Source organism: Streptomyces sp. NPDC053076, assembly GCF_044546845.1.
In the GTDB taxonomy this organism is placed as follows: domain Bacteria; phylum Actinomycetota; class Actinomycetes; order Streptomycetales; family Streptomycetaceae; genus Streptomyces.
This window is the reverse complement of the sequence record NZ_JBITZL010000002.1, coordinates 283,281-335,363: the sequence shown is the minus strand read 5'-3', so window position 1 is coordinate 335,363 and position 52,083 is coordinate 283,281. Positions and strand designations below refer to the sequence as shown.

The window sequence follows — 52,083 nt, the reverse complement described above, 5'->3', positions numbered from 1 at the left end:
AGGCGTTGCCGGTCGCGGAGTTGAGCAGGGCGACCCCGTTGACGGTGTTGCCGCACACGTTCACCGGCACCTCGACCGGCACCTGCACGTTGTTCCCGGCCAGCACACCGGGCGAATTCTGGGCGCCTCCCACCGCGTGCGAGTCGGCGAGGGCGGAGCTGCAGGAGAGGGAGAGAATGCCCGAGGCGGCGGCCGCCGCGAGCACTCCCCTGCTCAGGGTCTGTCGCAATGTGGTTGTCTTCCTGCTTGAAGAATTGGGAAAGCCGGCCTTGGAACGAAGATCGACGTCCAAGGCCGGCCATGACACAGCCGGGGCAGTTTGACCGATCCGCCGAACAGGTCGATCGGAATGCGCACGGGACATGGATGACGTTCCGATACCTCGGGCACGGCCGCGTACCGCAGCCCTTCCCGGGAAGGCCCGGGCGGAGGAGTCGGCTCAGCGTTCCTTGCCATCCGCGACGGTCGGTCCGTTATCGCTACCGGTGGCAAGTGCCATGGGAGCGGCAGTCACCGGCATACCGAGTGCACAAGCTCTTGAGCACCGCGCGTTCCTTTCTCGTGGCGTCGCCTGCCCACTGCTTCATCAACCCGGCGACGGAGAATTGGTTGCGGGGATTCACCCGCTCGGCGGCAGATCCGGAAAGGCAGGGGATTACGTCGCCGACTCCGACGGCGCCGTGCGAGTCGCCACCCGACCGGCTACGACACCACGTCCTTCCGGGCGAAACCGCGGAACGCCAGGGCGAACAGCACCAGGGCGTACGTCATGGAGACCGCGGTGCCCTGGATCATGCCGGACCACTCCGGGGTCGGCTGGACGGCGTCGGCCCAGGCGAACTGCCAGTGCGCGGGCAGGAAGTCGCGCCAGTGGCCGAGGGCGGTGACGGCGTCCAGCACGTTGCCGACGATGGTCAGGCCGACTGCGCCGCCGACCGCGCCGAGCGGGGCGTCCGTCCGGGTCGACAGCCAGAAAGCGAGCCCGGCGGTGACCATTTGGGACATGAAGATGTACGCCACCACGACCGCGAGGCGCTGTGCGGCGGTGCCGGTGTCCAGCGCGCCGCCCGTCGGAATCTGCAGCGGGCCCCAGCCGTAGGCGGCCGTACCGGCCGCGAGGGCGATCACCGGGAGCAGGATCATCGCGGCCAGGCTCAGCCCGAGGGCCACGACGAGCTTGGACCACAGGAGCCTGGCCCGGGGCACGGGTGCGGCGAGCAGATAGCGCAGCGAGGACCAGCTCGCCTCGGAGGCGACCGTGTCCCCGCAGAACAGGGCGACCGGGATGACCAGGAGGAAGCCCGCGGAGACGAACAGGTTCACGGCGGCGAAGTTGGCACCGGAGGCGGTGGCCGTGTCCATCAGCGTGATCCGGTCGTTCCGGCCGCCCGGGTCGCCGCCGATCGCGAAGGCGATCAGCAGCACGAACGGCAGCAGGGCCAGGACCGCGCCCATGACGAGCGTGCGGCGCCGCTTGAGCTGGCGGACCAGCTCGACCCGCAGCGGCAGGGTGCGCCCCGCCTGATAGCCGGAGGCGACCTCGGTGAGCGTGCTCATGCGGAACCTCCGATCAGGGTGAGGAAGGCGTCTTCCAGGCGGCGGTGCGGGCCGACCGAGGCGACCGGCACCGCCAGCCGCACCAGCTCCACGACCAGCTGCTCGGCCGTGCCGCCCGCTTCGAGCCGGATCAGCAGCCCGTCGTCGGTGCGCACGGCGGAGGCGACGCCGTCCAGCGTGGCCACCTTCTCCACCACCGGCTCCTCCACCGGTGTGGCGGTGCCGACCAGCAGGGTGTCGCCGGAGCCGACGATCTCCCGGACCGGGCCGGCCTGCACCAGCCGGCCGCGGTCCATCACCACCAGGTGGGTGCAGGACTGCTCCACCTCGGCCAGCAGGTGGCTGGAGACGATCACCGTGCGGCCGCCGGCCGCGTAGCGGATCATCACCTCGCGCATCTCGCGGATCTGGGGCGGGTCCAGGCCGTTGGTGGGCTCGTCCAGGATGAGCAGGTCGGGCAGGCCGAGCATGGCCTGGGCGATGGCCAGGCGCTGGCGCATGCCCTGGGAGTACGTGCGCACCGCGCGGGCGAGCGCGTCGCCCAGCCCGGCGATCTCCAGGGCCTCGTCCAGATGGGCGTCCTCGGGCGGGCGGCCGGTGGCCCGCCAGTACAGCTCCAGGTTCTCCCGGCCGGACAGGTGCGGCAGGAAGCCCGCGCCCTCCACGAAGGCGCCGACCCGGGAGAGCATCGACGCGCCCGGCCGGATCGCGTGGCCGAAGACGCGGATCTCGCCCTCGTCCGGCCGGATCAGGCCCATCAGCATGCGCAGGGTGGTGGTCTTGCCCGCGCCGTTCGGGCCGAGCAGACCGAGGACCTGGCCCTTCTCCACCCGGAAGGAGAGGTCCCGGACGGCGTACCGGTCGGTGGACCCGGCGTACCGCTTGCTCAAGTCCTCGATTACCAGCGGGACCTCGGCCAGCTCCGGGTCGGGTGCCGGGGCGGCCGTGCGGCGGCGGGCGGTGAGCAGCAGGGCGAGGGCGGCGACCGCGCCGGCCGCGGGCAGCCACCAGACCCAGGCGGGCAGGGGCGCGGCGGCGGTGGTGACGGCGGCGGCCGTCGGCACGCTCAGGTCTCCCTTCAGGGAGACGGTGTAGGTGGCCGGGGCGGCCGGTGAGGCGTAGCCGAGGTCGGTGGAGGCGAGGACCAGGCGGAGCCGGTGGCCCTTCTGCACCTCGTGGTCGATCGCCGGGAGGGTGAGGGTGACGTCCTTGCCGGCCTTGGCACCGGTCACCCGGAAGGGGGCGACGAGCTGGGCGGGCAGCACCTGCCGCGTGCCGTCGGGGCCGACGTCGTAGACCTTGCCGAACAGGACGGCGTCGTCGCGGGTGGAGGTGATGCGGACGGTGGCCGTCGGGGCGCCGGTGATGCGCAGGTCGTGGGTGAGGGGTGCCGAGTCGAAGTGCGCGTACTGACCGGGGAAGTCCAGGGAGACGCCGACGCCGAGTGCCGAGAGCTGGGCGAGGCCGCCGGAGCCGCCGAGGCCGGGCAGCGCGGAGACGCCGGGCGGGCTGGCGCCGGCCGGGTTGGCGACGTGCTGCCCGCCGCCGGTGAGGGTGATGGCGCGCCGGTGGTCGTGCAGGCCCGGGTAGGTGTCGGCGCTCGCGCCGCGCAGCTGGGCCGTGCCGTCGGTCGAGTCGACGCCACCGGTGCGGGTGATCCGGAAGGCCGGTCCGGTGTCGGCGCCCTTGTCGTCCTTCAGATACCGGTCGAACCAGGCACGCACGCGTGCCTCGACGCGGCCGGTCTCCATGTCGCCGCCGTCGTGTCCGCCAGCGATCCAGTCGACGTCGACGGGGGCGCCGTTCGCACGGATCGCCTTCTCGGCCGCGTCGGCCTGGTCGAGGGTGAACAGGGAGTCCGTCTGGCCCTGCACCAGCAGGGTGGGCACCTTGATGCCGGCGCCGACGGCGGACGGCGAGCGCTCCTCCAGCAGCTTCCGGGCGGCCGGGTCCGGGGCGCCGGACTCGGCGACCCGGTCGTACATCCGGCACAGCGTGGGCGTGAACTCGGCGCAGCCTCCGCCGGTGTTGACGAAGACGCCGGCCCACAGTTTCTTGAAGACGCCGTTCGGGAACAGGGCGTCCGCGAGGTTCCAGTAGGTGATCGCCGGGGCGATGGCGTCGACCCGCCGGTCGTGTCCGGCGGCGAGCAGGGAGACCGCGCCGCCGTAGGAGCCGCCGGCCATGCCCACGCGCGGGTCGCCGGGCTTGTCGAGCCGGACCTCGGGCCGCTTCGCGAGCCAGTCGATGAGCCGGGATACGTCGGCGACCTCACCCTGCGGGTCGTTGAGCCCGATCTTTCCGGTGGACCTGCCGAAGCCGCGCGCGGACCAGGTCAGGACCGCGTACCCGTCCTGGGCGAGGTTCTCGGCCTGCCGCCGCACGTCGTCCTTGCTGCCGCCGAAGCCGTGCGCGAGCAGGACGGCGGGGTGCCGGCCGGCGCCGGCCGGGGTGAAGTACGAGGTGTCCAGGCGCACCCCGTCGACCGCCATGACCCGGTCGCTGCGGTGCACGGCACGCGTGTCGTCGGAGGCGACGGCCGCCGTCCACGTCCCGGCGCCGGCCAGCACCACGACGGCGGCCACGGCGGCGGCCAGCCGCCGCGGCCCGCGCGGCAGCGTCCGCAGCCCACGAGGTCGAAGATCCATGCGTCAACGGTACGGGCCCGCACCGACAACCGCTGCTACCGCCGGACGGAACTCCGTGCCCTCCCTGGGGCGTACGGGAGGCCGCCGCGTACTTCGGGCGCGGTACGAAGAGCCATGGGTTCCGTCGTCATCCGCCGGGCCGCCTCCGTCGCCGAAGTCGCGGCCGCCGAGTACCTGTTCGATCATCCGGTGCGCACGGAGTGGGCGGAGCGTTTCCTCACCTGCGCCGGGCACCATCTGCTGCCGGCGTACGCGGACGGTGTCGTCACCGGTTTCGTCAGCGGAGTGGAGACGGTCCACCCCGGCAAGGGCACCGAGATGTCCCGGTACGAGCGCGGTACGTGACGCCGCCGCCCCCGTCGTCCCAGTGGCATGGGTGGCGGGGGCGGCGGGGTGGGGCCGGGGGTGTCGGGGGAGTTCACCCCCGGCGGCGGATCAGCCCTGGGCCCCGTCGGCGACCGGGGCGTGCACCGGGCCGCCCTGGGCCGGGATGCCCTGGGCCGGGCCGCCCTGGGCCGGGATGCCCTGGGCCGGGACGGTCACCGGCGTCTCCGGGATCTGCCCGTCCGCCGGGATCGTCACCAGCCAGCGGGTGTCGCGCCGAGGACGCAGGTACAGGGCCCAGTACAGGGTGGCGGCGGCGGTGATGCCGCCGGTCCACAGCAGGTAGCCGGTCTCCTGCTGGGTCAGGATGTACGCCAGGACGGCGATGAGCAGGACCGGCACCGCGGGCCACAGCGGCATCCGCCAGGCGGACGTGTGCTTGTGGGAGCCGCGGCGGCCGAGCAGGGCGGCGACCGCGACCAGCAGGTACATGCCGGTCACCGAGACACCGGTGACGCCGTACAGGGTGTCCAGGTTGACGAAGCAGAGCAGCGCGCCGGGGACACCGACCGCGAGGGTGGCCACCCAGGGGGAGCCGAAGCGGCCGAGCCGGGAGAACACGGTGTTGACCGGGTCGGGCCACGCCTTGTCGCGGGCGGAGGCGAACAGGACGCGGGAGTTCTGGATGACCATGACGATGCCCGCGTTGATGATGGCGAGGGCCACGCAGAGGCTGACGAAGGTGCCGACCGCGGAGTTGGACCAGGCGGTGACCATGGCGCTGATGTCGCCGCCGGTCAGCTCCTGGAGGTCACCGGCGCCCATGGTGATCGCGGCGACCGGCACCAGGATGACCACGGTGGAGATGGCGAGGGTGGCGAGGACCGTGCGGGCGACGTTGCGGCGCGGGTTCTCCAGTTCCTCGGAGAGGTAGACGGCCGTCGAGAAGCCCTGGGTGACGAAGAGGGCGATGGCGAGCCCGGAGACGACCAGCATGGCCGTCACGGTGTCCGTGTGGCCGTTCTCGCCGGCCACCTGCAGGGAGACGAGGCTGCCGACACCGCGGTGGCCGTGCGTGAAGCCCAGCAGGGCGACGACACCGGCGGCGATGACCTCCAGGACCAGGAAGATGCCGGTGATCCAGGCGTTGGCGCGCAGGTCGAGCAGGCCGGCGAGGGTGGCGAGCAGCATCACGCCGGCGCCGGTCAGGGACGGGTCCAGGTGGACGATCGGGGCGAGGTAGTCCGCCGTGCCCATCGCGATCACCGGCGGCACGATCATCACGACCAGCAGGGAGAGCACGAAGACCAGCCAGCCCGCGAGCCGCCCGGCCATCGTCGACACCATGGCGTACTCGCCGCCCGCGCTGGGGATGAGGGTGCCCAGCTCCGAGTAGCAGAAGGCCACAGCGATACAGAGGAGGGAGCCGATGGCGATGGTGAGGGCGGTGGCGGTGCCGAGGGAGCCGAACAGATCCGGGACGACCACGAAGAGCGTGGAGGCGGGCGTGACGCACGACAGCGTCAGCAGGGTGCCGCCGACGACACCGATGGACCGCTTCAGCCCCGGTGCGGGGGCCGTCGGGGTGTCGGCCACGGACTTCTGGAGCGTGTCGGTCATACGGCGGTTCCGATCGACTGGTGCGACTGAGGGTGGGGCTCGGGAGCGCTATCGCCTCCGGCGGATCGTCGTACGTTCGCTTCGTCCGCTCCCGGCGCTGCATAGGGAACCCCGACGAAAACCGTCACGTCAATGGCTGGTTACCTTCGGAATCCGCACCACCGGAACATCGCGCGCCGCATCACATTCCCAGGTCGTGACGCCCTATAGGGGCATCCATCAAGCTTCAAGTGAAAGTGACCTTGCTTTCAAAGGTCATCTCACCTCCTGCCCTTTGCCGCCCGTTTCCTCCACGTAAAACGAGAACCGCAGCTCACGGCGCGAAAAAAAGTCGGCTCGTCCGCTATCCGGACGGGCAAACCGGTCGCGCCCATGCCGACCGGGCGCACCGGGCCGGTTCGAGGACGCCTGCGGCAAGGACTCGCCAGGGGCGCGGCCACCGGCGCATCCTCGATCGGCATGGACGAGCAGCAGCGGAAGCAGGGGTGAACGCACCGGCGCCCCGCCCTCTCCCGAACGGGACAGGACGGGGCGCCGTACGGCGTCAGTGGTTGCGCGGGAAGCCCAGGTCCACGCCCGCCGGGGCGTCGGCCGGGTCGGGCCAGCGCGTGGTGACGACCTTGCCGCGGGTGTAGAAGTGCGTGCCGTCGTTGCCGTAGATGTGGTGGCCGCCGAAGAGCGAGTCCTTCCAGCCGCCGAAGGAGTGGTAGCCCACCGGCACCGGGATCGGCACGTTCACGCCGACCATGCCCGCCTCGATCTCCAGCTGGAAGCGGCGGGCGGCGCCGCCGTCCCGGGTGAAGATCGCGGTGCCGTTGCCGAACGGCGAGGCGTTGATGAGGGCCACGCCGTCCTCGTAGGTGTCGACGCGCAGCACGCACAGCACCGGGCCGAAGATCTCGTCCTGGTACGCCTTCGCGCTGGTCGGCACCCTGTCCAGCAGCGAGATGCCGATCCAGTGGCCGTCCTCGAAGCCCTCGACGGTGTAGCCGGTGCCGTCGAGCACGACCTCGGCGCCCTCGGCGGCGGCGCCCTCGACGTAGGAGGCGACCTTGTCCCGGTGGACCTTCGTGATGAGCGGGCCCATCTCGCTGGTCGGGTCGTTGCCCGGACCGATCTTGATCTTCTCGGCGCGCTCGCGGATCTTCTCCACCAGCGTGTCGCCGATGGCGCCCACGGCCACGACGGCCGAGATGGCCATGCAGCGCTCACCCGCGGAGCCGTAGGCCGCCGAGACCGCCGCGTCGGCCGCCGCGTCCAGGTCGGCGTCCGGCAGGACCAGCATGTGGTTCTTGGCGCCGCCGAGGGCCTGCACGCGCTTGCCGTTGGCGGAGGCGGTGGTGTGGATGTAGCGGGCGATCGGGGTCGAGCCGACGAAGGAGACGGCCTTGACGTCCGGGTGCTCCAGCAGGCGGTCGACGGCCACCTTGTCGCCGTGCACGACGTTGAAGACACCGTCCGGCAGGCCGGCCTCCGAGAGCAGCTCGGCGATCTTGAGGGAGGCCGAGGGGTCCTTCTCGGACGGCTTCAGGATGAAGGTGTTGCCGGTCGCGATGGCGATCGGGAACATCCACATCGGGACCATCGCCGGGAAGTTGAACGGCGTGATGCCCGCGACGACACCGAGCGGCTGGCGGATGGAGGAGACGTCGACCCGGTTCGCGACCTGGGTGGACAGCTCGCCCTTCAGCTGCACGTTGATACCGCAGGCCAGGTCGACGATCTCCAGGCCGCGCGCGACCTCGCCGAGCGCGTCCGAGTGCACCTTGCCGTGCTCGGCGGTGATCAGCTCGGCGATCTCGTCGCGGTGCGCGTCGAGCAGCGCGCGGAACCGGAACAGGATGGTCGTGCGCTGGGCGAGCGAGGACTGGCCCCAGGTGGCGAAGGCGTCCTTGGCCGCCGCGACGGCCGCGTCCACCTCCTCGACCGACGCGAACGCGACCTTCGTGGTCACCGCGCCGGTCGCCGGGTCGGTGACCGGCCCGTACGTACCCGACGCACCTTCGACGGTCTTGCCGCCGATCCAGTGGTTGACGATCTTCGTCATGCCCAGAGACTCCTTCTTACAGATGGCGGCGTCGGGTCGAGACGTGCCGTTCGTACAGCTCACGTGCCTTGACCGCAGACGGTCGGGTCGCGGTCTCGGCCACAGGAACATCCCACCAGGCCTGCGCCGGAGGCGCGCCCGACACAGTGTCGGACGTTTCGGTCTCCACGTAGACACATGTGGGAGTGTCGGCGGCCCGCGCCTCGACGAGCGCCGCCCGCAGTTCCCGTACGGTCTTCGCGCGCAGCACCCGCATGCCGAGGCTGGCGGCGTTGGCGGCGAGGTCCACGGGGAGCGGGGCGCCCGTGAGGGACCCCCCGTCCGCCGGGAACCGGTAGGCCGTGCCGAACCGCTCACCGCCCACCGACTCCGACAGACCGCCGATGGACGCGTACCCGTGGTTCTGCACGAGCAGGATCTTGATCGCGATGCCCTCCTGCACGGCGGTCACGATCTCCGTCGGCATCATCAGATAGGTGCCGTCGCCGACCAGCGCCCACACGTTCCGCTCGGGCGCGGCGAGCCGCACGCCGATCGCGGCCGGGATCTCGTAGCCCATGCAGGAGTAGCCGTACTCCAGGTGGTACTGGTCGTACGACCGCGCCCGCCACAGCTTGTGCAGGTCGCCCGGGAGCGAGCCGGCCGCGTTGATGATGATGTCCGACTCGTCCACCAGGGCGTCCAGGGCGCCGACGACCTGCGGCTGGGTCGGCCGTACGTCGGGTTCGTCCGCCTCGAAGCAGGCGTCGACGCGCTGTTCCCAGCGTTCCTTGTCCTCGGTGTACTCGGTGACGTAGGAGTCGGCGACCCGGTGCCCGTGCATCACCAGGGCCTCGGTCAGCTCGCCCAGGCCGCTGCGGGCGTCCGCGACCAGCGGGAGTCCGGCCAGCTTGTGGCCGTCGAAGGGCGCGATGTTGAGGTTCAGGAAGCGGACGGCCGGGTTCTCGAAGAGGGTGCCGGAGGCGGTGGTGAAGTCGGTGTAGCGGGTGCCCACGCCGATCACCAGGTCCGCGGTGCGCGCCAGCTCGTCGGCGGTCGCGGTGCCGGTGTGGCCGATCCCGCCGACGTCCTGCGGGTGGTCGTGGCGGAGCGAGCCCTTGCCGGCCTGGGTGGAGGCGACCGGGATGCGGGTCTCCGACACGAACTCCGCCAGGGCTTCCTCCGCCCGGCTGTGGTGGACTCCGCCGCCGGCGACGACCAGCGGCCGGCGCGCCGCCCGGATCGCCCGGACCGCCTCCGCCAGCTCGGTGGGGTCCGCGCCCGGCCGCCGTACGGTCCACACGCGCTCGGCGAAGAACTCCTCCGGCCAGTCGTACGCCTCGGCCTGGACGTCCTGCGGCAGGGCGAGCGTCACCGCACCGGTCTCGACGGGGTCGGTGAGGACCCGCATGGCCTGGAGGGCCGAGGGGATCAGGGCCTCCGGCCGGGTGATGCGGTCGAAGTACCTCGACACCGGACGCAGGGTGTCGTTGACCGAGACGTCGCCCGCGTACGGCACCTCCAGCTGTTGCAGGACCGGATCGGCGGGGCGGGTGGCGAAGACGTCGCCGGGGAGGAGCAGGACCGGGAGGTGGTTGATGGTGGCCAGGGCGGCGCCGGTGACGAGGTTGGTGGCGCCGGGGCCGATCGAGGTCGTCACCGCGTGCGTGGACAGGCGGTTGGACTGGCGGGCGTAGCCGACCGCCGCGTGCACCATGGCCTGTTCGTTGCGGCCCTGGTGGTACGGCATGACGTCCGCGTACTCGATGAGTGCCTGGCCGAGCCCGGCGACGTTGCCGTGGCCGAAGATGCCCCAGGTGGCGCCGATCAGCCGCGCTCGCCCGCCGTCCCGCTCGGTGTACTGGGCGGCGAGGAAGCGGACAAGCGCCTGGGCGACGGTCAGCCGGATCGTCATCGGTAGCCCCCTGTGCCTTCTACGTGATCGGGGTGGAAGCAGATCCGCCACTCCCGGGTCTCGCCCGGGCCCGCCATGACGTTCAGGTAGTACATGTCATGGCCGGGCTGGGCGATGGACGGGCCGTGCCAGCCGTCGGGAACGAGGACGGCGTCGCCGGAGCGGACCTCGGCGAGCACGTCGCAGCCGCCCTCGCGCGAGGGGAACACGCGCTGGTAGCCGAGCCCGTTCGGGCCGTCGATCTCGAAGTAGTAGATCTCCTCCAGCTCGGACTCCTCGCCCGGCCGGTGCTCGTCGTGCTTGTGCGGCGGGTAGGAGGACCAGTGGCCGCCCGGGGTGATCACCTCGACGGCGATCAGCTTGTCGCAGTCGAAGGAGTCGGCGGAGGCGAAGTTGCGCACCCGGCGGGCGCAGGTGCCACTGCCGCGCTCCTCGACGGGAACCTCCGGCGCGGGGCCGTAGCGGGCGGGGAGTCGTCGCTCGCACTTCGCTCCTGCCAGGGCGAAGCGGCCTCCCGCGCCGGAGGCGATCTGGACCCGGGTGTCCCGGGGGGCGTACACAAAGTCGGAGACGTCCGCGAACACATTGTCCCGGCCCAGGAGTTGGAACTCGATCTGCTCAGGTGACCCGGCCTCGATTTGTACGGTACATCCGCCTTCCAGCGGAAGCACGATCCACTCACTGTCCCCGGTGGTGAACGTATGGCTGCCGCCGGGCGCCAACTCGACGACACGCAGGCTGCTGTGTGTCCAGCCGGCCAACTTGGGGTCGATGTCGACGGCGTACTGGGCGTTCGCGGTGGCGCCCCTGGGCAGGTGCAGGTCGGTGCTGGTCATGCGGCCCTCACAGCAGTCCTACGGCGGTGTCCACGGCGGCGGCCACGTCGCCGTCCGCCGGGTACAGCAGCGAGCGGCCGACCACCAGGCCGCGCACGGTGGGAAGTCGGAGCGCGCCACGCCACTTCTCGTAGGCGGCGTCCTGGTCCTCGGGCGAGTCACCGATGTCCCCGCCGAGCAGTACGGCGGGCAGTGTGGAGGTCTCCATGACCCGGGCCATGTCGTCGGGGTTGTCGGTGACCGGCACCTTGAGCCAGGTGTAGGCCGAGGAGCCGCCGAGGCCGGAGGCGATGGCGATGGATCTGGTGACCGCCTCGGCGGACAGGTCGTTCGTCAGCTTCCCCTCGGGGCCGCGGCGGCTGATGAACGGCTCGACGAACACCGGCAGTCGACGCGCGGCCATGGCGTCGACGGCACGGGCGGTGGACTCCAGGGTGGTGAGGGAGCCCGGGTCGGTGTAGTCGACTCGCAGCAGCAGCTTGCCCGCGTCGAAGCCGAGCCGCTCGATGTCCTCGGGGCGGTGGCCGGTGAACCGGTCGTCGAGTTCGAAGCTCGCACCCTGCAGACCGCCGCGGTTCATCGAGCCCATGACGACCTTGTGGTCCAGGGCGCCGAGGAGGAGCAGGTCGTCCAGGATGTCGGCGGTGGCGAGGACGCCGTCGACGCCGGGCCGGGACAGCGCGAGGCAGAGGCGTTCCAGCAGGTCGGCGCGGTTGGCCATGGCGAGCCCCCGGTCGCCGACGCCGAGGGCGCCGCGGGCCGGGTGGTCGGCGGCGACGATCATCAGCCGGCCGTTCTCGTTCAGCAGGGGCCTGCGGGCCCGGCGGGCGGCGGCCTCGGCGATCGCCTCGGGGTGGCGGGTGCGGACGCGGACGAGTTCGGCGACGTCGACACGGGGACGACGGCCGGCGTCCCCGCCCTCGGCGTGCGCGCCCGCGACCCGGCCGGCCCTCACAGGACCGCTCCGGCGTCGAGCGCGGCGGCCACCTCGTCCGGGGTCGGCATCGCGGAGGAGCATGCGAGACGGGAAGCGACGATGGCGCCGGCCGCGTTGGCGTGCCGCATGATCGTCTCCAGATCCCAGCCGGCCAGCAGGCCGTGGCAGAGCGAACCGCCGAAGGCGTCTCCGGCGCCGAGGCCGTTGAGGACCGTGACGGGCAGCGGCGGGACCTCCGCGGACTCGCCGGCGCGGTCGACGGCGAGGACCCCCTTGGGCCCCTGCTTGACGACGGCCAGCTCGACCCCGGCGTCCAGCAGCGCGCGGGCGGCGGCGTGCGGCTCACGCACCCCGGTGGCGACCTCCACCTCGTCCAGGTTGCCGACGGCGACGGTGGCGTGGCGCAGGGCCTCGGCGTAGAAGGGGCGGGCCTCGTCGGGGTGGCTCCAGAACATGGGGCGCCAGTCCAGGTCGAGGACCGTGGTCCCCGCCTTGGCCCGGTGGGCGAGGGCCGCGAGGGTGGCCGTACGGCTCGGCTCCTCGCTCAGGCCGGTGCCGGTGACCCAGAAGATCCGCGTGCGGCGGACGGCGTCGAGGTCCAGCTCGTGGGCGTCGATCTCCAGGTCGGGCGCCTTGGGCTGCCGGTAGAAGTAGAGCGGGAAGTCGTCCGGCGGGAAGACCTCGCAGAAGGTGACCGGGGTCGGCAGCCCGGGCACGGCGGTGACCCAGCGGTCGTCGACGCCGAAGCCGCGCAGCGCCTCGTGCAGATAGGCGCCGAACGGGTCGTCGCCGGTGCGTGTGATCACGGCGGTGCGCCGGCCGAGCCGGGCCGCGGCGACCGCGACGTTCGTCGCCGATCCGCCGAGGAACTTGCCGAAGGACGACACCTGGGCGAGCGGGACTCCGGTCTGCAGCGGGTAGAGGTCCACTCCGATCCGCCCCATGGTGATCAGGTCGTAGGCCATCGGCTTCCCTTCGTCATGGCTCTCCCCGGCTTTCTAGCCCGTCCACCGAACCCTGTCAATGTTTTGTCCAGACATTCGGACCAGGTGATGGCCGGAGTGTCACAAACACCTCCTTCCTGTCACACATGTCGCGTGTACGCGGGCTCTCGGCCACACCCGGTCAACAGGGGCCTTCGTCTGTCGCTCCGCCTCGTTCACGAGGCACAGGCTTGGTGATCGCCAGCGCAGCGCCCGGTCCCCCCGGCGGCCGTTTCAGGCCGCCGCCGCGGCGCGCGCAGGGAGGTGCAACTCATGACCGACCGAAGGCTCTGGTCCTACAAGGAGATCGCGGCGCACATCCGGGTGCAGCCGGACACCGTACGGTCCTATCGCAAGCACGGGCTGCTGCCCCCGCCCGACCATGTCGAGGGCGGCAAGCCCTACTGGTACGCCGACACCGTCCGCGCCTGGGTCGCCTCCCGCCCCGGCAACCGGGCCCGCAGGGACGGCTGACCCCCGGCGGCGGGGACCGGGATGCCGCCGGGCCGTCAGCTCCAGGGCTCGATGACGGTGACCCCCGCTCCCGGTGCCGTGCCCATCGCCGCGAGTGCCGCCGGGGCCGCGTCGAGCGTGATCGTCCGGGTCACCAGGAGGCCGGGGCGCAGCACGCCGGTGCGGACCAGGTGGAGCATGCCGGGGTAGGCGTGGGCGGCCATGCCGTGGCTGCCGAGGAGCTCGAGCTCCAGGGCGATCGCACGGGCCAGCGGGACCGGGGTGGTGCCGTCGGCCGAGGGCAGCAGACCGACCTGGACGTGCCGGCCGCGGCGGCGCAGTCCGTTCACGGAGGCGGCGCAGGTGGCGGGCGAGCCCAGGGCGTCGAGCGAGAGATGGGCTCCGCCGCCGGTCAGCTCGCGGACGGCGGCGGCCGGGTCGGGCACAGCGGTCGCGTCCAGGCACTGCGCGGCGCCGGACTTCCGCGCCAGCTCCAGGGCCCGGCGGGACACGTCGACCGCGACCACCCGGGCGCCCGAGGCCGCCGCGATCATCACCGCCGACAGGCCGACCCCGCCGCAGCCGTGCACCGCGACCCACTCCCCGGCCGCCACCCGGCCCTGCTGCACCACGGCCCGGAAGGCGGTGGCGAAGCGGCAGCCGAGGGCGGCGGCGGTGGTGTACGCCATGTCGTCCGGGAGCGCGACGAGATTGACGTCGGCGTGGTCGAGCGCGACGTACTCGGCGAAGGAGCCCCAGTGATGGAACCCGGGCTGGGTCTGCCGTTCGCACACCTGCTGGTCGCCCGCCGCGCAGGAGGGGCAGGCGCCGCAGGCGCAGACGAACGGCACGGTGACCCGGTCACCGGGCCGCCACCGGGTCACCAGCTCGCCCACCGCCTCGACGGCACCGGCGAGTTCATGCCCCGGCACATGCGGCAGCGTGATGTCCGGATCGTGCCCCATCCAGCCGTGCCAGTCGCTGCGGCACAGGCCGCTCGCCTCTACCCGGACGACCACTCCGTGGGGGGCCGGGTGGGGGTCGGGCACCTCGCGCACCTCGGCGGGTTCGCCGTACCGCTCGAAGACCATGGCTCGCATGCGCGCTCCTTCCGGAAGCCTCCGCGCAGGCTAGACGCTCCGGGGCCCACCGGACTGTGCGGCCAGTGCCGGTTCGCCGTGGCCGGCCGTGCCGCTCCCCGCGGCCCTGGGCGCGTCCCGCTCACCTCACTCAGGCCGAACCGCCGGTGGAAGCGCCGCAGGGGCGCCGGGGCCCACCAGGTGGCGCGGCCGGTCAGACGCATGATGGACGGGACCAGCAGACTGCGGACCACCATCGCGTCCATGAGCACCGCGAGCGCGATGCCGAGGCCCAGCATCTTGGTGTTGGTGACCCGGGAGGTGCCAATGGTGTTCCTCGCGGTAGCGGCGGACGATGAACAGGGCGTAGTCGATGGCGAGGCCCAGGCCGAGGGCCGTGGTGAGGTTCAGTGCGAAGACCGAGACGTCGGTGAAGGCCGTGAGGCCCCGCAGCACCGCGTTCGTCCCGAGGATGGCGACGATGCCGATGCCCAGCGGGAGCAGGGCCGCGACCGCGCTGCCGAAGACCATGACCAGCAGCACCAGGGTGACCGGCAGGGCGATCAGCTCGGCGCGGGTGAGGTCCTCCTTGGATCGCGGCGGTGTGTCGACTTCGGTCATCGTGCCGTGTCCCCTTCACCCTGACCAGCACGGCCGCGCGCGAGCACGGCAGCATGGATCAGCCATTGCCATAGACTGGCAAACACGAGAGATCGCTCGCGTTTCATCAGAATGCGAGCGACCACTCGCGTTTGTCAATCGCGTCCTGAGAGCTGGGGATAACGCGTGCCCGACAACACCGAGAAGGAGCAGCAGCCGCGCCGCCGCCAGGCGCGCGGCGAACGGCGCATCGCACAGCTGCTCCAAGCCGCCGCCCAGGTCTTCTGCACCACCGGCTACACCGCCGCCAGCACCAACGCCATCGCCCGCGAGGCGGGCGTCTCCCCCGGCACGCTCTACCAGTTCTTCCCGAACAAAGAGGCGATCGCCGTCGAGCTGGGCGACCGCCTGGCGCACGAGATGCGGGAGGCGTACGGCGAAGCGCTGGCCCCGGTCGACCCCGCCACCCCGCTGGAGGAGGCGATCGGTTCGGCCGTCGACCGGTTCATGGCCTTCAACACCGAACACCCGGTCTTCTACGCGCTCATGCACGGGCCCGACATCCCGGGCCGGATGGCCGAGGCCCATGACCAGCTGCACACGGCCGTGACCGGCCGGATCGAGGCGCTGCTCACCTCCCTCATGCCCGCGGCCGCGCCGGTCGACGTGACCCGGACCGCCCACGTCTGCCTCGGCGTCTACAAGGCCGGCCTGGAACTCGTGCTCGCCCACGAGGGCGCCGAGCGCGCGGCCTACGTCCAGGAGACCAAGGACGTGCTGATCCGCTACCTGGAGCCCCTGGTGGGCGACCGGCCCGGCCGCGCGTGACGCGGCGCGGCACGCCCGTCGGCGCCACAGGGCCCCGCCGCTGGAGAAATACCCCCTAGGGGTATAGAGTGAGGAGCTGTGGGGTTCCCCCGTGGACCCCTCGGCCCCACACGCCTCGACGAGGAGTAACGACATGAGCGCCCAGACCGACACCCCGGGCTCCGTCACCACCGTCTACAAGGTCACCGGCATGAGCTGCGGCCACTGCGAGGGTTCCGTCTCCGCTGAGCTCTCCCAGCTCCCGGGTGTCAGCTCGGTGAAGGCGGTGGCGTCGACCGGTGAGGTGACCGTCGTCTCCGAGACCCCCCTGGACGACGAGGCCGTGCGCGCCGCCGTCGACGAGGCCGGCTTCGAGCTGGCCGGCAGGGCCTGAGAAAGACTCTTCCCTTTCCCGACCGGGCCGTGCCGACCAGCTGATACTGGATCCGTACGGTCCGGTCCGATGTCTGGAGTCCGGACATGACCAGCACCACAGCCAAGACAGCGCCGGCGACAGCCGACGGCGACCAGGTCGAACTGCTCATCGGCGGGATGACCTGCGCCTCCTGCGCCGCCCGCGTGGAGAAGAAGCTCAACCGGATGGACGGCGTGAGCGCCACCGTCAACTTCGCCACCGAGAAGGCCAAGGTCACCTTCGCGGACGGCGTCCAGGTCGCCGACCTGATCGCCACCGTGGAGAAGACGGGCTACACCGCCGAGGAACCCGCGCCGCCCAAGCCCGCGCCCGAGGCGGAGGCACAGCCCCCCGGACGGGATTCCGAACTGGGCGCCGTCCGGCACCGCCTGCTCGTCTCCGCGCTGCTCGCCGCCCCCGTGGTCCTGCTCGCGATGATCCCCGCGCTCCAGTTCGACAACTGGCAGTGGCTCTCACTCACCCTCGCCGCACCGGTCGTCGTCTGGGGCGGCGCCCCCTTCCACCGGGCCGCCTGGACCAACCTCCGGCACGGCGCCGCCACCATGGACACCCTCGTCTCCGTCGGCACGCTGGCCGCGTTCGGCTGGTCGCTGTGGGCCCTGTTCCTCGGCGACGCGGGCATGACCGGCATGCACGACGAGTTCCGCTTCACCGTCTCGCGCATGGACGGCGCCTCCACCATCTACCTGGAGGTCGCCGCCGGAGTCGTCGCCCTGATCCTGCTCGGCCGCTATCTGGAGGCCCGCTCCAAGCGGCGCGCCGGGGCCGCCCTGAAGGCCCTGATGGAGCTGGGCGCCAAGGACGTGGCGGTGCTGCGGGAGGGCCGCGAGGTACGCGTGCCGGTGTCGTCCCTGGCCGTCGGCGACCGGTTCGCCGTACGGCCCGGCGAGAAGATCGCCACCGACGGCACGGTGGTGGAGGGCGTCAGCGCGGTCGACGCGTCCATGCTGACCGGCGAGTCGGTGCCGGTCGACGTCGGGCCGGGCGACCGGGTCACCGGTGCCACGGTCAACGCGGGCGGCCGGCTGGTCGTGGAGGCCACCCGGGTCGGATCGGACACCCAGCTCGCCCGCATGGCGAAGCTGGTGGAGGACGCGCAGAACGGCAAGGCCGAGGTGCAGCGGCTCGCCGACCGGATCTCCGCCGTCTTCGTCCCCGTGGTCATCCTCATCGCGCTCGGCACCTTCGGCACCTGGCTGGGCGTCACCGGTGACCCGGTCGCCGCGTTCACGGCCGCCGTCGCCGTGCTGATCATCGCCTGCCCCTGCGCGCTGGGCCTCGCCACGCCGACCGCGCTGATGGTCGGCACCGGGCGCGGCGCCCAGCTCGGCATCCTGATCAAGGGCCCCGAGGTCCTGGAGGCCACGCGCCGCGTGGACACGGTCGTGCTCGACAAGACCGGCACCGTCACCACCGGCCGGATGAGCCTCCAGACGGTGTACGCCGCCGACGGCGAGGACGAGAAGGAGCTGCTGCGGCTCGCGGGCGCCCTGGAGCACGCCTCCGAGCATCCCGTGGCCCGTGCGATCGCCGCGGGCGCCGAGGAGCGCGCCGGGCAGCTGCCGCCGGTCGAGCACTTCGAGAACGTGCCCGGACGCGGCGTCCGCGGGCGCGTGGACGGCCGTGAGGTGGCCGTGGGGCGCCTGTACGACGAGCTGCCGCAGGACGTGGCCCGCGCAGCCCGTGAGGCCGAGCGGCAGGGCCGTACGGCCGTCGTGGCGGGCTGGGACGGACGGGCCCGCGGGGTGCTGGCGGTCGCCGACGCGGTCAAGGAGACCAGCGCCGAGGCGGTCCGCGAACTGCGCGGGCTCGGCCTGACACCGGTGCTGCTCACCGGGGACAACCGCACGGTCGCCGAGGCGGTCGCGAAGAGTGTCGGCATCGACTCGCACCACGTGTACGCCGAGGTGCTGCCCGAGGACAAGGTGGAGGTCGTACGACGGCTGCAACGCGAGGGACGGTCCGTGGCCATGGTCGGCGACGGTGTGAACGACGCCGCCGCGCTCGCCACCGCCGATCTGGGCCTGGCCATGGGCACGGGCACGGACGCGGCGATCGAGGCCGGCGATCTGACGCTGGTGCGCGGGGACCTGCGGGTGGCCGCGGACGCGATCCGGCTGTCCCGCCGGACGCTGGCCACCATCAAGGGCAATCTGGTGTGGGCCTTCGGATACAACGTCGCCGCGCTGCCGCTGGCCGCCGCCGGACTGCTCAACCCGATGATCGCCGGAGCGGCGATGGCCTTCTCCTCGGTCTTCGTGGTGACCAACAGTCTGCGGCTGCGCGCCTTCCGGTGAACCGGAGGCAATTACCCGGATCGATGTCCCGGTCCCCCTGGAGTCCGACGCGCGCCTCACATAAGCTCTTCACAAGGCTCGCGCATCATCCTTACGCTTGGGCCCCGATCACCATATCGGGGCTCTTGCGCACCTAAGGGACATATGCAAGAGACGCAGATCACAGTGATGCGAACGTAACCATCGAAGGGGTTCGAAGGTCTAAGTTGGCGATGTCAGACCAGCGTCTTGGGGGGCGCTGACTGGCATCTGAGGATGTCTTGGGGGACTTCCTCAGATGGGGGTACCTCCCTGCTCCCACGGAGTGGAGAGCTTGGGGGAGCGTTGCCGGGGCACGTACACCGGGAAGCTTTGAGCGGCCCTCCCAGCGTGCGTTGTCCCGGCAGATCGCATCGCATCACTGGAGCACGGCGAGTTCTGCTCGTTGTGCTCAAGACAGCGAATTCAGGCGCTGTCCTCTCCGAGCGCCCGGCCGGATCCCGTGGGGGGAATCCGCACCGGGACATGGGAAGGCGCCCTGGTCGTCGGCCCGTGGGGGGACCGGCGTCAGGGCGCCTTCCGCTTTTCTCCGCCTCTTCGTCACCGGCTCAGGACCCGCCCTGCCGGGCAGGCCCTGGTACGCGGTGTGCTCAGCGCTCCTCGACCGGAACGAAGTCGCGCTCGACGACGCCCGTGTAGATCTGGCGCGGGCGGCCGATGCGGGAACCCGGCTCCTTGATCATCTCGGTCCACTGGGCGATCCAGCCCGGCAGCCGGCCCAGGGCGAACAGGACCGTGAACATCTCGGTCGGGAAGCCCATGGCCCGGTAGATCAGACCGGTGTAGAAGTCCACGTTCGGGTAGAGCTTGCGCTCGACGAAGTAGTCGTCGGAGAGCGCGTGCTCCTCCAGCTTCAGGGCGATGTCGAGCAGCTCGTCCGACTTGCCCAGCGCGGAGAGCACGTCGTGCGCGGCGGCCTTGATGATCTTGGCGCGCGGGTCGAAGTTCTTGTAGACCCGGTGGCCGAAGCCCATCAGGCGGACGCCGTCCTCCTTGTTCTTCACCTTGCGGATGAAGGTGTCGACGTCGGAGCCGGAGTCGCGGATGCCCTCGAGCATCTCCAGCACGGACTGGTTGGCGCCGCCGTGCAGCGGGCCCCACAGGGCGCTGATGCCGGCCGAGATCGACGCGAACATGTTGGCCTGCGAGGAGCCGACCAGGCGGACCGTGGAGGTCGAACAGTTCTGCTCGTGATCGGCGTGCAGGATCAGCAGCTTGTCCAGCGCGGCCACCACGACCGGGTCCAGGTCGTACTCGTCCGCCGGGACCGAGAAGGTCATGCGCAGGAAGTTCTCGACGTAGCCGAGGTCGTTGCGCGGGTAGACGAACGGGTGGCCGATCGACTTCTTGTAGGCGTACGCCGCGATCGTCGGAAGCTTGGCGAGCAGCCGGATCGTGGAGAGGTCGCGCTGCTTCTCGTCGAACGGGTTGTGGCTGTCCTGGTAGAAGGTGGACAGCGCCGAGACGACCGAGGACAGCATCGCCATCGGGTGGGCGTCGCGCGGGAACCCCTTGTAGAAGTTCTTGACGTCCTCGTGCAGCAGGGTGTGCCGCGTGATGTCGTTCTTGAACGTCGTCAGCTCGTCGACGGTCGGAAGCTCACCGTTGATCAGCAGGTACGCCACCTCGAGGAAGGTGGAGCGCTCGGCCAGCTGCTCGATGGGGTAGCCGCGGTAGCGGAGGATGCCCGCCTCGCCGTCGAGGTAGGTGACAGCGGATTTATAGGCGGCCGTGTTGCCGTAACCGCTGTCCAGCGTCACCAGACCGGTCTGGGTGCGGAGCTTCCCGATGTCGAAGCCCTTGTCGCCGACGGTGCTGTCGACCACCGGGTAGGTGTACTCGCCGTCGCCGTACCGCAGTACTACAGAGTTGTCGCTCACGTCTTCCCTCACCGACGTAGTGCCTCATCTTCGAGGTGCCCTGACTGTCTCTACCATCCCCCATTTGGCTCAGGAGAGTGCACTCGGGGTCGACCATTGGGCCTATTGGCGGCACTCAGTGCCGTCAACCTGCTCATCCTGCCCCCTCGGAGGGCCATCTGGAAATGCTCTGTGACCTTCCCGACTCGTTTGATCGATCATTTTTGCCGAGCCTGAAGTCGAGGGCCGTGCAGCGCCGTCCGGCCGACACCGTGCGCACCGCCTGCCCGATCGCCTTGCGTGAACCGACGAGGACGACCAGCCGTCGGGCCCGGGTGACCGCCGTGTACAGCAGGTTCCGCTGGAGCATCATCCATGCCCCGGTGGTGACCGGAATCACCACGGCGGGATATTCGCTCCCCTGCGAACGGTGGATGGTCACCGCGTACGCGTGGGCCAGTTCGTCCAGTTCGTCGAATTCGTACGGAACCTCCTCGTCCTCGTCCGTCAGCACCGTCAGCCGCTGGTCGTCCGGGTCGAGCGAGGTGACGACGCCCACGGTGCCGTTGAAGACACCGTTCTTGCCCTTCTCGTAATTGTTGCGAATCTGGGTGACCTTGTCGCCGACCCGGAAGACCCGGCCGCCGAACCGCTTCTCCGGCAGATCGGGGCGCCCGGGCGTGATGGCCTGTTGGAGCAGTCCGTTGAGCGCGCCCGCGCCGGCCGGTCCCCGGTGCATCGGCGCGAGCACCTGGACGTCCCGACGCGGATCCAGCCCGAACTTGGCCGGGATCCGCCGCGCGGCCACATCGACGGTCAGCCGGCCGGCGGCCTCGGTGTCGTCCTCGACGAAGAGGAAGAAGTCCTTCAGGCCGTCGGTGAGCGGATGTTGTCCCGCGTTGATCCGGTGCGCGTTGGTGACCACGCCGGACTGCTGGGCCTGGCGGAAGACCCGGGTGAGCCGGACGGCCGGGACGGGGCTCCCCTCGGCGAGCAGGTCCCGCAGCACCTCCCCGGCGCCCACGCTGGGCAGCTGGTCGACGTCCCCCACGAACAGCAGACGGGCCCCCGGCGGTACGGCCTTCACCAGCTTGTTGGCCAGCAGCAGGTCCAGCATCGACGCCTCGTCCACGACCACCAGGTCGGCGTCGAGCGGCCGGTCCCGGTCATAGGCGGCGTCCCCGCCGGGCTTGAGCTCCAGCAGCCGGTGGACGGTGGACGCCTCGGCGCCGGTCAGCTCGGACAGCCGCTTGGCCGCGCGGCCGGTCGGGGCGGCCAGCAGCACCTTGGCCCGCCTGGCCCGGGCCAGCTCCACGATCGAGCGCACGGTGAACGACTTGCCGCACCCCGGCCCGCCGGTCAGCACGGCGACCTTCTCGGTCAGCGCCAGCCTGACGGCCGCCTCCTGCTCGGGCGCGAGGTCGGCCCCGGTGCGCGATCTCAGCCAGCTGAGGGCCTTGTCCCAGTCCACGTCCCGGAAGCCCGGCATCCGGTCCTGGTCCGTCCGCAGCAGCCGCAGCAGCTGACCGGCCAGGGACAGTTCGGCGCGGTGGAAGGGCACGAGATAGACGGCGCTGACGGGCTCCGAGTCACCGTCGGGGCCGGGCACCTTCTCCCGTACGACCCCCGGGTCGGCCCCCTCCGCCGGGATCTCGGACAGCTCGGCGAGACACTCGATGACCAGCCCGGTGTCGACCTGGAGGAGCTTGACGGCATCGGCGATCAGCCGCTCCTCCGGCAGGAAGCAGTGTCCCTGATCGGCGGACTGCGACAGCGCGTACTGCAGGCCGGCCTTCACGCGCTCGGGGCTGTCGTGCGGGATGCCGACCGACTGGGCGATCTTGTCGGCGGTGAGGAAGCCGATGCCCCAGACGTCGGCGGCGAGCCGGTAGGGCTGCTCCTTCACGACGGAGATCGACGCGTCGCCGTACTTCTTGTAGATCCGCACGGCGATGGACGTGGACACCTCGACGGTCTGGAGGAACAGCATGACCTCCTTGATCGCCTTCTGTTCCTCCCACGCGTCGGCGATCTTCCTGGTGCGCTTCGGCCCGAGCCCCGGCACCTCGATCAGCCGCTCGGGCTCCTCCTCGATGACCCGGAGGGTGTCCAGGCCGAAGTGCTGGGTGATCCGGTCGGCGAAGACCGGTCCGATCCCCTTGACCAGACCGGACCCCAGATAACGCCGGATGCCCTGGACGGTGGCGGGCAGGAGGGTGGTGTAGTTCTCGACGTGGAACTGCTTGCCGTACTGGGGGTGGGACCCCCAGCGGCCCTCCATCCGCAGGGACTCCCCCACCTGGGCGCCGAGCAGCGCGCCGACGACCGTGAGAAGGTCCCCGGCGCCTCTGCCGGTGTCGACGCGGGCGACCGTGTAGCCGTTCTCCTCGTTGGCGTACGTGATCCGCTCCAGGACGCCTTCGAGCACGGCGAGACGCCGTTCGCCCGCGGAGTTCCCCGCCTGTCGGTCCATGATCCGACGGTACCGGTGGGGTCCGACAACGGGTACGGGCCCCTGTCAGAGGGAGTCCGCGCGCGCGGGCCGGCGGCGGGGATGCTCCTTGAGGGCTTCGAGGAAGGTGGTGAAGGCGGGGGCGGCGAAGGTGAGGGTGGCTCGGGCGGGGGTCTTCGAGTCGCGGACGGCTATCCGGGTGGTGGAGGTCGCGATCTCTACGCAGGCGTTGCCGTCGCCCTCGCCCGAGTAGGACGACTTCCGCCAGTGGCCGGGGGGGATCATGGGCAATTCACAGCTCCTTCGCCAGCCCGTGGATGAAGTCGCGAGACCGGTCGGGGTCGAGTGAGACTGCCTCCAGCTTACGGAAGCGCGTTCGATAGGCGGTCAGCTGGGCTTCGGAATCGACGAAGACCGAGCCATGCGGTGCGTCCCGCACCACCGTGTCCAGCTTCGGCAGGGTGCCGCTCATGTATGTCATGGTGCCCGAGGCCCTGTTGAAGCCGTCCAGGTCGAAGGGGATGACACGCAGAGTGATGTGGTCGGCCTCGGAGAGGTCCAGAAGGCGGACCAGTTGCGCTTGTGACGCCGGGCGGTCGCCGACCCTGATCCGCAGCGCTGCCTCGTGGATGACCACTTCATAGCCAACGGTGGCCTGTTGGCGGCTCAGACGGTGGCGCACGCGCAACTCCAGTTCGCCAGGTGTGAGTTCCGGGACCCGCGAGGAGAAGACCGCGCGGGCGTAGTCCTCCGTCTGCAACATGCCCGGGACGTACAGGATCGCCACCTCGTACACGTGCGTGGCGTGGTGTTCCATCTCGGCGAGATCCAGGAACGATGTGGGCAGCAGACCTCGGTACTCTTCCCACCAGCCGCGTGTCCGGTCCGTGGCGATGGCTACGAGGGCGTCGATGAACTCGGCGTCCGTGCAGGCGTAATGGGAAGCCAGCCGACGCAGTCGCTCCTCGCTCACCCCAGTGAGTCCCGCTTCGATGTGGCTGATCTGAACCCTGTTCGCCCCCAGTAGGGCCGCCGCCTGCACAGCGGTGAGCCCGGCCGCTTCACGGAGCCTGCGCAATTCGGTACCCAGACGCACCTGACGTGCTGTTGGTTCGCGCCTCTGCACCATGGCTGCTCCTCCACTTTCGGGGGCGGTTCACGCGATCAGCTTGCTACGGGTTACACGTTACCCCTACCGTCGGTGACGCGACGCACACGCAGCGGAAGCGCACCGCGCCGTCCTGCCCGGACGGCCGCGGCAATGCCACCGCGCGCGGAATCCTCTCTCACCGACCGGAGTTGATGACGCATGCCCGAGAACGAGACGTGGGACTACACGCTCTACATCCCCAACGACCTCAGAGCGGTGCCGGTCTGCCGCCGCACCTTGCGCGCGATCCTGACGGCGCACGGGCTGCCCGGCCTCGCGGACACGGCGGAGCTGCTCGCGGCGGAGCTGGTCTCCAACGCCGTACGGCACACCAAGGGACCGGCGGCACTGCGGGTGCGGCGGTCGCCGCAGGGGCCGGTGTGGATCGGGGCGTGGGACACCGACCCCGAACCGCCGCCACCGCCACGGCCGTTGGGGCAGGTGGCGGAGGTGGAGGACGGACGGGGGCTGGGACTCGTCGTGGCCTGCGCGGAGTACTGGGGCTGGCAGCCCTCGGCACGGTTCGGGGACCGGGGGAAGTACGTGTGGTGCGAGCTGGCGGCGGCGTGACGGCGGCCGACGTGCCCGACGCCGTCGGGGAAGGGATGAACGCCCGCACGGACCCCGACCGGCTGGAGGTCACGGACCGACGGGCCGTACACGCCGCGGACGCCGTGGAGCCGTCCGGCGGACATGAGCGAGTGGCCGCAGGATGCCGACGTGTGGACGTGGCGCCGATCTTGTGTACGAGCCGCAAGGGCGGCGGGGGCGGTTACCGGCCAGTACAGAGGACTTCGTACGCTCCCTTGCGACCAACTCAAGCTCTACCTGGGGGAATCTCCTCATGACCAAGCGCTTTTCCGCCCTCGCCGTCTCCGCGGCCATCGCCGGCGGCTTCCTCCTCACGTCGGTGCCCGCTCACGCCGCCCCGGCGGCCGGCCAGGTCGCGGTCTCGGCCAGGGCCACCGTCACGTGTGACCAGGGCCAGATGCGTCAGCAGATCGCCAACCTCAAGAGCAAGGCCGCGAAGCTGAAGCAGCTAGGCGAGACCGCGGCGGCCAGGAAGGCGCTCGCCGACGCGGCCGCCGTCCAGAAGAGGCTCGACGCGTGCGTCAAGGCCGAGGACGAAGCGAGCAAGCCGTTCCCCGGCTAGGTCTCCGGCTCGCCGCGGCGCCGCCCGTCCCGTTAGGGGACGGGCGGCGCCGCACGCTTTTCCGGCCCGCCGACGCGGAAAATCCCTACCGTGATGCCCCGAGTCGGCGGCAGACTCGGCTCATGGACGGCATGGGGGCGTTCCGGGAGGCGGTCACCGCGTGGGCGGCCGGTGGGCCCGGCGGCCCCGCGCGCGAGTCGGCCGCGCGGCTGTCCGTCCGGACGGCCGTCCTGCTCGAAGGGCCGAGCGACGTCGCGGCGGTCGGCGCGCTGGCCGCGCGCCGCGGACGCGACCTGGAGGCCGAGGGAGTCTGCGTCCTGTCGATGGGCGGGGCGATGAGCGTCGGGCGCTTCGCCCCTCTCCTCGGTGCCTCCGGTCTGGGCCTCCGCCTCACGGGCCTGTGCGACGAAGCGGAGCGCCGCTACTACGCTCGCGGCTGGGAGCGGGCCGGTGCGGCACCGCAGGGGTTCTTCGTCTGCGCGGCGGATCTGGAGGACGAGCTGATCCGCGCGCTGGGTGTGGCGCGGGTGGCGGAGCTGGTCCGGGCCGAGGGTGACCTGCGCGCCCTGCAGACCTTCCTGCGCCAGCCCGCGCAGCGGGGCCGTACCACGCAGCAGCAGTTGCGGCGTTTCCTGGGCACGAAGAAGGGGCGCAAGATCCGGTACGGCCGCGTCCTCGTCGAAGCGCTCGAGCCCGACCGTGTGCCCGCTCCGCTCGACGGGCTGCTCGCCGGCCTCTGACCGCCGTCACCGCCACCCCGTCGATTGGCGCGGGCATGCCACCCACCCCGCTCGGCGGCGGCCCGGACCCTCCAGCGCCGGTCACGATCCGGTTTCGGGATGGGGGCAGGGGGTTGCCGATCGACGTGTAATCGATTCCAATCCTCTTCTGAAGCGATCGTGTAATCGATTCCATGAACCCACGAGGAGGTGGGGCCGACCATGGCGAGCATCAAGGACGTCGCTGCCGCTGCGGGGGTGTCCGTGGCCACCGTGTCGCGGGTGCTGAACGAGCACCCGTCCGTCAGCGCCGACGCACGCACGCGCGTGCTGGCCGCCGTGGCCGCCCTGGGGTACCGCCCCAACGCCGTCGCCCGGTCCCTGCGTACCGACCAGACCCACACCCTCGGCCTGGTCATCAGCGACGTGATGAACCCGTACTTCACCGAACTGGCCCGCTTCGTCGAGGAGGAGGCCCGGGCGCTCGGCTACAGCGTGATCATCGGCAACGCCGACGAGCGGCCCGAGTTGCAGGACCACCACGTGCGCAACCTGCTCGACCGGCGGATCGACGGGCTGCTCGTGTCACCGACCGACGGCGGCTCACCGCTCATGCTGGACGCCGCGCGCGGGGGCACCCCGATGGTGTTCGTGGACCGGTGGATCCCCGGAGTGGACGTGCCGGTCGTACGGTCCGACGGACGGGCGGCCGTACGGGACCTCGTGGCGCACCTGTACCGGCTGGGGCACCGGCGGCTCGCCATCATCGCGGGACCCGCCGCCACCACCACCGGCAGCGAGCGTGTCGAGGCGTTCCGGGCCGCCCTGGCCGAGCACGGGCTTCCGCTCCCGGACGCCTACACGGGCCAGGGCGATTTCCAGGCGGAGAGCGGGCGGCGGGTCACCGAGGGGTTCCTGGACCTGCCGGAGCCGCCCGAGGTCGTCTTCGCGGCCGACAACCTGATGGCGCTCGGCGCGCTGGACGCCGTACGCGCGCGTGGGCTGCGCGTGCCCGACGGCATGGCGCTGGCCGCGTTCGACGACATCCCCTGGTTCGTGCACACCGATCCACCCGTCACCGCGATCGCCCAGCCCACCGGTGAGCTGGGACGGGCCGCCGTACGGGCCCTGGTGGACCGGATCGAGGGGCGTACCCCGCGCTCCGTCACGCTGCCCGCCCGGCTCGTCGTGCGCCGCTCGTGCGGAGAGCCGGCCGCCCCGTTCCCCACCCAGTCCCCCTCCCCAGTGCAAAGGAGCACGTCGTGAGCGACCCGGACGAGTTGCTGCGCATCGAGGGCATACGCAAGACCTTCCCCGGCGTGGTCGCGCTCGACGGCGTCGACTTCGCTCTGCGCCGGGGCGAGGTCCATGTGCTGCTCGGTGAGAACGGCGCCGGCAAGAGCACGCTCATCAAGACGCTCTCCGGTGCCCATACGCCCGACTCCGGGCGGATCCTTGTCGGCGGCCGGGAGGTGCGCATCCACGGCGCCCAGGACGCCGAGCGGCTCGGGATCGCCACCATCTACCAGGAGTTCAACCTGGTGCCGGACCTGACCGTCGCCGAGAACATCTTCCTGGGGCGCCAGCCGCGCCGGTTCGGGATGATCGACCGGAAGCGGATGGAGGCCGAGGCCGAGACCCTGCTCAAGCGCGTCGGGGTCAGTGTCTCGCCACGCGCGCGCGTGCGGGAACTCGGCATCGCCCGCCTCCAGATGGTCGAGATCGCCAAGGCGCTCAGCCTGGACGCGCGCGTGCTCATCATGGACGAGCCGACCGCCGTGCTCACCTCGGAGGAGGTGGAGAGGCTCTTCGCCATCGTGCGGTCGCTGCGCGCGGACGGCGTGGGGATCGTCTTCATCACCCATCATCTGGAGGAGATCGCCGCCCTGGGGGACCGGGTCACCGTCATCCGGGACGGCCGCAGCGTCGGACAGGTGCCCGCCGCCACGCCCGAGGCCGACCTCGTACGGCTGATGGTGGGACGGTCCATCGAACAGCAGTACCCGCGGGAGCGGCCCGAGAAGGGCGCCGCACTGCTCAGCGTCGAGGGGCTCACCCGCGACGGGGTCTTCCACGACGTGAGTTTCGACGTGCACGCCGGTGAGGTGGTCGGCATCGCGGGGCTCGTGGGGGCCGGGCGGACGGAGGTCGTACGGGCCGTGTTCGGTGCGGACCCCTACGACGACGGTGTCGTGCGGGTCTCCGGATCCCGGCTCAAGCGCCATGACGTGAACGCCGCCATGGCCGCCGGGATCGGGCTCGTCCCGGAGGACCGCAAGGGCCAGGGGCTCGTGCTGGACGCCTCCGTCGCGGAGAACCTGGGTCTGGTGACGCTGCGGTCGGCGACCCGGGCCGGGATCGTGGACCGCGGGGCGCAGTACTCGGCGGCCGAGCGGATGGCCGGACAGCTGGGGGTCCGCATGGCGGGCCTCGGGCAGCACGTGCGGACCCTGTCCGGCGGCAACCAGCAGAAGGTCGTCATCGGCAAGTGGCTGCTGGCCGACTCCAAGGTGCTGATCCTGGACGAGCCGACCCGCGGGATCGACGTCGGCGCCAAGGTCGAGATCTACCAGTTGATCAACGAACTGACCGCCGCCGGGGCCGCCGTACTGATGATCTCCAGCGATCTCCCGGAGGTGCTCGGCATGAGCGACCGGGTGCTGGTGATGGCCCAGGGCCGGATCGCCGGTGAACTCACGGCCGACGAGGCCACGCAGGACGCGGTGATGTCCCTCGCCGTCAGCACCCCCACCACCGAGAAGGAGGCCCCCCGTGGCCACTGACACGCTCAAGGGCAGGGCGGGCGCGAGTGGCGCCCCCGGGGCCCTGCGCCGGCTGCTCCTCGACAACGGCGCCCTCACCGCGCTGATCGTCCTCGTCATCGCGCTGTCGGCGCTGTCGGGCGACTTCCTGACGACGGACAACCTGCTCAACATCGGCGTCCAGGCGGCCGTGACGGCGATCCTCGCCTTCGGTGTGACCTTCGTGATCGTCTCGGCGGGCATCGACCTGTCGGTCGGCTCGGTGGCCGCGCTGTCGGCGACCATGCTGGCCTGGAGCGCCACCCAGCACGGCGTGCCGGTCGCCCTGGCGGTCGTCCTCGCCCTGGCCACCGGCATCGCGGCCGGACTGGTGAACGGTTTCCTCATCGCCTACGGCAAGCTGCCGCCGTTCATCGCGACACTGGCCCTGCTGTCGGTGGGCCGCGGTCTGGCCCTGGTGATCTCGAAGGGCTCCCCCATCGCCTTCCCCGGCTCCGTCTCGCACCTCGGGGACACCCTCGGCGGCTGGCTGCCGGTACCGGTGCTGGTCATGGTGGTGATGGGGCTGCTCGCCGCGTTCGTGCTCGGGCGGACCTACATCGGCCGGTCCATGTACGCGATCGGCGGCAACGAGGAGGCCGCGCGGCTGTCGGGTCTGCGCGTGCAGCGGCAGAAGCTCGCGATCTACGCCCTGTCCGGGGTGTTCGCCGCGGTGGCGGGCGTCGTGCTGGCCGCCCGGCTGTCCTCGGCGCAGCCGCAGGCCGCCGACGGCTACGAACTGGACGCGATCGCCGCGGTCGTCATCGGCGGCGCCTCGCTGGCGGGCGGCACCGGAAAGGCGTCCGGCACGCTGATCGGCGCGCTGATCCTGGCGGTGCTGCGCAACGGCCTGAACCTGCTGTCGGTGTCGGCGTTCTGGCAGCAGGTCGTGATCGGTGTCGTGATCGCGCTGGCGGTGCTGCTGGACACCGTGCGCCGCAAGGCGGGGGCGACTCCCCTGGCCGCCGGCACGGGTGGCGGGAACAAGCGCAAGCAGGCGGCGACCTATGTGCTCGCCGCCGTGGTCACGGTCGCCGTCGTCGGCGCCACCTCCTTCCTGCACGGCGGTACCTCCTCGTCCACGAACCCGAGGATGGGGCTGTCCCTGTCCACGCTCAACAACCCCTTCTTCGTGCAGATCCGGGCGGGTGCCCAGGCCGAGGCGAAGCGGCTGGGCGTGGACCTGACCGTCACGGACGCCCAGAACGACGCCTCCCAGCAGGCCAACCAGTTGCAGAACTTCACGAGTTCGAACCTGGGCGCGATCATCGTCAACCCGGTGGACTCGGACGCGGCGGGCAACTCCGTGAAGGCCGCCGACCAGGCCGAGATCCCGGTCGTCGCCGTCGACCGGGGCGTCAACAAGGCGTCGGTGGACACCCTGGTGGCCTCCGACAACGTCGCCGGGGGTGAGCTGGCCGCGAAGACCGTCGCCGAGAAGCTCGGCGGCTCGGGCAGGATCGTCATCCTGCAGGGGCAGGCGGGCACGTCGGCGGCCCGGGAGCGGGCGGCCGGGTTCGCCCGGGGCCTCAAGGCGTACCCGGGTATCCGGGTGCTGGCCCAGCAGCCCGCCGACTTCGACCGCACCAAGGGCCTCGACGTGATGTCGAACCTGCTCCAGGCCCACCCGGACGTGCAGGGCGTCATCGCCGCCAACGACGAGATGGCCCTCGGCGCGATCAAGGCGCTCGGCTCAAGGGCCGGCAAGTCCGTGCAGGTCGTCGGCTTCGACGGCACCCCGGACGGACTGACGGCGGTCAAGGACGGCACGCTGTACGCGTCGGTCGCCCAGCAGCCCACGCAGCTGGGCAGGATCGCCGTGGACAACGCCCTGAAGGCGGTCAGGGGCGAGAAGGTGGCGCCGACGGTGAAGGTGCCGGTGAAGGTGGTCACGAAGGACAACGTGGCCGGCTTCAGCGGCTGACACGGACGCACGGGCGGGCGGCCTCCGGAGGGCTTTCGGGGGCGGCCCGCCTGCCGTCATCTCTCAGGGGAGTCAACTGATGTACGACTACGACCTCTTGGTCGTGGGATCGGCCAACGCCGACCTGGTGATCGACGTCGAGCGGCGGCCGGCCGCCGGCGAGACGGTGCTCGGCGGCGACCTGGCCGTGCACCCGGGTGGCAAGGGCGCCAACCAGGCGGTCGCCGCCGCCCGGCTGGACGCGCGGACGGCCCTGCTGGCACGGATCGGCGACGACGGCCACGGCCGGCTGCTGCTCGACTCGCTGCGCGCGGCCGGGGTCGACACGGTGGGCGTGCTGGTGGGGGGCGCCCCGACGGGTGTCGCGCTCATCACCGTCGACCCTGAGGGCGACAACAGCATCGTGGTGTCTCCGGGCGCCAACTCCCGGCTGCGGCCCGCGGACGTCCGGGCGGCCACGAGCCTCTTCCACGCCTCGCGGGTGGTGTCGGCGCAGCTGGAGATCCCGCTGGAGACGGTCGTGGAGGTGGTGCGGAACCTGGCGCCGGGCAGCCGGTTCGTGCTGAACCCGTCCCCGCCGCGTGAGCTGCCCGCGGAGGTGCTGGCGGCCTGCGATCCGCTGATCGTGAACGAGCACGAGGCGCGGGTGATCCTCGGTGCCGCCCGCGTGAGCGGGGAACCCGCGGACTGGGCTCGGCTGCTGCTGGCCAGGGGTCCGCGCTCGGTGGTGGTGACGCTGGGCGCGCGGGGGGCGCTGGTGTGCGACGGCTCGGGCGTGACCCGGGTGCCGTCGGTGAAGGTGGACGCGGTGGACACGACGGGGGCCGGGGACGCGTTCACGGCCGCCCTGGCCTGGAAACTGGGCGCGGGTGCCGCCTTGGCCGAGGCGGCGGCCCACGCGGCCCGGGTGGGTGCGGCGGCCGTGACGAAGCGGGGCGCGCAGGAGTCGTACCCGACGGCGGAGGAGGTCGACGCGCTGTGAAGAGGGCGGGGATCCTCAACCGCCGTCTCGCCGGGGCGCTGGCCGGACTGGGTCACGGGCACGAGGTGCTGGTCTGTGACGCGGGTATGCCGATACCCGACGGCCCCCGGGTGGTGGACCTCGCCTTCCGCGCCGGTGTGCCCTCCTTCGCCGAGGTGCTGGACGGCCTGCTGGCCGAACTGGTGGTGGAGGGCGCCACGGCGGCGGAGGAGATACGGGCGGCCAATCCCGCGGCGACGGCACTGCTCCAGGGCCGCTTCCCGGACCTGGCCCTCGTCCCGCACGAGCGGCTCAAGGAACTGTCGGCGGGCGCACGGCTGGTGGTCCGCACCGGCGAGGCCCGTCCGTACGCGAACGTGCTGCTGCGCTGCGGGGTGTTCTTCTAGGTCTCGTCGGATCACGCCGGGCTGATCCCGACGAAAGACCCTGGTCCTCCCGGCGCTCCGGACGTTTCGAGGGGGCGCCTCCGGCCCGTCGGCCTGACACGCCCCCTCGGCTTTCCCCACCCCGGTCGGAACCCGACCCCCCCAGGGTCCCCCGTGGTTCCGACGACAGATACGACACGAAAGACGCGGGAAGGGTTGCACGGCCTTCCAAGATTTTTCGCGCGCCGGCGGATCACCGGCGGATCACGTGCTCCACGAACCGCTCGGCCGTCTCCGCCAGCACCTCCCGCCCGTCCCGGGCCCACAGCCGCTCGTTGAACAGCTCGACCTCGATGGGGCCGGTGTAACCGGCCGCCTCCACGTACCCCTTCCACTCCCGCATGTCGATCGCTCCGTCGCCGAGCCGGCCGCGGCCGGTCAGGGCGCCCTCGGGGAGGGGGGTGGTCCAGTCGGCGAGCTGGAAGGAGTGGATACGGCCCGTCGCGCCCGCGCGGGCGATCTGGGCGGGGGCCCGGTCGTCCCACCAGACGTGGTACGTGTCCACGGTCACCCCGACCTGGTGAGCGGGAAAGCGTTCGGCGAGGTCCAGGGCCTGAGCGAGGGTGGAGACCACACAGCGGTCGGCGGCGTACATGGGGTGCAGGGCCTCGATGGCGAGGCGTACGCCGCGGTCCTCGGCGTAGGGGGCCAGTTCGGTCAGGGCGTCGGCGACGCGTTCCCGGGCCGCCCGCAGGTCCTTGGCGCCGGGCGGGAGGCCACCCGCCACCAGGACCAGGGTGTCCGTGCCGAGCGTGGCCGCCTCGTCGACCGCGCGGCGGTTGTCGGCCAGGGCCGCCGCGCGTTCCTCCGGGCCGAGGGCCGTGAGGAAACCGCCGCGGCACAGGGTCGTCACCGCCAGGCCGGCGTCGCGGACCAGCTTCGCCGTCTCCGCGACGCCGAACGCCCGCACCGGCTCACGCCACAGGCCGACCTGCCCGATACCCAGCGCGGCGCACGCGTCGGCCAGTTCGGGCAGCGACAGCTGCTTCACGGTCATCTGGTTGATGCTCAAGCGCGCCAGATCGGTCATTGCTCCACCCCGTACAGCGACAGAAGGTTCCTGATCCTTTTCTCGGCCAGCTCGGGGTCCGGGAACAGGCCCAGGCGGTCGGCGAGTTCGTAGGCGCGGGCGAGGTGCGGGAGGGAGCGGGCCGACTGGAGGCCGCCGACCATGGCGAAGTGCGACTGGTGGCCCGCGAGCCAGGCGAGGAGGACGACCCCCGTCTTGTAGAAGCGGGTGGGCGGCTGGAAGAGGTGCCGGGACAGCTCCACGGTGGGGTCGAGGAGTTCACGGAAGCCCTTGACGTCACCGGTGTCCAGGACCCGTACCGCCTGCGCCGCGAGCGGGCCCAGCGGGTCGAAGACGCCGAGCAGGGCATGGCTGAAACCGTTGCCGTCGCCCGCGATCAGCTCGGGGTAGCCGAAGTCGTCGCCCGTGTAGCAGCGCACGCCCCGCGGCAGCCGGCGCCTGAGGTCGATCTCGCGCCGTGCGTCCAGCAGGGAGATCTTGACGCCGTCGACCTTGCCGGGGTGCGCGGCGACGACCTCCAGGAAGGTGCCGGTGGCCGCGTCCGGATCGGCCGAGCCCCAGTAACCCTCCAGGGCCGGGTCGAACATCGGGCCCAGCCAGTGCAGGATCACCGGTCCGGCGGCCTGGCGCAGGAGGTGGCCGTAGATCTCCAGGTAGTCCTCGGGGCCGGTGGCGGTGGCGGCCAGCGCCCTGGACGCCATGAGGACGGCCTGGGCGCCCGCCTCCTCGACCACGGCGAGCTGTTCCTCGTAGGCCGCGCGGATCTCGGTGAGCGTGCCGCCGGTGAGCTGGTCGGTGCCGACTCCGCAGGCGATCCGGCCGCCCACGCCACGCGCCTCCGTCGCGCTGCGCCGGATCAGTTCGGCCGCGGCCGCCCAGTCCAGGCCCATGCCCCGCTGGGCGGTGTCCATCGCCTCGGCCACGCCCAGGCCGTGGGACCACAGATGGCGGCGGAAGGCGAGGGTGGCGTCCCAGTCGACGGCGGCGGGCGAGTCGGGCGAGACGTCCGCGTACGGGTCGGCGACGACGTGGGCCGCCGAGTAGAGCGTGCGGGAGGTGAAGGGGGTGCCGGGGGTGACGGCGAGCGGCCGGGTGCGCGGCCGGTACGTCCGCACGGTGCGGTCGGCGGCGGGCAGCCGGACGGTCACAGCGCGATCTCCGGTACGTCGATGCGGCGGCCCTCGGCGGAGGACCTCAGGCCCAGTTCGGCGAGCTGCACGCCGCGGGCGCCGGCCAGCAGGTCCCAGTGATAGGGGGCGTCGGCGTAGACGTGCTTGAGGAACAGCTCCCACTGGGCCTTGAAGCCGTTGTCGAACTCGGCGTTGTCGGGCACCTCCTGCCACTGGTCGCGGAAGACCTCGGTGATGGGGACGTCCGGGTTCCACACGGGCTTGGGCGTGGTGCCGCGGTGCTGCGCGCGGCAGCCGCGCAGACCGGCCACGGCCGATCCCTCCGTGCCGTCGACCTGGAACTCCACCAGCTCGTCGCGGTGGACGCGCACGGCCCAGGAGGAGTTGATCTGGGCGACGGCGCCGCCCTCCAGTTCGAAGATGCCGTAGGCGGCGTCGTCGGCGGTGGCGTCATAGGACTGGCCCCGTTCGTCCCAGCGCCGCGGGATGTGGGTGGTGGCCAGGGCCTGGACGGCCGTCACGCGGCCGAACAGTTCGCGGAGCACGTATTCCCAGTGCGGGAACATGTCGACGACGATGCCACCGCCTTCCTCGGCACGGTAGTTCCAGGACGGGCGCTGGGCGGGCTGCCGGTCGCCCTCGAAGACCCAGTAGCCGAACTCGCCCCGCACGGACAGGACGCGGCCGAAGAAGCCGTCGTCGACGAGCCGCTTCAGCTTCAGCAGGCCCGGCAGGAAGATCTTGTCCTGGACGACGCCGTGCCTGACGCCCTTGTCGTGGGCGAGGCGGGCGAGGGCGAGGGCTCCGTCGAGGCCGGTGGCGGTGGGCTTCTCGGTGTAGACGTGCTTGCCGGCCGTGATCGCCCTGGTGAGGGCCTCCTCGCGGGCGGAGGTGACCTGGGAGTCGAAGTAGATGTCGACGGAGCGGTCGGCGAGGACGGCGTCCACGTCGGTGCAGACGTGGTCGAGGCCGTGCCGCTCGGCGATCTCGCGCAGGGCGTGCTCGCGGCGGCCGAGGAGGATCGGCTCGGGCCAGAGCACGGTGCCGTCGCCGAGGTCGAGGCCGCCCTGATCGCGCAGGGCGAGGATCGACCGGACGAGGTGCTGGCGGTAGCCCATGCGCCCGGTCACGCCGTTCATGGCGATACGCACCGTCTTGCGTGTCACGTCAGTCCCCTTCGCGGGCGCCGGGCGCCCCGTTCCGTGGCCGCGCCCCTCGCACAGCAAGCGCTTGCTGTCTCCGGGCGAAGCTAGCCTCCGGACGCGGTCCGTACAAGACCGTGTCCGCTTCGAGTTGTTCGAGGGGGCGAACAACCCGGGCCCGTGGCCTTAAGGTCTGCTCGGAACCAGGACCCCTGCCTGGCTGTCTACGAGGGCGTACCAGCTGTCTACGAGACGTACCGGCTGGCTGCGAGGACGTACGACGAGATGCGCGACCGGAGGACGACGAGATGACGGTGACCCTGGCGGACGTGGCGGCCCGCGCCCAGGTCTCCCCCGCGACGGTGTCGCGCGTGCTGAACGGCAACTACCCGGTGGCCGCCACCACGCGCGAGCGGGTGCTGCGGGCCGTGGACGAACTGGACTACGTCCTCAACGGTCCGGCCAGCGCGCTCGCCGCGGCCACCTCCGACCTGGTCGGCATCCTCGTCAACGACATCGCCGACCCCTTCTTCGGGATCATGGCGAGCGCGATCCAGGCCGAGATCGGCGGACCGGGCGGGCGTGCGGGCGGGGAACGCCTGGCGGTCGTCTGCAACACCGGCGGCTCTCCCGAGCGCGAGCTGACGTATCTCACCCTGCTCCAGCGGCAGCGGGCCGCGGCCGTGGTACTGACCGGCGGGGCCGTGGAGCGCGCGCCGCACGCGGCGGCCGTCGCGGCGAAACTGCGGAAGCTGTCGGAGGCCGGGACCCGGGTGGTGCTGTGCGGGCGCCCGCCGGCGCCGGACACCCACGCCATCGCGCTGACCTTCGAGAACCGGGGCGGGGCCCGCGCCCTCACCGGCCATCTGATCGGCCTCGGCCACCGCCGGCTCGGCTACATCGCCGGCCCCGGGGAACGGACGACCACCCGGCACCGGCTGGAGGGCCACCGCGCGGCCCTGGCCGCGGCCGGCATCGAGGAGCACCCCGGCTGGACCGTGTACGGCCGCTACGACCGGCAGTCCGGCTACGAGGCCACGCTGGAACTGCTGCGCCGCGATCCCTCCCTGACGGCGATCGTGGCCGCGAACGACTCCGTGGCCCTCGGCGCCTGCGCCGCCCTGCGCGAGTCCGGGCTGCGCGTCCCCGCGGACGTGTCGGTCGCCGGCTTCGACGACCTGCCCTTCAGCATCGACGCGGTGCCGTCCCTGACGACGGTCCGGCTGCCGCTGGCGGAGGCCGGGGCACGGGCCGGCCGCATCGCGACGGGCCGCGAGGAACCCCCGCCCGGGGGGATCGCCTCGGTGCGCGGCGAGTTGATGGTGCGAGCCTCCACCGGGGTCCCCCGAGCCTGACCACGGACGCGCGGACCTGACCACGGACGCATGGCCTGGCCACGGACGCGTGGCTGCTTCCAGGACCGTCGGCCAGGGCCGGCCGCCGGAATTGCATGGACCCGGCGACTGAGGGGTACTTTCCGTGCCCATGAAGCTGGCGTTCTCCACTCTCGGTGTCCCCGGGCTGCCCGTCCCGGATGTCCTGGCCCTCGCGGCCGCGCACGGTTATCACGGGGTCGAACTGCGCGCCCATCCGGAGGAGCCCGTGCACCCGGGCCTGTCCCCCGCCCAACGGGCGGAGGTCGCGGCCCTGTTCCGGGGCGCGGGCATCGAGGTGCTCGGCCTCGCCGGGTACGCGCGCGTCGCCGCCCCGGGCGAGGACGCGCCCGTGCTGGCGGAGCTCCGGGACCTCCTCCGGCTCGCCCACGACCTGGGCGCGCCCTTCGTCCGGGTCTTCCCCGGCGCCGACCCGGACCGGCCCCGCGAGGAGTCGGACGCGATCGCCGCCCGGCGGCTCGGCACCGCCGCCGAGGACGCCTCCGCGCTCGGCGTCCGGATCCTGCTGGAGACCCACGACTCGCACCGCACCGGCGCCGACGCGATCCGGATCCTCGGCCCGGTCGGGCACCGGCAGGTGGGCGCGCTGTGGGACGTCATGCACACCTGGCTGGGCGGCGAGCAGCCCTCGGACAGCTACGCGGCCCTCGCCCCGCACCTGGGCTACGTCCAGGTCAAGGACATCGCCTCCGCCGAGGACACCACCCCGCTGCCGCTCGGCAGCGGGGTGCTGCCCCTCACCGAGTGCGTGGACGTCCTGTCCCGGCACAACTGGGACGGCTGGCTGTGCTGGGAGTACGAGAAGCGCTGGTACGAGTCGGCCGCACCGCTTCCGGGACTGCTGGACGGGGGCCGGGAACACCTGCTGAGGGTGCTGGGCGAAGCGTCGTAGTCCGCCCGGCCGGGTCCGTCGCGGCCGGGCGCGGGCGCGCGGGCGGCTAATTCGCTGGCCGGGGCTTCGGTACCCGGTTAGCCTCCCCCGGTGATCCAGCCGCCGGTGCCGTGCGCCCGCTTCCGCTCATGAGCCTCACCCGCTCGCTCGTCGACGTACGTCCGCTGCGCACCTCGCCCCTGTTCCGGCGGCTGCTGATCGGGCGGACCGTGTCCGTGCTCGGCGGGTTCATGACCATGGTGACGGTCATGTACCAGGTGTGGGACATGACCCACAGCACCGCCTGGACCGGTGCGGTCGGGCTCGCGCAGGCCCTGCCCCTGGTGGTGTTCGGCCTGTTCGCCGGGGCGTGGGCGGACCGGGCCGACCGGCGGCGGGTCTTCCTCGCGGCCACCGTCGGCCAGGCGGCCTGCTCCCTGCTGCTCGCGGTGCAGGGTTTCACCGGGCACGTGCCGGCGGCCGGGATACTGCTGCTCGTCGCCGTGCAGTCGGCCTTCGGCGCGCTCGGCGGGCCGGCCGCCGGGGTGTTCCTGCCGCGTCTGCTGCCCAAGGAGCAGGTGGCCGCCGGTCTGGCGCTGCAACAGGTGGCCGGCCAGTCGATGATGCTGCTCGGGCCCGCGCTGGCCGGTGTGCTGCTGGGCTGGTTCGGCATCGGTGTGTGCTACCTGCTGGACGCCCTCAGCTTCGGCCTCGCCTTCTACGGCGCCTTCGGGCTGCCCGCGCTGCCGCCCGAGGGCGAGCCGTCGCGGGCGGGGCTGCACGGGGTGCTGGACGGGCTGCGGTTCCTGGCCGGGCACCGGGTGGTGCGGGGCGCGCTGATCACCGATCTCGCCGTCACCGTGCTGTCGTTCCCGGTGAGCCTGTTCCCGCTGGTCAACGCCGAACGATTCGGCGGTGACCCGCGCACCCTCGGCCTGTTCCTGTCGGCGCTCGCGGTGGGCGGGGTCGTGGCGACCGGGCTGTCCGGCGCGCTGATCCGGCTCGGCCGGCCGGGCCGGGTGATGCTGTGCGCGTCCGCCACCTGGGGCACGGCCCTGGTCCTCCTCGGTCTCTCCGCCGGCCCCTGGACCGGTCTCGCGCTGCTGGTGGTCGCCGGGGCGGCGGACGCCACGGCGGTGGTCTCCCGCTCCACACTCGTGCAGACCCGCACCCCGGACGCGCTGCTCGGCCGGGTCACCGCGGCCGAGCAGATCGTCGGCCAGGCGGGCCCGAGCCTGGGCAATGCGCGCGGCGGTCTGCTCGCGGGCTGGACGTCCGGGGTGACCGCCCTGGTCACCGGCGGGGTGCTGTGCGTGCTGGCGGTCGCCGGGGTGGCCGCGACGACGCCGGAGCTGCGCGCGGGAGGCGGGCCCGCCACCGAGCCGGGCGGACCGTGAGCGGCCCACCGCCCACCGTCAGCCGGTGGCGGGCAGCGCCGCGAACGCCTCGTGGAAGCCGGGGAACGTCTTGCGCACGCAGCCGGGGTCGTCGTACGTCAGGCCGGGTGTGCGCAGGCCGGTCACGGCGAAGGACATCACGACGCGGTGGTCGCCGAAGGACTTGATCTGCACGTCCGGTGCGGGCGCGCCCGGGTGGATCTCGATCCGGTCGGGGCCGGTCATGACCGCCACACCGAGCCGCCGGAGGTTGTCCGCGCACGCCTGAAGACGGTCGCACTCCTTCACCCGGGTGTTGCCGACGTCCTCGATGCGGACCCCGTCGGCCGCGGCGGCGAGGCAGAGCGCGCGGGCGGTGATGGACCTGGAACCGGGGATGTCGACTGCGGGCATGGCCGCATGACGACGGCTCGTCCGCGCCCCGGTCCCGGATGTCCAGGAGCTGGACGCGCCCCCCGTGAATACCCGGCCGGGGGCCGCTTCCTGGTTACTGTGCATTCCCTTGACGGAAAGAAACTTCCCGGATATTGGTGACTCCTCGGAAGTTTCCTTCAGCGGTTCTCCTCTGGAAGGAGCGCACGTGCACGACACCAGCACGGGAAGCGACACCGGCACGGGAAGCGATGCCGGCACGGGCAGCACGGGACACACCGCACGGCCGTCCAGACGCGCCGTCCTCGCCGCGACCGCGGGCCTCACCGCCGCACTGACCGTACCGACGACCGCCCACGCCGCCACCCGCAGCGCCGACGACGAACGCCGGCTGCGCGCCCTGATCTCCCGTATGACGCTGGAGGAGAAGGTCGGCCAGCTCTTCGTGATGCGGGTCTACGGCCATTCCGCCACCGCTCCGGACCAGGCGGACATCGACGCCAACCTGAAGGAGATCGGCGTCCGCACCGCCGCCGAGCTGATCGCGAAGTACCGGGTCGGCGGGATCATCTACTTCACCTGGGCGCACAACACCCGCGACCCGCACCAGATCGCCGACCTGTCCAACGGCATCCAGCAGGTCTCGCTGGACCAGCCGCGCGGCCTGCCGGTGCTCATCGCCACCGACCAGGAGCACGGCGCGGTGTGCCGGGTCGGCGCGCCCGCCACCCTCTTCCCCGGCGCGATGGCGATCGGCGCCGGCCGCTCCCGCTCCGACGCCCGCGCCCTCGGCCGGATCTCCGGGGCCGAGCTGCGCGCGATGGGCATCAACCAGGACTACTCCCCCGACGCCGACGTGAACGTCAACCCGGCCAACCCGGTGATCGGCGTACGGTCCTTCGGTGCCGACCCGGAGGCGGTCGCCGGGCTGGTGGCCGCCGAGGTGAAGGGTTATCAGGCGTCGTGGGTCGCGGCGACCGCCAAGCACTTCCCCGGCCACGGTGACACCGCCGTCGACAGCCACTACGGCTTCCCGGTCATCACCCACAGCCGGGAACTGTGGGAGAAGCTGGACGCGGTGCCGTTCCGGGCCGCGATCCGGGCGGGCATCGACTCGATCATGACCGCGCACATCCAGTTCCCGGCGCTGGACGACTCCGGCGACCCGGCCACCCTCTCCCAGCCGATCCTCACCGGCATCCTGCGCGGCGAACTCGGCTACGACGGCGTCGTCATCACCGACTCCCTCGGGATGCAGGGCGTGCGCACGAAGTACGGCGACGACCGGGTGCCGGTGCTCGCGCTCAAGGCCGGCGTGGACCAGCTGCTCAACCCGCCGTCGCTGGACGTCGCCTGGAACGCGGTGCTGAAGGCCGTCCAGGACGGCGAGCTGACCGAGGCCCGGCTGGACGAATCGATCCTGCGCATTCTGCGCCTGAAGGCCCGGCGCAATGTGCTCGACCACCCCTGGGCGAGTCCGGCGGCCGTCGACCGCACGGTGGGAACCACGTCCCATCTGGCCACCGCCGACCGCATCGCCGAACGCACCACGACCCTGCTGGTCAACGAGGACGGCGTCCTGCCCTTCGACCGCCGCCGGCAGCGCCGGCTCCTGGTCGTCGGCGCCGACCCGGCCTCCCCGTCCGGCACCACCGGCCCGCCCACCGGCGTCCTGGCCGCCGCCCTCACCGAACTGGGCTTCACGGCCACGGCCCTGTCCACCGGGACCGCGCCCTCCGCCGCGACCGTCGACAAGGCGGTCACGGCCGCGCGGGACGCGGACGCGGTGATCGTCGCCACCTACAACGTGACGGCGAACAACTCCCAGCAGATGCTGGTGGAGCGCCTCGTGGCGATGGGCAAGCCGGTGGCCGTGGTGGCGATCCGCAACCCGTACGACGTCGCGCAGCTCCCCTCCGCCAAGGCATGCCTGGCCACCTACTGCTGGACGGACGTCGAACTGCGCGCCGCCGCACGGGTGATCGCCGGCCGGGTGGCGCCGCGCGGCAGGCTGCCGGTGCCGGTGCAGCGCGCGGACGACCCGGCACAGGTGCTGTACCCGATCGGACACGGGCTGACGTACCAGGGCCTCTCGTGAAGACCGGGGCGGCCGGTCCGCCGCGGCCCGTTCAGGGCCGCAGCGCGGGCTCCCGCTCCACGTCCCGGCCGTCCAGCCGGGCGTCGTACGTCGCCAGGGGCTCGGCCTGGGCCACGGCGGCCGGGGTGGCTCCCGCCCACTTCAGGATGCGGGCCGTGGCGAGGTCCTTCTGGGCCGGAACCAGCCCCGCCACGTTCGCGCCGTGGTTCAGGCCGGGTGCGGTGAAGACGTAGGAGTCGCGGGCGCCCGCGCCGACGTGGAAGCGTTCCGCGCCCCAGGGGTCGTTCTGGCCGTAGACGAAGATCATGTGCGTGGCGTGGTGCCGTACCCATGTGTCCACGTCCCGCATCGCCCCCGGCTGGAAGCGCATCGGGATGGAGCGGGGCACGTAGGTGCGCGGCGGCTGGTAGCCGTACCGGACCAGGTGCTTGTCGATGTGCGGGAAGTGGATGGTCGGCGCGCCCAGCTGGGTGCCGGCCTGGTAGTAGTACGGCGTGTACTGCGCGAGGCCCTGGTCGGTGTAGGCGGAGAAGCCGGAGATGGTGTCGATGGAGGCCCAGATCTCCTCGTCGCCGGCCGTCGCCGCGTCCGCCGGGATCGTGTCGCAGTCCTTGAGCAGGCTGTACTGCCAGAAGCCCCACACGTAGTCGAGGACGACCGCCTCGTACGCCCGGTCCAGGCTGCCGACGGTGTCGAAGGTGTAGCCCTTCCCGGCGGCGTACTCGGCGTACTTCTTCTCCAGTGGCGCCCGGCGCACCAGCGCCTCCCGCTGCACGGCGTTCAGCCGGTCCCGGCACTCCTCGGTGCCGACCCGGGCGAAGAAGCGGTCGTAGGCCGAGTCCTCCTTGTTCACGACGTCGTCGGGGGCCACGTACGCCACCACCCCGTCCATGTCCCGCGGGTAGAAGCGCTCGTAGTAGGTGGCCGTCATGCCGCCCTTGGAGCCGCCGGTGGCCAGCCAGTTGGCGGAGTAGACCGCTTTCAGCGCCTGGTACACGCGGTGCTGGTCGCTCGCCGCCTGCCAGATGTCGAGCTTGGACCAGTCGGCCGGTTGGGGGCGGGAGGGGGTGAAGTAGCGGTATTCCAGGGAGACCTGGTTGCCGTCCGTGATGCGGGTGGGCTCGCTGCGGGACGGGGTGGTGGAGACGTTGTAGCCGCTGGTGTAGAAGACCGTGGGGCGGCTCGTGTCCTTGTGCAGCACGGTGATGCGCTGCTGGAAGGTGCCCCGGCCGGGATGGCGGTGGTCGATCGGCTGGGTGTAGTCCAGGACGAAGTACCGGTAGCCGGGGTACGGCTTCTCCTGGATCAGGCTCATGCCGGGTATCGACAGGAGCCGGTCCTTGATGTCGGTGGGCTCGGACCCGGCGGCGGTGGCCGCACCGGCCGCCGTGCTCAACGTGCTGATGAGCACCGTGAACGCGAGCAGCCACCTGAGCGCCTTGCGCATGCGCACTCTCCCCTGTGAGACAGATGTGCGCCGGAAGCTATCCCAGCAACTGCGTTCTCAACAGAGGTAATTGAGCGGTTCGCCGTACGCCCTCAGCACAGGATCCAGCCGGAGCTGATCGAGTACCGGGGACCCACCGCGCCCTTGATCCAGACGCACCGGTGGCCGGCGTGCACGGTCACCGGGCCGGCGTGGTGCCGGTAGCGGCCCTTGTCGACGACGGGCCGGTTGCCGCGCGCCTGCACGCTGACCGACATGGTCTGGGCGGCGCCGGGGTGCCGGGCCACGGTGACGGCGCAGACGTAGTCGCCGCTCTTGTAGACGTGGGTGACGCCGGTTCTGAACGGCAGGGTCCGCACCTCGCGTCCGGCACAGCCGGCGGCCGAGGCGGCCTGCGCGGTACCCGTCGCCGTGAGCGCGAGCGCGCCGGACGCGGCCAGCACGGCCGCACCCAGTGCCAGCCGCCGGCGTATTCCACCACTGCCCATTGTCGTCCTCCCCGTCACGGTCACGCTCCCCAGTGCCCGTACTGATGTACGGACGCACGGATGTGTCGGATGGTTGCACGACCGTCAGGCAGGCACGTCGGCCGGGTCCCGGCGCGGACCCGGCGCCGGAGGCTCAGCGGGACGCGCCGACCGGCTCCTCGGGCTCGGCCTCGCCGACGAAGGTCCGCCACAGCTCGGCGTACCGGCCGCCGCGGGCCAGCAGTTCCTCGTGGGTGCCGTCCTCGGCGACCCGGCCGTGGTCCATCACCACCACCCGGTCCGCGCGGGCCGCGGTGGTCAGGCGGTGGGCCACCACCAGCGTCGTACGGCGGCCCGCGAGGCGGTCGGTGGCCTGGTTGACCTGTGCCTCGGTGGCCAGGTCCAGGGCGGCCGTGGCCTCGTCCAGCAGCAGGATGTCCGGGTCGACCAGTTCGGCGCGGGCGAGGGCGATCAGCTGGCGCTGGCCCGCCGAGAGGTTGCGGCCGCGTTCGGTGACCTCGTGCAGGTAGCCGCCCTCCAGCGTGGCGATCATCTCGTGCGCGCCGACCGCCCGGGCCGCGGCCTCCACCTCGGCGTCCGTGGCGTCGGGGCGGCCGTAGGCGATGGCGTCGCGGACGGTGCCCGGGAAGAGGTACGCCTCCTGCGGGACGACCCCGAGCCGGTGCCGGTAGGAGGTGAGGTCCAGGACGCGCAGATCCGTGCCGTCGGCCGTGACCCGCCCGGCGGTGGGGTCGTAGAACCGCGCCACCAGTTTGACGAGGGTGGACTTGCCGGCGCCCGTCTCCCCGACGAAGGCCACCGTCTGCCCGGCCGGTATCCGCAGGTCGATGCCGGACAGTGCCTCTTCCTCGGCGCCGTAGGCGAAGTGCACGTCCTCGAAGGCGATGTCCCCGCGCAGCGACGACACGACGAGGGGCTCCTCGGCGGGCTTCGTGGACGTCGGCTCGCGCAGCAGCTCCTGGATGCGGCCCAGCGAGACCGTGGCCTGCTGGTAGCCGTCGAAGACCTGGGAGAGCTGCTGGACGGGTGCGAAGAACAGGTCGATGTAGAGCAGGTAGGCCACCAGGGCGCCCGTGGTGAGCGTGGCCGCCTCCACCCGGCCCGCGCCCGCGATCAGCACGGCCGCCGCGGCGACCGAGGACAGCAGCTGCACGAACGGGAAGTAGACCGATATCAGCCGCTGGCCGCGGATGCGGGCGCTGCGGTAGCCGTCGCTGCGCTCGGCGAACCGCCGGCCGCCGTCCCGCTCCCGCCGGAACGCCTGCACGATCCGCAGTCCGGCCACGGTCTCCTGGAGGTCGGCGTTCACCGCCGAGACCCGCTCACGGGCCAGTTCGTACGCCTTCACGCTCGCCCGGCGGAAGAAGAAGGTGGCCACGGCCAGCGGGGGCAGGGTGACGAAGACGACGAGGGCGAGCTGCACGTCGAGCACCAGCAGGGCGACCATGATGCCGAAGAAGGTGACGACCGAGACGAACGCCGTGACCAGGCCCGTCTGGAGGAACGTCGACAAGGCGTCGACGTCGGTCGTCATGCGCGTCATGATCCGGCCGGTCAGCTCGCGCTCGTAGTAGTCCAGGCCGAGCCGCTGGAGCTGGGCGAAGATCTTCAGCCGCAGCGTGTACAGCACGCGTTCGCCGGTGCGGCCGGTCATCCGGGTCTCGCCGATCTGCGCGGCCCACTGCACCACCACGGTCAGCAGGCCGAGCAGGGCGGCCGACCACACCGCGCCGATCGCCATCCTGGTGACACCGGAGTCGATGCCGTGCCGGATCAGCACCGGCAGCAGCAGGCCGGAGCCGGCGTCCACGGCGACCAGCAGCAGGCTGACGAGCAGGGGCGGCCCGAACCCGCGCAGCAGCCGGCGCAGGCCGTAGGACTCCTCGGGCAGGACCGCGCGGTCCTCGTCGACGTCCGGGGTCTCGGTGGCCGGTGGCAGCGCCTCGACCTGGGCGAGGAGCTGCGGGGTCGCCGGGGTGCCGGCGAGCGCCGGGTCCTTCGGCGCACGGTCGCCGGTCCACAGCCGGGGGGTCACGCCCCGCTCGGCGTCGAACTCGGCGTCCAGCTCCTCGCGGACGGAGGTCTCCTCCGGCGGCGCGGCCGGGACGGCGTGGCCCGGGGAGACGCCGCCCAGCTCGTCCGGGTCGGTGAGCAGGCGGCGGTACAGGGGCGAGCGCTCCTGGAGTTCCTCGTGGGTGCCGAGGTCGGCGAGCCGGCCGCCGTCCAGCACGGCGATGCGGTCGGCGAGGTTCAGGGTGGAGCGGCGGTGGGCGATGAGCAGGGTGGTGCGGCCCTCCATCACCTGCTTCAGCGCCTCGTGGATCTCGTGCTCGACCCGGGCGTCCACGGCCGAGGTGGCGTCGTCCAGGACCAGCAGGCGCGGGTCGGTGAGCAGGGCGCGGGCGAGCGCGACGCGCTGACGCTGGCCACCGGAGAGGGTCAGGCCCTGCTCGCCGACCGTGGTGTCGTAGCCGTCGGGCAGCTCCGCGATGAAACGGTCCGCCTGGGCGGCGCGGGCAGCTGTCTCTATCTCCTCCCGCGTGGCGTCCGGGCGGCCGTAGGCGATGTTGTTGCGGACGGTGTCGGAGAAGAGAAACGAATCTTCCGGGACCAGGCCGATCGCGGCCCGGAGCGACTCCAGGGTCAGCTCGCGGACGTCGTGGCCGCCGATCAGGACGGCGCCGCGGTCGACGTCGTAGAAGCGCGGCAGGAGCAGGGAGAGGGTGGACTTGCCGGAACCGGAGGAGCCGACGACGGCCAGGGTCTCGCCGGGGCGGATCTCGAGGCTGAGCCCGTCGAGGACGGGGCGCTCACGGTCGTACCCGAAGGAGACGTCGTCGAACTCGACCGTCGCGGGCGCGTCGGCGGGCAGCTCCTTGGTGCCGTCCCTCAGGGTCGGCTCGGTGTCGATCAGCTCCAGGACGCGCTCGGTGCCGGCGCGGGCCTGCTGGCCGACGGTGAGGACCATCGCGAGCATCCGGACCGGGCCGACCAGCTGGGCCAGGTAGGTGGAGAAGGCCACGAAGGTGCCGAGCGTGATGTGACCGCGTACGGCGAGCCAGCCGCCGAGGGCCAGCATGGCGACCTGGCCGAGCGCCGGCACGGCCTGGAGGGCCGGGGTGAACTTGCTGTTCAGGCGGATCGTGCGCAGGCGGCCCGCGAAGAGGCGGCGGCCGACCTCGCGCAGCTTGCCGGTCTCCTGGTCCTCCTGCCCGAAGCCCTTCACCACGCGGACGCCGCTCACCGCGCCGTCGACCACTCCGGCGACCGCGGCGGCCTGGGCCTGGGCGTACCAGGTGGCGGGGTGCAGCCTGCTGCGGCTGCGCCTGGCGATCCAGCCGAGGGCGGGTGCGACGGCCAGGGCGACCAGGGTCAGCGGCAGCGACAGCCAGCCCATGATCACCAGGGAGATCAGGAAGAGCAGGACGTTCCCGATGGTCATCGGGAGCATGAAGAGCAGGCCCTGGATCAGCTGGAGGTCACTGGTGGCCCGGCCGACGACCTGCCCGGTGGACAGCTCGTCCTGGCGGCGGCCGTCCAGCCGGGTGATCGTGTCGTACATCTCGGTGCGCAGGTCGTGCTGGACGTCCAGGGCGAGCCGGCCGCCGTAGAAGCGGCGGACGTAGGTGAGGGCGTAGACGAGGACGGCCGCGCCTACGAGGGCCCCGGCCCACGGGGTCATGGCGCGGCTGTGGTCGCCGACCACGTCATCGATGATCACCTTGGTGATCAGCGGCACGACGGCCAGTACGGCCATGCCGGCCAGGGAGGACCCAAGGGCGAGGATCACGTCCTTGGGATAGCGCCAGGCATAACTCGCCAGCCGTCCTGCCCATCCCCGTTGCGGTGCCACGCGGGTGCCTTCCTGTCGGCCTGCTCATCCGGAAGGCGTCAACACCCGCGGCGGGGGATTTCATCCCGCGTTAACAATTCCGGGACACGGCCGGTCGGCGGGTGCGGTGCCGTTCCGTCCGGTCGCACCGTTCCCCGCACGGCCGTCGTGGCCGGTCGCGGTCTCGGCGGGGACGGCCGGGCCGCCGGTGTGGATTGCCCGCACGGCGGTCCTGGCCGGTCGCGCCGTCCCCCGCGACCCCTTGAGGTGGGCCGCGGCTCGCTTGCGGGTGGGCCGCGGCTCGGGGGTCAGAGTCGTACCCGGAGGCAGGAGAAGCGGGTCGCCTGTGCCGCGCCCTGGTTGTCGTCGCTCACCAGGAGGACCCGCAGGCGGCCCCGGTGGTCACGGCCGGTGACCGTCATCCCCTCGATGGCGTCCAGCCACGACCGTCACCGCAGGACGGGACGGTGTCCGCCGGGAGACCGTCCCGTGAAGCCCCGGCCCGCGTGCGCCCTTGCGTCAGCCCCGCGGCGGCACCGGGACGGGCGCCTCGTCCGGCCTGCTCGTCGGGGTGTACAGCCTGGTGGACGGCGTGGTCGGCACGAGGTCCTCGTGGATGGCCTTGGCGACGTTCTGGATCGTGGTCACGCCGTAGTCCATCGTGCTGTTGTCCTGCGTCAGCACCGTGATCATGTAATCGTGGCCGGCGCCGTTGAACGTGCCCAGGCTGTGCACCCGCCAGCCGTGCGTGGAGCGCTCCAGCCAGCCGTTCTTGACGTGCACGGCGACCGAGGACGGCGCGCCGGCGGGCGTACCCCAGCGCTGGTCGGAGACGACCTGCCCCATCAACTTCAGTATGTAGGAGCGGGAGTTGTCGCTCAGCACGCTGTTCTTGGCGGTGACGAGCCTGAGCAGCTTCTGCTCGTCGGTGACGTTCTCCCGGGTCAGTCCCCAGTAACCGTCCGCGCCGGGCACGGTATTCGTCATCCCGGCAGCGGTGAGGAAACCCTGGATTTTCGCCACTCCGAGCTGCTTCCACAGCTTGCTCGTCGCGTCGTTGTCCGACTGGGTGATCATCGCCGTGGCGAGTGCGGCCTCGTCGTCGGTCAGGTACCGGTTGGTCTTCTTCGCGTCCCACAGCAGCGTGGCGAGCACGGTGACCTTGACGGTGCTGGCCGAGTCGAAGGCCGTGGTGGCGTTCAGCGTGCAGGTGGTGTCGGTGGACCGGTCGTACAGGCCGACGGCGACGGTGCCGGTGCGGCCCGCGAGCGCCGCGGTGATGTCCGTCCTCAGCTCGGCGGCGAGGCCCGCCTTGGCGGACGTACAGCTGACGGCGGGCGTGGGTGCCGCGGCGGCCGGGGTGGCGGCGACGGCCGGCAGGAGCAGCGTCGCGCCGAGGACGGTCGCCAGTGCCCCGGCTCGGCCGGGTATGCGGTGAGTCGTGCGGGTCATGAAGAGCTTCCCCCTGAACGTCGTGCGGGCGTACCGCGAACGTGCCGTCGGGCGCCTTCCCCGCGCCGGCGGGTTCGGCTGACGGAAGGCCGGACGGCTGTACACATGTTCGCAGCAAGGGAGTTGAGGGGGCCCTGGGGGGTCGGGCAGACGTCGAGCCGCGATTGGGGCCCACGGCGGCACGGTCGCCGCCGGCAACTCCGGGACCTTCGCCGTCACCGGCGGCGACACCGTGGCGCTCACCGTGCCGGCCGGCCAGCGACTTCCACGACCGGCTGGCCATCGGCCTTCGCGACCGGCCGGCCATCGGCCTTCGCGACCGGCCGAGCAGCCCCCTTCGCGACCGGCCGGCCAGCGGCCAACGCGACCGGCCGAGCAGCCGCCTTCGCGACCGGCCGATCAGCGGCCTTCGTGGTCTGCCCGACCAGCCGCCATCGCGCGGAAGCGGCACCGGTGCACGGTGGCCGCCGCGGGGCCCGCCGGGGGCCACCGCGGGGGCCGGGCGTCAGCCCTTCGGCGGCACCGCGACGAACGCCTCGCGCGGCTGGGTGGTCGGGACGAAGCGGGCGGTGGTGGTCGGCACCAGGTCCTTGTGGATGGCCTTGGCGACGTTCTGAATGGTGGTCACGCCGTAACCCATGGTGCTGTTGTCCTGCGTCAGCACCGTGATCATGTAGTCGTGGCCAGCGCCGTTGAAGGTGCCCAGGCTGTGCACCCGCCAGCCGTGCGTCGAGCGCTGCAGCCAGCCGTTCTTGACGTGCACGGCGACCGAGGACGGCGCGCCGGCGGGCGTGCCCCAGCGCTGGTCGGAGACGACCTGCCCCATCAACTTCAGTATGTAGGAGCGGGAGTTGTCGCTCAGCACGCTGTTCTTGGCGGTGACGAGCCTGAGCAGCTTCTGCTCGTCGGTGACGTTCTCCCGGGTCAGCCCCCAGTAACCGTCCGCGCCCGGCACGGTCTTCGTCATCCCGGCGGCGGACAGGAAGCCCTTGACCTTCGTCAGGCCCAACTGCTTCCACAGCTTGCTGGTCGCGTCGTTGTCGGACCGGGTGATCATGGCCGTGGCGAGCGACTGCTCGGTGCTCGTCAGGTACCGGTTGTGCTTCTTGGCGTCCCACAGCAGCGTGGCGAGCACGGTGACCTTGACGGTGCTGGCCGAGTCGTAGGCGCTGGTGGCACGCAGGGTGCAGGTCGTCTTGGTGCTGCGGTCGTACAGACCGACGGCGACGGTGCCCTTGCGGTTCGCCAGGGCGGCCGTGATGTCCTTCTTCAGCTTGGCGGCGAGGCCCGCCTTGGCGGACGTACAGGTCACCGCGGGCGCGACCGCCGCGGCCGGGGTGGCGGCGGTGACGGCCGGTATGACCAGCGCGGCACTGACGGCAACCGCGAGCGCCCCGGCCCGGCCGGGTATGCGGGAAGTCATGGAAAGTCCCCCTTGAATGTCGTACGGACGTCCCCCTGAACGCCGTCGAGCGCACTCATGCGCTGCCTGACTGGACTCGCCAGGGGGACCGAAAGTTGTACGCATGTTCGGGGAAAGGGACGTGCCTCACCGGGCCCTCGCCGGCCCGCGGGGTCCGGACGGGGCTCGCACGGCTTCCGCGACGGGGGGGTGGAGGCGGCTGAGCGGACCCCGGGCGGCGGCGCCTGCGCGGTGGCCGGCGTCCGCGGGCGGCGGCCGGTGTCCGTCCGTCCGGCTACGTCACCGCGGTCAGCGTCGCGTAGACCACGACGTTGCCCAGGTAGCCGGTGCGCTTGGTGTAGCCGCCACCGCAGGTGATCAAGCGGAGTTCGGGCCGGCCGGATCCGCCGTAGACCTTCTCGCTGGGGAACTTCTCCCGGTCGTACAGCTCGACGGCGCGGACGGCGAACACCGCCGTCCGCCGGTCCGCCCGGCGGATCTCGATGGTGGCGCCCCGGGCCAGGGTGCCGAGATCGTAGAAGACACCGGGGTCTCCGGTGGGTGTGTCCACATGCCCGGTGGCGACGGCGGTTCCCGCCGAGCCGGGAGCCGTGCCGTCGCCGTACCAGCCGACGGGGCCGGGTCCGCCGGCCGGTGGGGGCCGTAGCGCACCTGCCGCGTCGAGGCCCACGCGGGTCATCGGGGCGTCCACACCGATAGCGGCGATCCGGAGCCGGACCGGATCGGCGGGGGGCAGCGGACGGACCGTGCGGCTGGTGGGGTGTGCGGAGGCCGAAAAGGCCTGGGCCGCCGACGGTCGCGGCGGCTCCCCGTCGTGGACCCCGTTGAGCAGCATGGCACCCGCCGTCATCACGCAGGTGAGGAGGAGCCCGAGGGGGCTCAACGCGTCTCGGGGAGCGTTGGTGTGATGTCCGGGTGCCATCGCGCGGCCCTTTGCTTCACGGCGGGTGCGGCGCAGCGGGTGGTGTGGGCCTCGCGGCCATTGGAGGGAGCCCGTTCGGGGGCCGGTCACAGGCCGAGGCGGGCGGGACCGCCGGCGGGGTCGGACGGTCAGGTCCGGTTGCCGTTCGGGCGGCGGCGCAGCCAGACCACGCCTCCGGCGGCGGCCGTGACGAGCAGCCCGCCGCCCAGGACGAGCTCCGTGCCCATGTCCTCGTCCGGTCCGAAACCGGCGCTGACCGAGCCGGCCGGAGGGCGGCCGGTGACCCTGTACGTCTCCGTGAGCCGGGTCAGTGGCGGACACTTCAGGGTGATGGTGTCGCTGCTGCCCGGCCTGGCTCCCTCCGGGATCCGGAACTGGCCGGTCAGCTCCCCCTCCTCGTCGCCTTCGAAGAGGTGAAACTCTCCACCCACCTCGGACCAGCCCTTTCCGTAGTCCGCGTCGGGGTCGCAGGCGCTCGTACTGACCGTGACCGTGGAGCCCGGGTGGGCGTTCCATGAGTCGATACGGACATCCGAGTCATCGGCGGCGGCAGCGGCCGGGATCTGCAGTCCGAGAGCACTGAGAGCCAGGCCGATCCCCGCACCCAGGTGTGTGTAACGCATGCGACTCCTCCAACGGAACAGTGTCCGGCCTGTCTGCGCGGCGCCTCTCCTGTGTTCCGCTCACGAGGCAACCGACAGTCCGTCAGTTCCGCAACCTGACGCAGCGCCGGATGTGTCACCCGGTCAGGTGCCGCGGCGTCCCGTCCCGGCCGCTTGCGCAGGTCACCGCCTGCGGAGATCACGGATGCGCATCACCCTCCGCCCCGTCCCCATCACGGTGACAGCCGACCGGGCGGTCCCACGCGATCTGGACCGCCCATCGGGGCCGCTCCCGCATCTCCGGCGCCGTGACGGACGTGCCGTGACCGGCACCCCGGTGGCGGCCGCCGCACGGCCCACGCGGCTCGCCGGAGGGGTGACCGGCCGTGACGCCGCCGAGGTCGCCGTCGCGGCCTCGCCGTCACCTGCGCTCTCGCGGCACGCCGGTCCGCCGCTCGGTC

Annotated in this window: 42 protein-coding genes and 4 pseudogenes (1 of these 46 cut by a window edge); 17 read left to right on the top strand and 29 right to left on the bottom strand. The window is 72.0% G+C overall.

The window, feature by feature from the left end:
• From ACIGYR_RS08780 to ACIGYR_RS08770, 3 genes are all read right to left on the bottom strand, one after another.
• The coding region (locus tag ACIGYR_RS08780) for a chaplin (RefSeq protein WP_400014175.1) at positions 1-229 on the bottom strand (229 nt) is incomplete at its 3' end.
• Between the two features lie 473 nt (positions 230-702).
• On the bottom strand, positions 703-1,557 hold the full coding sequence (locus ACIGYR_RS08775; RefSeq protein WP_399596191.1) for an ABC transporter permease: 855 nt from the start codon (positions 1,555-1,557) through the stop codon (positions 703-705).
• A complete protein-coding gene (locus ACIGYR_RS08770; RefSeq protein ID WP_399596192.1) occupies positions 1,554-4,205 on the bottom strand; it encodes a CocE/NonD family hydrolase in 2,652 nt (883 codons plus the stop codon). The genes ACIGYR_RS08775 and ACIGYR_RS08770 overlap by 4 nt, the downstream gene beginning before the upstream one ends.
• Before the next feature lie 114 nt (positions 4,206-4,319).
• Here ACIGYR_RS08770 and ACIGYR_RS08765 point away from each other — a divergent pair, with 114 nt between their 5' ends.
• Entirely contained in the window at positions 4,320-4,550 is a 231-nt protein-coding gene (locus ACIGYR_RS08765; protein WP_399596193.1) for a hypothetical protein, read from the top strand.
• A 90-nt stretch (positions 4,551-4,640) separates the two neighbouring features.
• Here ACIGYR_RS08765 and ACIGYR_RS08760 read toward each other — a convergent pair whose 3' ends face one another.
• The 6 genes from ACIGYR_RS08760 to iolC form a co-directional block, all read right to left on the bottom strand.
• A complete protein-coding gene (locus tag ACIGYR_RS08760) occupies positions 4,641-6,149 on the bottom strand; it encodes an APC family permease (protein WP_399596195.1) in 1,509 nt (502 codons plus the stop codon).
• A gap of 544 nt (positions 6,150-6,693) precedes the next feature.
• The gene (mmsA, locus tag ACIGYR_RS08755) at positions 6,694-8,196 is read right to left on the bottom strand and encodes a CoA-acylating methylmalonate-semialdehyde dehydrogenase (RefSeq protein ID WP_399596197.1); all 1,503 of its coding nucleotides are present in this window, start codon (positions 8,194-8,196) and stop codon (positions 6,694-6,696) included.
• A 16-nt stretch (positions 8,197-8,212) separates the two neighbouring features.
• The gene (gene iolD, locus ACIGYR_RS08750; protein WP_399596198.1) at positions 8,213-10,090 is read right to left on the bottom strand and encodes a 3D-(3,5/4)-trihydroxycyclohexane-1,2-dione acylhydrolase (decyclizing); all 1,878 of its coding nucleotides are present in this window, start codon (positions 10,088-10,090) and stop codon (positions 8,213-8,215) included.
• Positions 10,087-10,926, bottom strand: a complete 840-nt coding sequence (iolB, locus tag ACIGYR_RS08745; protein ID WP_399596199.1) for a 5-deoxy-glucuronate isomerase — start codon at positions 10,924-10,926, stop codon at positions 10,087-10,089. Before iolB ends, iolD begins: the two co-directional genes overlap by 4 nt.
• Before the next feature lie 7 nt (positions 10,927-10,933).
• Positions 10,934-11,881: a deoxyribose-phosphate aldolase gene (locus tag ACIGYR_RS08740; RefSeq protein ID WP_391845336.1), complete on the bottom strand. Its 948-nt coding sequence runs from the start codon at positions 11,879-11,881 to the stop codon at positions 10,934-10,936.
• Positions 11,878-12,828, bottom strand: a complete 951-nt coding sequence (gene iolC / locus ACIGYR_RS08735; protein WP_391845334.1) for a 5-dehydro-2-deoxygluconokinase — start codon at positions 12,826-12,828, stop codon at positions 11,878-11,880. The genes ACIGYR_RS08740 and iolC overlap by 4 nt, the downstream gene beginning before the upstream one ends.
• Positions 12,829-13,119: 291 nt before the next feature.
• On the opposite strand from iolC, the gene ACIGYR_RS08730 reads away from it, so the two are divergent.
• Positions 13,120-13,320: a MerR family transcriptional regulator gene (locus ACIGYR_RS08730; RefSeq protein ID WP_345047623.1), complete on the top strand. Its 201-nt coding sequence runs from the start codon at positions 13,120-13,122 to the stop codon at positions 13,318-13,320.
• Positions 13,321-13,355: 35 nt separating this feature from the next.
• On the opposite strand, the gene ACIGYR_RS08725 is transcribed toward ACIGYR_RS08730, so the two are convergent.
• From ACIGYR_RS08725 to ACIGYR_RS08715, 3 genes and pseudogenes are all read right to left on the bottom strand, one after another.
• Positions 13,356-14,399, bottom strand: a complete 1,044-nt coding sequence (locus ACIGYR_RS08725; RefSeq protein ID WP_399596200.1) for a zinc-dependent alcohol dehydrogenase family protein — start codon at positions 14,397-14,399, stop codon at positions 13,356-13,358.
• Entirely contained in the window at positions 14,303-14,644 is a 342-nt protein-coding gene (locus tag ACIGYR_RS08720) for a hypothetical protein (protein WP_400014173.1), read from the bottom strand. Before ACIGYR_RS08720 ends, ACIGYR_RS08725 begins: the two co-directional genes overlap by 97 nt.
• 67 nt (positions 14,645-14,711) lie before the next feature.
• Positions 14,712-14,999, bottom strand: a pseudogene (locus ACIGYR_RS08715) (MMPL family transporter); the annotation flags it as partial.
• A 165-nt stretch (positions 15,000-15,164) separates the two neighbouring features.
• On the opposite strand from ACIGYR_RS08715, the gene ACIGYR_RS08710 reads away from it, so the two are divergent.
• The 3 genes from ACIGYR_RS08710 to ACIGYR_RS08700 all read left to right on the top strand — a co-directional run bounded on the left by ACIGYR_RS08710 (position 15,165) and on the right by ACIGYR_RS08700 (position 18,518).
• A complete protein-coding gene (locus ACIGYR_RS08710; RefSeq protein WP_399596204.1) occupies positions 15,165-15,806 on the top strand; it encodes a TetR/AcrR family transcriptional regulator in 642 nt (213 codons plus the stop codon).
• 133 nt (positions 15,807-15,939) lie between these two features.
• On the top strand, positions 15,940-16,179 hold the full coding sequence (locus tag ACIGYR_RS08705) for a heavy-metal-associated domain-containing protein (protein ID WP_399596205.1): 240 nt from the start codon (positions 15,940-15,942) through the stop codon (positions 16,177-16,179).
• A gap of 86 nt (positions 16,180-16,265) precedes the next feature.
• Positions 16,266-18,518 (top strand): heavy metal translocating P-type ATPase, encoded by a 2,253-nt coding sequence (locus ACIGYR_RS08700; RefSeq protein ID WP_399596207.1) that lies wholly within the window; start codon positions 16,266-16,268, stop codon positions 18,516-18,518.
• 629 nt (positions 18,519-19,147) lie between these two features.
• Here the strand turns inward: ACIGYR_RS08700 and ACIGYR_RS08695 are convergent.
• The 4 genes from ACIGYR_RS08695 to ACIGYR_RS08680 all read right to left on the bottom strand — a co-directional run bounded on the left by ACIGYR_RS08695 (position 19,148) and on the right by ACIGYR_RS08680 (position 23,997).
• Positions 19,148-20,437, bottom strand: a complete 1,290-nt coding sequence (locus ACIGYR_RS08695) for a citrate synthase (RefSeq protein WP_391845323.1) — start codon at positions 20,435-20,437, stop codon at positions 19,148-19,150.
• Positions 20,438-20,570: 133 nt separating this feature from the next.
• The gene (locus tag ACIGYR_RS08690) at positions 20,571-22,889 is read right to left on the bottom strand and encodes an ATP-dependent RecD-like DNA helicase (RefSeq protein ID WP_399596208.1); all 2,319 of its coding nucleotides are present in this window, start codon (positions 22,887-22,889) and stop codon (positions 20,571-20,573) included.
• A gap of 45 nt (positions 22,890-22,934) precedes the next feature.
• Positions 22,935-23,153, bottom strand: coding sequence for a DUF397 domain-containing protein (locus ACIGYR_RS08685; RefSeq protein ID WP_399596535.1), 219 nt, complete (start codon positions 23,151-23,153; stop codon positions 22,935-22,937).
• 7 nt (positions 23,154-23,160) lie between these two features.
• On the bottom strand, positions 23,161-23,997 hold the full coding sequence (locus tag ACIGYR_RS08680; protein WP_399596209.1) for a helix-turn-helix domain-containing protein: 837 nt from the start codon (positions 23,995-23,997) through the stop codon (positions 23,161-23,163).
• Positions 23,998-24,177: 180 nt separating this feature from the next.
• Between ACIGYR_RS08680 and ACIGYR_RS08675 the strand changes: the two genes are divergently transcribed.
• The 8 genes from ACIGYR_RS08675 to rbsD all read left to right on the top strand — a co-directional run bounded on the left by ACIGYR_RS08675 (position 24,178) and on the right by rbsD (position 31,983).
• Complete coding sequence (locus ACIGYR_RS08675; RefSeq protein WP_391845320.1) at positions 24,178-24,588, top strand: ATP-binding protein; 411 nt, start codon at positions 24,178-24,180, stop codon at positions 24,586-24,588.
• 274 nt (positions 24,589-24,862) lie between these two features.
• Positions 24,863-25,171 (top strand): hypothetical protein, encoded by a 309-nt coding sequence (locus ACIGYR_RS08670; protein WP_399596211.1) that lies wholly within the window; start codon positions 24,863-24,865, stop codon positions 25,169-25,171.
• A gap of 122 nt (positions 25,172-25,293) precedes the next feature.
• Positions 25,294-25,911 carry a TOPRIM nucleotidyl transferase/hydrolase domain-containing protein gene (locus ACIGYR_RS08665; protein ID WP_391845317.1) on the top strand — a complete coding sequence of 206 codons (618 nt, stop codon included), beginning with the start codon at positions 25,294-25,296 and terminating at the stop codon, positions 25,909-25,911.
• Between the two features lie 201 nt (positions 25,912-26,112).
• Complete coding sequence (locus ACIGYR_RS08660) at positions 26,113-27,156, top strand: LacI family DNA-binding transcriptional regulator (protein WP_399596212.1); 1,044 nt, start codon at positions 26,113-26,115, stop codon at positions 27,154-27,156.
• Entirely contained in the window at positions 27,153-28,673 is a 1,521-nt protein-coding gene (locus ACIGYR_RS08655) for a sugar ABC transporter ATP-binding protein (RefSeq protein WP_399596213.1), read from the top strand. Before ACIGYR_RS08660 ends, ACIGYR_RS08655 begins: the two co-directional genes overlap by 4 nt.
• Positions 28,663-30,615 (top strand): substrate-binding domain-containing protein, encoded by a 1,953-nt coding sequence (locus tag ACIGYR_RS08650; RefSeq protein ID WP_399596215.1) that lies wholly within the window; start codon positions 28,663-28,665, stop codon positions 30,613-30,615. Before ACIGYR_RS08655 ends, ACIGYR_RS08650 begins: the two co-directional genes overlap by 11 nt.
• 79 nt (positions 30,616-30,694) lie before the next feature.
• Positions 30,695-31,597 (top strand): ribokinase, encoded by a 903-nt coding sequence (locus tag ACIGYR_RS08645; RefSeq protein WP_391845309.1) that lies wholly within the window; start codon positions 30,695-30,697, stop codon positions 31,595-31,597.
• Positions 31,594-31,983 carry a D-ribose pyranase gene (gene rbsD / locus ACIGYR_RS08640; RefSeq protein ID WP_399596216.1) on the top strand — a complete coding sequence of 130 codons (390 nt, stop codon included), beginning with the start codon at positions 31,594-31,596 and terminating at the stop codon, positions 31,981-31,983. Before ACIGYR_RS08645 ends, rbsD begins: the two co-directional genes overlap by 4 nt.
• A gap of 232 nt (positions 31,984-32,215) precedes the next feature.
• Here rbsD and ACIGYR_RS08635 read toward each other — a convergent pair whose 3' ends face one another.
• From ACIGYR_RS08635 to ACIGYR_RS08625, 3 genes are read right to left on the bottom strand one after another with little or no spacing between them, the layout of a single operon-like run.
• Complete coding sequence (locus ACIGYR_RS08635; RefSeq protein ID WP_399596218.1) at positions 32,216-33,052, bottom strand: sugar phosphate isomerase/epimerase family protein; 837 nt, start codon at positions 33,050-33,052, stop codon at positions 32,216-32,218.
• A complete protein-coding gene (locus ACIGYR_RS08630; protein WP_399596219.1) occupies positions 33,049-34,200 on the bottom strand; it encodes a dihydrodipicolinate synthase family protein in 1,152 nt (383 codons plus the stop codon). Before ACIGYR_RS08630 ends, ACIGYR_RS08635 begins: the two co-directional genes overlap by 4 nt.
• The gene (locus ACIGYR_RS08625; protein WP_399596220.1) at positions 34,197-35,348 is read right to left on the bottom strand and encodes a Gfo/Idh/MocA family protein; all 1,152 of its coding nucleotides are present in this window, start codon (positions 35,346-35,348) and stop codon (positions 34,197-34,199) included. Before ACIGYR_RS08625 ends, ACIGYR_RS08630 begins: the two co-directional genes overlap by 4 nt.
• Positions 35,349-35,632: 284 nt before the next feature.
• Between ACIGYR_RS08625 and ACIGYR_RS08620 the strand changes: the two genes are divergently transcribed.
• From ACIGYR_RS08620 to ACIGYR_RS08610, 3 genes are all read left to right on the top strand, one after another.
• Complete coding sequence (locus ACIGYR_RS08620; RefSeq protein WP_399596222.1) at positions 35,633-36,679, top strand: LacI family DNA-binding transcriptional regulator; 1,047 nt, start codon at positions 35,633-35,635, stop codon at positions 36,677-36,679.
• A 130-nt stretch (positions 36,680-36,809) separates the two neighbouring features.
• The gene (locus tag ACIGYR_RS08615; RefSeq protein ID WP_391845602.1) at positions 36,810-37,610 is read left to right on the top strand and encodes a sugar phosphate isomerase/epimerase family protein; all 801 of its coding nucleotides are present in this window, start codon (positions 36,810-36,812) and stop codon (positions 37,608-37,610) included.
• 128 nt (positions 37,611-37,738) lie between these two features.
• Positions 37,739-38,986 (top strand): MFS transporter, encoded by a 1,248-nt coding sequence (locus ACIGYR_RS08610; RefSeq protein ID WP_399596224.1) that lies wholly within the window; start codon positions 37,739-37,741, stop codon positions 38,984-38,986.
• Between the two features lie 18 nt (positions 38,987-39,004).
• On the opposite strand, the pseudogene ACIGYR_RS08605 reads toward ACIGYR_RS08610, so the two are convergent.
• Positions 39,005-39,310, bottom strand: a pseudogene (locus ACIGYR_RS08605) (3-phosphoshikimate 1-carboxyvinyltransferase); the annotation flags it as partial.
• A 256-nt stretch (positions 39,311-39,566) separates the two neighbouring features.
• Here ACIGYR_RS08605 and ACIGYR_RS08600 point away from each other — a divergent pair.
• A complete protein-coding gene (locus tag ACIGYR_RS08600; RefSeq protein ID WP_399596225.1) occupies positions 39,567-41,456 on the top strand; it encodes a glycoside hydrolase family 3 protein in 1,890 nt (629 codons plus the stop codon).
• Between the two features lie 31 nt (positions 41,457-41,487).
• Here the strand turns inward: ACIGYR_RS08600 and ACIGYR_RS08595 are convergent, their stop codons facing one another.
• The 9 genes and pseudogenes from ACIGYR_RS08595 to ACIGYR_RS08555 form a co-directional block, all read right to left on the bottom strand.
• On the bottom strand, positions 41,488-42,903 hold the full coding sequence (locus tag ACIGYR_RS08595) for a S28 family serine protease (protein WP_399596226.1): 1,416 nt from the start codon (positions 42,901-42,903) through the stop codon (positions 41,488-41,490).
• 92 nt (positions 42,904-42,995) lie between these two features.
• Positions 42,996-43,391: a hypothetical protein gene (locus ACIGYR_RS08590; RefSeq protein ID WP_391845290.1), complete on the bottom strand. Its 396-nt coding sequence runs from the start codon at positions 43,389-43,391 to the stop codon at positions 42,996-42,998.
• A 133-nt stretch (positions 43,392-43,524) separates the two neighbouring features.
• The gene (locus ACIGYR_RS08585) at positions 43,525-47,244 is read right to left on the bottom strand and encodes an ABC transporter ATP-binding protein (RefSeq protein WP_399596227.1); all 3,720 of its coding nucleotides are present in this window, start codon (positions 47,242-47,244) and stop codon (positions 43,525-43,527) included.
• A gap of 287 nt (positions 47,245-47,531) precedes the next feature.
• Positions 47,532-47,663, bottom strand: a pseudogene (locus ACIGYR_RS08580) (esterase-like activity of phytase family protein); the annotation flags it as partial.
• A gap of 79 nt (positions 47,664-47,742) precedes the next feature.
• A complete protein-coding gene (locus tag ACIGYR_RS08575; RefSeq protein WP_399596230.1) occupies positions 47,743-48,675 on the bottom strand; it encodes a serine hydrolase in 933 nt (310 codons plus the stop codon).
• Between the two features lie 505 nt (positions 48,676-49,180).
• Positions 49,181-50,098, bottom strand: coding sequence for a serine hydrolase (locus tag ACIGYR_RS08570; protein WP_399596231.1), 918 nt, complete (start codon positions 50,096-50,098; stop codon positions 49,181-49,183).
• A gap of 274 nt (positions 50,099-50,372) precedes the next feature.
• The gene (locus tag ACIGYR_RS08565) at positions 50,373-50,948 is read right to left on the bottom strand and encodes a class F sortase (RefSeq protein WP_399596537.1); all 576 of its coding nucleotides are present in this window, start codon (positions 50,946-50,948) and stop codon (positions 50,373-50,375) included.
• A 200-nt stretch (positions 50,949-51,148) separates the two neighbouring features.
• Positions 51,149-51,643, bottom strand: a complete 495-nt coding sequence (locus tag ACIGYR_RS08560) for a sortase (protein ID WP_399596233.1) — start codon at positions 51,641-51,643, stop codon at positions 51,149-51,151.
• A 438-nt stretch (positions 51,644-52,081) separates the two neighbouring features.
• Positions 52,082-52,083, bottom strand: a pseudogene (locus tag ACIGYR_RS08555) (thiamine pyrophosphate-dependent enzyme); its annotated part runs 349 nt beyond the window's last position; the annotation flags it as partial.

Bases quoted from the DNA above. Each gene is read 5' to 3' on its own strand.
- ACIGYR_RS08775 (WP_399596191.1), bottom strand. From the start codon at position 1,557: ATGAGCACGCTCACCGAGGTCGCCTCCGGCTATCAGGCGGGGCGCACC.
- ACIGYR_RS08770 (WP_399596192.1), bottom strand. From the start codon at position 4,205: ATGGATCTTCGACCTCGTGGGCTGCGGACGCTGCCGCGCGGGCCGCGG.
- ACIGYR_RS08765 (WP_399596193.1), top strand. From the start codon at position 4,320: ATGGGTTCCGTCGTCATCCGCCGGGCCGCCTCCGTCGCCGAAGTCGCG.
- ACIGYR_RS08760 (WP_399596195.1), bottom strand. From the start codon at position 6,149: ATGACCGACACGCTCCAGAAGTCCGTGGCCGACACCCCGACGGCCCCC.
- mmsA (WP_399596197.1), bottom strand. From the start codon at position 8,196: ATGACGAAGATCGTCAACCACTGGATCGGCGGCAAGACCGTCGAAGGT.
- iolD (WP_399596198.1), bottom strand. From the start codon at position 10,090: ATGACGATCCGGCTGACCGTCGCCCAGGCGCTTGTCCGCTTCCTCGCC.
- iolB (WP_399596199.1), bottom strand. From the start codon at position 10,926: ATGACCAGCACCGACCTGCACCTGCCCAGGGGCGCCACCGCGAACGCC.
- iolC (WP_391845334.1), bottom strand. From the start codon at position 12,828: ATGGCCTACGACCTGATCACCATGGGGCGGATCGGAGTGGACCTCTAC.
- ACIGYR_RS08730 (WP_345047623.1), top strand. From the start codon at position 13,120: ATGACCGACCGAAGGCTCTGGTCCTACAAGGAGATCGCGGCGCACATC.
- ACIGYR_RS08725 (WP_399596200.1), bottom strand. From the start codon at position 14,399: ATGCGAGCCATGGTCTTCGAGCGGTACGGCGAACCCGCCGAGGTGCGC.
- ACIGYR_RS08720 (WP_400014173.1), bottom strand. From the start codon at position 14,644: ATGGACGCGATGGTGGTCCGCAGTCTGCTGGTCCCGTCCATCATGCGT.
- ACIGYR_RS08705 (WP_399596205.1), top strand. From the start codon at position 15,940: ATGAGCGCCCAGACCGACACCCCGGGCTCCGTCACCACCGTCTACAAG.
- ACIGYR_RS08700 (WP_399596207.1), top strand. From the start codon at position 16,266: ATGACCAGCACCACAGCCAAGACAGCGCCGGCGACAGCCGACGGCGAC.
- ACIGYR_RS08690 (WP_399596208.1), bottom strand. From the start codon at position 22,889: ATGGACCGACAGGCGGGGAACTCCGCGGGCGAACGGCGTCTCGCCGTG.
- ACIGYR_RS08685 (WP_399596535.1), bottom strand. From the start codon at position 23,153: ATGATCCCCCCCGGCCACTGGCGGAAGTCGTCCTACTCGGGCGAGGGC.
- ACIGYR_RS08680 (WP_399596209.1), bottom strand. From the start codon at position 23,997: ATGGTGCAGAGGCGCGAACCAACAGCACGTCAGGTGCGTCTGGGTACC.
- ACIGYR_RS08675 (WP_391845320.1), top strand. From the start codon at position 24,178: ATGCCCGAGAACGAGACGTGGGACTACACGCTCTACATCCCCAACGAC.
- ACIGYR_RS08670 (WP_399596211.1), top strand. From the start codon at position 24,863: ATGACCAAGCGCTTTTCCGCCCTCGCCGTCTCCGCGGCCATCGCCGGC.
- ACIGYR_RS08665 (WP_391845317.1), top strand. From the start codon at position 25,294: ATGGACGGCATGGGGGCGTTCCGGGAGGCGGTCACCGCGTGGGCGGCC.
- ACIGYR_RS08660 (WP_399596212.1), top strand. From the start codon at position 26,113: ATGGCGAGCATCAAGGACGTCGCTGCCGCTGCGGGGGTGTCCGTGGCC.
- ACIGYR_RS08645 (WP_391845309.1), top strand. From the start codon at position 30,695: ATGTACGACTACGACCTCTTGGTCGTGGGATCGGCCAACGCCGACCTG.
- ACIGYR_RS08635 (WP_399596218.1), bottom strand. From the start codon at position 33,052: ATGACCGATCTGGCGCGCTTGAGCATCAACCAGATGACCGTGAAGCAG.
- ACIGYR_RS08620 (WP_399596222.1), top strand. From the start codon at position 35,633: ATGACGGTGACCCTGGCGGACGTGGCGGCCCGCGCCCAGGTCTCCCCC.
- ACIGYR_RS08615 (WP_391845602.1), top strand. From the start codon at position 36,810: ATGAAGCTGGCGTTCTCCACTCTCGGTGTCCCCGGGCTGCCCGTCCCG.
- ACIGYR_RS08610 (WP_399596224.1), top strand. From the start codon at position 37,739: ATGAGCCTCACCCGCTCGCTCGTCGACGTACGTCCGCTGCGCACCTCG.
- ACIGYR_RS08595 (WP_399596226.1), bottom strand. From the start codon at position 42,903: ATGCGCAAGGCGCTCAGGTGGCTGCTCGCGTTCACGGTGCTCATCAGC.
- ACIGYR_RS08590 (WP_391845290.1), bottom strand. From the start codon at position 43,391: ATGGGCAGTGGTGGAATACGCCGGCGGCTGGCACTGGGTGCGGCCGTG.
- ACIGYR_RS08575 (WP_399596230.1), bottom strand. From the start codon at position 48,675: ATGACCCGCACGACTCACCGCATACCCGGCCGAGCCGGGGCACTGGCG.
- ACIGYR_RS08570 (WP_399596231.1), bottom strand. From the start codon at position 50,098: ATGACTTCCCGCATACCCGGCCGGGCCGGGGCGCTCGCGGTTGCCGTC.
- ACIGYR_RS08565 (WP_399596537.1), bottom strand. From the start codon at position 50,948: ATGACGGCGGGTGCCATGCTGCTCAACGGGGTCCACGACGGGGAGCCG.
- ACIGYR_RS08560 (WP_399596233.1), bottom strand. From the start codon at position 51,643: ATGCGTTACACACACCTGGGTGCGGGGATCGGCCTGGCTCTCAGTGCT.